The organism is Pseudomonas sp. PICF6 (assembly GCF_009831705.1).
Lineage (GTDB): Bacteria > Pseudomonadota > Gammaproteobacteria > Pseudomonadales > Pseudomonadaceae > Aquipseudomonas > Aquipseudomonas rhizophila.
The window spans coordinates 41,215-87,806 of the sequence record NZ_WUUD01000027.1; the positions used below are offsets into that span (position 1 = coordinate 41,215).

Below are 46,592 nucleotides of genomic sequence, written 5' to 3' on the forward strand. Positions count from 1 at the left end.
GCGTGAAGATGGACCCCACCTGGGCCGTGGCCCTGGCCTTCGAAACACCGCTGGATACCTCCATGGAAGGCTGCTTCGTCCAGGACAGCCCCCTCGACTGGCTGGCTCGCAACCGCAGCAAACCGGGGCGCGACAGCACGCTCGACACCTGGGTGCTGCACGCCACCAGCGACTGGAGTCGCCAACACATCGACATGGCCAAGGAAGCGGTGATCGAACACCTGCACGGCGCGTTCGCCGAGTTGCTGCACAGTGCAATGCCTGCGCCCAGCTTCAGCGTGGCCCACCGCTGGCTTTACGCGCGCCCCGCCGGCAACCATGAATGGGGCGCCTTGGCCGATGCCGACCTGGGTATGTATGTCTGTGGCGACTGGTGCCTGTCCGGTCGTGTCGAAGGTGCTTGGCTAAGCGGTCAGGAAGCCGCACGCCGTCTGCACGCCAGCCTGCAATAGAACGCGCCAGCCTACGTCACCCGCTGCTGTCGAAACAGGCAGCAGCCAGTCTGCGCAAAAACCACATCGCCCCCACATGCAAAAGCGGTTGACTTGTGCGCGTTCGGTTCTATGATGAAAATATTGTACACAAATGTTATTTTGTACAAGATTTGAAATCAGAGGTCGCCCATGCCCCATGATGCCGTCGTCAAACCGAAAATCGCTATCAGCGCCTGCCTGATGGGCGCTGAAGTTCGCTTCAACGGCGGACATAAGCAATCGCAGCTATGCAGCCGCACCTTGGTTGATTACTTCGACTTCGTGCCGGTCTGCCCTGAAGTCGCCATTGGCCTGGGCATCCCTCGCGAGCCGATCCGGCTGGTGGGTAATCCCGAACGGCCCGACGCGGTTGGTACGGTCAGGCACGACCTCAATGTAACCCGGCCATTGGCCGCTTACGGAGAGCAGATGGCCGAGGAACTGGATGACATCTGCGGCTACATCTTCATGCAGAAGTCGCCGTCCTGCGGACTGGAGCGGGTCAAGGTCTACGATCACAACAGCGTGCCACAGGACGGCGGCGGACGCGGCATCTATGCCCAGGCGTTTTGCGAGCGCCACCCCGACTTGCCGGTGGAGGAAGACGGTCGCCTGAACGACCCGGTGCTGCGGGAAAATTTCCTGACCCGGGTATTTGCCTACGCGGCCTGGCAACCGCTGCGCCGCAAAGGCCTGACACGCCGTGACCTGATCCACTTTCACTCGCGCTACAAATATCTGTTGATGGCCCATAACCCGGTGCAATACAAAGCCTTGGGCAATCTGTTGGGCAACATGGGCAAGGCCGATCCTGACGAGCTGGGCGCACGCTACTTCAGCGCCTTGATGGCTGCTTTGAAAAAATGCGCCACCCGCCGCACTCATACCAATGTGCTGCAACACCTGAGCGGTTACCTCAAACGCGCCATCAACGCCGAAGACAAGCAGGAAGTGCAACACCTCATCGGGCAATACCGCCTCGGCATCGTCCCCCTGGTAGTTCCGCTGACCTTGCTCAAGCATCACTTGCGCCTGCATCCCGATCCCTATCTGGCGCAGCAGGTCTACCTGCAACCACACCCGGAAAACCTCAGTCTGCGAAATGCCATTTGATGAAAAGCGAACCTGATTCCAGCGCCAGCGAAGACCTGGGGGCCGACTTCGCCAAAGCCCTGGCGCAGGGCTGGCTGCCCATACGCGAAGTCGCCCGCCAAACCGGGGTCAATGCCGTCACCCTGAGAGCCTGGGAGCGCCGTTATGGCCTGATCGTGCCGCACCGCACCCCCAAGGGTCACCGACTGTTCAATGCCGATCATGTGCAACGTATCTTGAGCATCCTCACCTGGATCGATCGGGGGGTGGCGGTGAGTAAGATAAAACCGCTGCTCGACACACCGCAGCCGCCCAGTGAACCGTTGGAAAACGACTGGCAGCGTCAGCGCCACGCCCTGATGCTGGCGGTCACGCAACTGGCCGAGCGTCAGGTCGATGATCTGGTCAACCAGGCTATGGCGCTTTATCCGCCCTGGACGGTGTGCGAGCAGTTGTTGTTGCCTTTGCTGGCCGAACTGCAATTGCGCTGGCAAGGCCAGTTCGGTGCGCAGTTGGAGCGGGTGTTTCTGTACTCCTGGCTGCGCAGCAAATTCGGCAGTCGGATCTACCACAACAATCGTCAGTTGCGCGGTGCGCCATTGCTGCTGGTCAACCATTCGGACCTGCCCTTGGAACCCCAATTGTGGCTTAGCGCCTGGCTGGCCAGCAGCGCCGATTGCCCCGTGGAAGTGTTCGATGGGCCGATACCCGCAGGCGAACTGGCCTTGGCCGTCGAACGCCTCAAAGCCCGTGGAGTGCTGCTGTACTCCAGCAACGCGCTGAACCTGTCCCAACTGCCCAAGCTGATCAGTGGAGTGGATTGCCCGATCATCATCGCCGGCCCGGCCGCATCGATCCATCACGCCCGGTTATCCACAGGCATTTCGACCGACAACCTTACGTGGGCCGAAGATCCGTTATCGGCTTACCGCGAACTGAGTCGCAGAGCACTTATTTGAATGAAAAACCCCACGCAACTGATCTGGCTGCGCAGCGACCTGCGCCTGCACGACAACACCGCCCTCGCCACCGCAGCAGCCCGGGGACCTTGTGTGGCGGTGTACCTGCCGAGCCCGGAACAATGGCGCGCGCATGACGATGCACCGTGCAAGATCGACTTTTGGCTGCGTAACCTCGCCTCGTTGAGCACTGCCCTGGAGGCGTTGAACATCCCGCTGCTGATCCGCCACGCTGCACGCTGGGATCAGGCACCGCAGATTCTGCTCTCGCTGTGCCACGAACTGGCAATCGACGCCGTCCATGTCAATGAAGAATACGGCTTGAACGAAACCCACCGAGATGCCGAAGTTGCCCGAACGTTGCAGGGCCAGGGCATCGAATTTCACAGCCACCTCGACCAGTTGCTGTTCAAGCCCGGCAGTGTGCTGACCAAGACCGGCACCTATTTCCAGGTGTTCAGCCAGTTCCGCAAGGTCTGTTACAGCCGCCTGCACTTTTCGCTGCCAAGCCTGGTCGCAAAACCGGCCCGGCAGGCACCCACCGGCATTGTCAGCGACCCGGTGCCCACGCAAGTCGAAGGCTTCTCGCCTGCGAGTGAAACGCTGCGCGCCCTCTGGCCAGCGGGTGAAAACGAAGCCCGGCGGCGCCTGGACACCTTCGCTGAGCAACACCTCGATTATTACCAGAGCGAACGGGACTTTCCCGCCAGGCCAGGCACCAGCCAGCTCTCGGCGTACCTGGTGGCGGGTGTGATCTCGCCACGCCAATGCCTGCACGCGGCGCTGCAGGCCAACCAGGGTGAATTCGAGAGCGGAAATGTCGGTGTTGTGACATGGATCAATGAATTGCTCTGGCGTGAGTTCTATAAACACATTCTAGTGGGCTATCCACGTGTGTCTCGCCATCGCGCGTTCCGTCCGGAAACCGAAGCGCTGGCCTGGCGCAACGCCCCTGAAGAGCTGGAGGCCTGGAAACAGGCACGCACTGGCTTGCCGATCATCGACGCGGCCATGCGCCAGTTGCTGGAAACCGGGTGGATGCACAACCGTTTGCGGATGGTGGTGGCGATGTTTCTGACCAAGAACCTGCTGATCGACTGGCGCGAGGGTGAGCGCTTTTTCATGCAACACCTGATCGACGGCGACCTGGCCGCCAACAACGGCGGCTGGCAGTGGAGCGCCTCGACCGGGACGGATGCTGCGCCCTGGTTTCGGATCTTCAACCCCTTGAGTCAATCGGAAAAATTCGACCGTGAAGGATTGTTCATCAAACGCTGGTTACCTGAACTGAACGATCTCGATAAGCAACAGGTCCATAATCCAAACATGCAGGGCCGATTGTTTGGCGTGACGGATTATCCTCCGGCGATTGTCGACCTGGGTCAGTCCCGGGCTCGTGCATTGCAGGCGTTCAGAAACCTGCCAACTCGATAAGTGTAAAACCAAGAAATCGGGCGATCAGCGAACAGAAAAACACGGACCGTAAGATGCAATTTCAACCCTGCGGCCATACAGTCTTATACCAAACTCGTGCACTCTGCTCGGCGAAGGAAGTATGGAATGGGTCTAGAAACTCGTAAGCGATATTGGCTGACCGGCGCGGGCAACGGAATCGGCGTTTCGTTGGCCGAAGCGATACTCAAAACCGGCGCACACCTGGCCGTTAGCTCGCGCTCGTCGCGCTCGAGTGAAGACCTTTCGGCACGTTATCCGGGACAAGTACTGGCGGTGCCCGGCAACTTGACCGACAGCCAGACCGTACGCGAGATCGGCGAACAGATTGCCCGGCAGTGGGGCTCGCTGGACACCGTGATTCTCAATGCAGGAACCGCCGAATACATCGACGGCCAACCCGCCGACCCTTTGATCATCGAACACATTGTGCGCAGCAATCTGATAGCGGCCAGCTTCTGCATTCACACTGCCCTGCCATTGCTGCGTGCAGGCAACCGGTCCCATCTGGTGGGCATCGCCAGCCCGGCGACTTACCTGCCACCGTCATATAGCGAGGCCGACGGCAAAGGCATGCGTTTTCTGTTTGAGTCGGCTCGCGTCGAACTGGTGGCCGAGGGCATCGACGTGACGCTGGTTCATCCGGGCTTCGACAGCCCTTCGCTCAGTCTCGACGACTGTTTTCCGGCCCCAGTCCAGTGGACGGCCGAAACGGCGGCACATCACGTGCTGAAACAACTGGCCGAGCGCCCCCATGAAGTGGCGCTCCCCGTTTCGTCCATGACCGTACTCTGGCCGCTACCTTCATCGACCGAATCGATGCTCACTGACGTCGACTCAGATAAAGCGGGGAATGGGTGCCCGATCAAGGGCCAACCCTGAGGGGCGCGGTTGCCTTACACTGCGCGCCATGAAAACCATCCCTGTCCATCAGATCCCCCAGCCTGCCGTCACTTGTTCGACGTGCGCGGCGTGCTGTTGCCAACTGGAAGTGATGCTGATCACTGACACTGGCGTGCCCGAACGCTTTATCGACACGGACGAATGGGGTGGAGAAGTGATGTTGCGGCTCGACGATGGTTGGTGCGCGGCGCTGGATCGCGACAGCATGATGTGCACGATCTACGAAAAACGCCCGCTGATCTGCCGCGAGTTCGAGATGGGCGCGCCGGAATGTATTGAAGAACGCAAAGGGATTGCGACTGCGTATCGGTAGCCCGTGGGAGCGAGCCTGCTCGCGATAGCGGTAGACCAGTCAATATGAGGTTGTCTGATACTTCGCTATCGCGAGCAGGCTCGCTCCCACGGGTTTGGGTTACAGCGGCATCGTGTAGTGCAGCGCGTAACTTTCGACACCGTCGTTGGTCGACTTGATGCCGGCGTTGGAGTAATGAGTGGCGCGAATACCCACTTCATGTCCACCGTTGAAGCGCAGGCCGAAACCAATGCGGTCCTCGAACTGAAAAGCCGTACCGAGCTGGTTGTTTTCCACTTGGGTATTTTCAAACAACGCAACACCGATACCCGCCTCGATGTAGGGTTTTACGTTTTGACCGGCAAACTCATACACAAAGACAGGCGAGAACGACAGGCTGTGATTGCTGGAGGCCTCATCCCCTTCCCAATACGTGTAAGCGCCGCTCCAATAGCCGGTCAGGCGACCTACATCACTCTGCAACCAGCTCTTGTCCCAATCGAACTGCATACCCAAGCGGTAAGTCATGGTCGACTCGCCGGTCTGGCCCACCCCAAACTCCACACCTGCCGCTTGTGCGGAGTAAGTGTGCCCCAACAATGCAGCCGCAAGTGCGGCCAAGCAGAATAAACGCTTCATTAGAAACATCCTTTTCCGAACAGACTTAGTTAGTTTTGTTACAAACAGACAAAGCTATAGAAATCCGCGTTAAAACAGAAGTTCAGCCTGATTTAGGTATTTTTCAGGTTTTTTTACAGACTGAAGCTTCGCACAACGCCGGACGAATTCCATAGCGTTGGTAGGATTTTTCTTAAATGTATCGGATCTGCGCTACTCCAGAATCGCGTTTCACTGGCGGGACCGGCGGCCAGGAGGCCGCGTTCAGCGAGCAGGCGCTGAAGTTGCCGGGCAACGGCGGCCCCCGTGTCGATCAGGCTGATGTGCGCGGGGACCATGTGCTTGAGCAATGGCTTGAGGAAGGGATAGTGCGTGCAACCCAGGATCAGCGTGTCGCAGCCGGCGGCCAGCAAAGGTTCGACATAGCCCTGCAGCAATTGACGCAAAGCCGGGCTCTGGAGATCGCCTGCTTCGATCAGCTCTACCAGCCCGGGGCATGGCTGGGTGATCACCTGCACATCGGTGGCGAACCGATCAAGTAACGCGGCGAATTTGGCACTTTGTAATGTGCCAGTGGTTGCCAGCACACCGACAATGCCACTTCGAGTGGCAGCCGCCGCCGGTTTGACCGCCGGCTCCATGCCGACAATGGGCCAGTGGGGATAATCACGACGCAAATCGGCGACCCCGGCGACCGTCGCGGTATTGCAAGCCACCACCAGCGCCTTGGCGCCCTGGTGATGGAGAAAGTTGGCGATGATTGCGCACCGCTGCCGGATGAATTCCGGGGTTTTCTCGCCGTAGGGAATATGCCCACAGTCTGCAACGTAGAGCAGTGACTCATTGGGCAACAGCCGACGAATCTCCCCCAGCACCGACAACCCGCCGACACCCGAATCGAACACACCGACCGGCGCTTCAGTCATGCTGGCTGCTACCACAGACGCTGCACCCCGGATCACGCTTGACCCTCAGCTCACGAAAACGGCTGCCCACGGCGTCGATCAACAGCAGGCGTCCCACCAGTGGTTCGCCGAAACCGGCCAACAGTTTCAAGGCTTCAAGGGCTTGCAGACTGCCCACCAACCCCACCAGCGGCCCGAGCACACCGGCTTCGCTGCAGGTCAATTCGGCTTCACTGCCGTGGCCATAGAGGCAGTGATAGCAGGGGCTTTCCGGGCGGCGCGGATCAAACACGGATAGCTGCCCTTCCAGGCGAATCGCCGCACCGCTGACCAGCGGTTTGCCCGCTGCGACACACGCCGCATTCACCGCTTCGCGGGTGGAGAAATTGTCGGAACAGTCCAGCACCACATCCACTGCCGCAACGGCAGCAGACAGGCTGTCTTCATCCATGGCCTGTGGGTGAGGCACCAGGCTGATTTCAGGGTTGAGCGCCGTCAGGCGACGCATCGCCGAATCGACCTTGCTCAGGCCCACACTGTCGGTGTCGTGGATGATCTGGCGTTGCAGGTTGGTCAGGTCGACCGTGTCAAAATCCGCCAGGTGCAACTCACCGACGCCAGCAGCGGCCAGGTACAACGCCACCGGAGCGCCGAGTCCGCCGAGGCCGACAATCAATACGCGGCTGTGCTTGAGTCGCAGTTGCCCGTCGATGTCGACGTGCTGCAACAGAATCTGCCGGCTATAGCGCAACAGCTCCTGATCGTTCAGCACGGCAGGCGCCCCAGGCTGATGCGCTCATGCCCACCCAGGTCCTGGCGGCTGTGGACTTCAGTAAACCCTTGGGTTTGCAGCAGATCACGCACCGCGTCGGCCTGATCGTAACCGTGCTCGAGCATCAACCAGCCACCCGTTTCAAGATGATCGGGGGCCTGGGTGATAATTGTGCGCAAATCATCAAGCCCGTCGTGCCCTGCCACCAGGGCACTGGCCGGCTCAAACCGCACGTCGCCCTCGGCCAGGTGAGGATCGGTGGCGGCTATATAGGGTGGGTTGCTGATGATCAGCTCAAAACGCTCACCGTCCAAAGCGCTGAACCAGTGGCTGCTCAGCACCGTGACGTTGCGCAGGTCCAGGCGCTGGCGATTGCGTTCGGCCAGGGCCACCGCCTCCAGCACACGGTCGACCGCGGTGACTGTCCAGGCCGGGCGCTCGCTGGCCAATGCCAGGGCAATCGCGCCGCTGCCGGTGCCCAGATCCAGAACCCTCGCCGGTGCGGCCGGCAGCAAGGCCAGCGCGGTTTCCACCAGCAGTTCGGTGTCGGGACGCGGAATCAAGGTGTGAGGCGCCACTTCCAGGTCCAGGTTCCAGAAGCCTTGCTGCCCGAGGATATAAGCCACTGGCTCGCCAGAACGACGGCGGCGCAGGTATTCAGAGAACAACAACGCCGCTTCGCTTGGCACGATTCGCTCGGGCCAGGTGTGCAGGAAGCTGCGGGACTTGCCCAGTGCCGCGGCCAGCAGCAATTCGGCATCCAGTCGGGACGTGGGCGAATCCGGCAGCTCGGCGGCGCGTAACAAACTGGCGATGATGGTCATATGTTCACCTGTGCTTACTCGCCAATCGCGGCCAACTGGTCGGCCTGGTATTCGGCCAGCAACGGTTCGATCACTGCATCGACGCCGCCGGCGAGAATTTCGTCGAGCGAATACAACGTCAGGTTGACTCGATGGTCGGTGACCCGCCCCTGGGCAAAGTTGTAGGTACGAATCCGCTCCGAGCGATCTCCAGAGCCCACCAACAGCTTGCGTTCGCTGGCGATGGCGTTGGCCGCAGCACTGGTCTGTTGATCGTTGAGCTTGGCCGACAACCACGACATGGCACGCGCACGGTTCTTGTGCTGGGAACGCTCCTCCTGGCACTCGACCACAATGCCCGAAGGCAGGTGAGTGATACGGATCGCCGAATCGGTCTTGTTGACGTGCTGACCGCCCGCCCCCGAGGAGCGGTAGGTGTCGACCCGCAGGTCCGCCGGGTTGATCTCGATGGCTTCCTGCTCGTCCGGCTCGGGCAAAACCGCCACGGTACAGGCCGAAGTGTGGATACGCCCCTGGGATTCGGTGGCCGGGACACGCTGCACGCGGTGGGCGCCGGATTCGAATTTCAGCTTGCCGTAGACGTTGTCACCTTCGACCCGGGCGATGACCTCTTTATAGCCGCCGTGTTCGCCTTCGTTCTCCGAGAGGATCTCCACCCGCCAGCCGCGACGCTCTGCGTAACGCGAATACATGCGGAACAGGTCCCCGGAGAATATCGCCGCTTCGTCGCCGCCGGTGCCGGCACGGATCTCGAGAAACACATTGCGACCGTCATTCGGATCCTTGGGCAACAACATGCGTTGCAGGTTGCTTTCAAGCTCGAGCAACTGCTCCTTGGCTTCACGGACTTCCTCGACCGCCATTTCGCGCATGTCCGGATCGCTGTCCTTGAGCAACGCCTGGGCGCCTTCAAGGTCGCCCTGCACTTTGAGCAACTGTTTATAGGTGGCGACGATCGGCTCGACTTCGGCGTATTCCTTGGAATACGTGCGAAACTTGTTCTGGTCGGAAATGACTTCACCATCGCCCAGCAGGGCGGTCAGTTCCTCGAAACGGTCCTGGAGAATGTCCAGCTTATTGAGCAGTGACGCTTTCATTGCGATTTTTTATCCGAAAAACTATCCGGTGAACCCTCACCGAGGGCAAAGAGTTCCTGGGCCATGGCCAACGCATCGAGGCGGCCTTCGGCGGTCAGCTTCTTGAGCTGGACACTGGGCGCGTGAAGCAATTTATTGGTCAGGCCGCGAGCCAGTTGCACCAGCACCTCTTCGGCGCTGCCACCGTTGGCCAGCAGGCGCTGGGCCTTTTGCAGCTCTTCGTCGCGCAGGCGTTCGCTCTGCTGACGATAAGCCTTGAGCACATCCACCGCCGCCAGCTCGCGCAGGCGGACCATGAAGTCCTCGGCGCCAATGGTGATCATTTCTTCGGCCGCCTGGGCCGCCCCTTGCCGGCTCTTGAGGTTCTCGGCGACCACTTCGTGCAGGTCGTCGACGCTGTACAGATAAACGTCGTCGAGCTCGCCCACTTCCGGCTCGATGTCCCGGGGAACGGCAATATCCACCATGAAAATCGGCTTGTGCTTGCGCAGTTTCAGGGCGCTTTCCACCGCGCCTTTGCCCAGGATCGGCAACTGGCTGGCGGTGGAGCTGATGACGATGTCACTGTGCACCAGCTCGGCCGGGATGTCCGACAGCAGCACAGCATGGGCGCCGAACTGCTCGGCCAGGGTACTGGCGCGCTCCAGGGTACGGTTGGCAACCACGATACGCTTGACCCCCAGGTCGTGCAGATGGCGCGCGACCAGGGTGATGGTCTCCCCCGCGCCGATCAGCAGCGCCTGGCTGCGTTGCAGATCGCTGAAAATCTGTTTCGCCAGGCTGACCGCGGCAAATGCCACGGACACCGGGTTTTCGCCGATGGCCGTGTCGGTGCGCACCTGTTTGGCGGCATTGAACGTGGCCTGGAACAAGCGCCCCAGCAGAGGCCCGACCGTGCCGGCCTCACGGGCCACGGCATAGGCCGACTTCATCTGGCCGAGAATCTGCGGTTCGCCCAGCACCAGCGAATCGAGCCCGGAGGCAACTCGCATCATGTGACGAACGGCCGCATCGTCTTCATGCACATAGGCACTGGCGCGCAGCTCTTCAAGACTCAGATCGTGATATTCGGCCAGCCAGCGCAGCACGGTATCGGCCGAAATGTGATCCTGCTCTATATAAAGCTCGCTGCGATTGCAGGTGGAGAGGATGGCAGCCTCGCGGCTCTCGGTGAGTCGGCAAAGCTGCTGCAGGGCCTCAACCAGTTGCTCAGGCGTAAAGGCCACGCGCTCGCGGACGTCTACGGAAGCAGTCTTGTGGTTAATACCAAGTGCAAGGAAGGCCATTCAAGGTCGCTGATAGTGACGTGAAGCCGGCAATTGTCCTACTTCGCCAGATTCAGAACAACCACTCGATATCTATCGCCCTGCCCCGTGCCGTAAATCGACGGGCCGGTTATGTTTGACCGAAGGCTGTGTCATGATGATCCGACCGCAGGTTAGTCGTCCTTTTCCTATATGAATAGATCTTCCGCGTTGCTCCTCGCTTTTGCCTTGCTCGGCGGCTGTCAGTCCATGGCTCCCGTGTCGACAGACGGTACGCCGCCGGTCGAAGACAGCACCCAGGCCCCTGAAAAGCCCAAGGTCTATAGCTCATTCAGCGAAGAAACCATTTTCAGCCTGTTGAGCGCCGAACTGGCAGGCCAGCGCAATCGCTTCGACATTGCGCTGGACAACTACGTCACCCAGGCCATCAACACACAGGACCCGGGCATCTCCGAGCGGGCGTTTCGCATTGCCGAATACCTGGGTGCCGACCAGCCCGCCCTGGATACCGCACTGATCTGGGCCAAAAACGCCCCGCAAGACCTCGAAGCGCAACGCGCCGCCGCCGTGCAACTGGCCCGGGCCGGACGCTACGACGACTCCATGGTGTATATGGAGAAAGTCCTGCTGGGCAAGGGCGACACCCATTTCGACTTCCTTGCGCTATCAGCAGCCGATACCGACCAGGAAACCCGCGACGGCCTGACTAAAAGCTTCGACCGACTGCTGCAGCGCCATCCCGATAACGGTCAGCTGATTTTCGGCAAGGCCCTGCTGCTGCAACAGGATGGTGACATCCAGGGCGCCCTTTCCCTGCTGGAAGACAACCCGCCGCAAGCGGGCGAAGTGGCGCCGATTCTGCTGCGCGCTCGCTTGCTGCAAGGCGCGAACCGCGGCGACGAAGCCCTGCCGTTGCTGGAAAAAGGCATCAGGCAATACCCGGACGACAAGCGCCTGCGTCTCACCTACGCGCGCATGCTGGTGGAAAACGACCGCATGGACGACGCCAAGGTGGAGTTTTCCAGCCTGGTCCAGCAGTACCCTGAAGACGATGAATTGCGCTATTCCCTGGCGTTGGTCTGCCTGGAAGCCAAAGCGTGGGAAGAAGCCAAGGGTCACCTGGAAGACCTGATTGCGCGGGGAACGCATGTCGACTCCGCCCACTTGAACCTGGGCCGCATCGCGGAAGAGCGCAACGATCCCGAGAGTGCACTGCTCGAGTACGCCCAGGTCGGCCCAGGCAACGATTATCTGCCGGCCCAGTTGCGCCAGGCCGATATCCTGATGAGCAACGGCAAAACGGCCGAGGCCCAGAGTCGCCTCGCCGTGCAGCGGGACACCCAGCCGGACTACGGCATCCAGTTGTATCTGATCGAGGCTGAAACCCTGTCGGCCAATAATCAGGGCGACAAAGCCTGGACTGTGCTCGATCGGGCGTTGAAGCAGTACCCGGACGACCTGAACCTGTTGTATACCCGCGCCATGCTGGCGGAGAAACGCAATGACCTGGCGCAGATGGAGAAAGACCTGCGCCTGATCATCCAGCGCGACCCCGACAATGCAATGGCCCTCAATGCCCTGGGCTACACCTTGTCCGATCGCACCACCCGATACGCCGAAGCCAAGGTGCTGATCGAACAGGCCCACCAGCTCAACCCGGAAGACCCGGCGGTGCTCGACAGTCTTGGCTGGGTGCATTTCCGCCTGGGCAACCTCGACGAGGCCGAACGCCTGCTGCGCCAGGCCCTGGAGCGCTTTCCCGACCAGGAAGTCGCCGCGCACCTGGGCGAAGTCCTGTGGGCCAACGGCAAACAGCGCGAAGCCCGGCAGATCTGGAGCAAGTTCCTCAAGGAACAGCCCGACAGCCCCATCCTGCGCAGCACCATCAAACGCCTGACCGGATCAGAGACCCTTTAAAATTATGCTTTTGCGCCACTTCATCGTTTTCAGCTTTATCGCCCTGCTCGCCGGTTGCGCCGGCTTCGGCGCCCGAGAATCCGTCCAGGGCCACGGCAACACGGCCCAATGGCGAGAGCACAAGGAACAACTGAGCGGTCTCGACGGCTGGCAGATCGACGGCAAGATCGGCATACGCGCACCGAAAGACTCAGGCAGCGGCACGTTGTTCTGGCTGCAACGCCAGGACTACTACGACATTCGCCTGTCCGGCCCGCTGGGTCGTGGCGCGGCGCGCCTGACCGGCCGACCAGGCCAGGTTTCGTTGGAAGTGGCCAATCAGGGTCGCTACGAATCACCCTCGCCGGAAGCCTTGCTGGAAGAACAACTGGGCTGGAAGCTGCCCGTATCCCACCTGACCTGGTGGGTTCGCGGCCTGCCGGCACCGGACAGCAAAAGCCGCCTGACCCTCGATGCCGACAGTCGCCTGTCCAACCTGGAGCAGGACGACTGGCAGATCGAATACTTAAGCTACGCCGAGCAAAACGGTTACTGGTTGCCCGAGCGCATCAAACTGCACGGCAGCAACCTGGACGTCACGCTGGTGATCAAGCAATGGCAGCCGCGCAAGCTGGGGCAATGACATGACCGCTGCGCGCCTGACCCTGCCCTCCCCGGCCAAGCTCAACCTGATGTTGCACATCCTGGGCCGTCGCCCGGACGGCTATCACGAGTTGCAGACGATTTTTCAGTTTCTCGACTACGGCGATGAAATCACCTTTGCCGTGCGTGACGACGGCGTGATTCACCTGCACACCGAATTCGAAGGCGTTCCTCACGACAGCAACCTGATCGTCAAAGCCGCGAAAAAACTTCAGGAGCAATCCGGGTGTTCGCTGGGCATTGATATCTGGATCGAAAAAATCCTGCCCATGGGCGGCGGCATCGGCGGCGGCAGCTCAAACGCGGCAACGACTTTGCTGGGGCTCAACCACCTGTGGCAACTGGGTTGGGACGCTGATCGCTTGGCTGCATTGGGCCTTACGCTGGGCGCCGATGTGCCGGTTTTCGTACGGGGCCACGCGGCTTTTGCCGAGGGCGTCGGGGAAAAACTCACACCGGTAGAGCCCGAGGAACCCTGGTACTTGGTGCTGGTGCCGCAAGTATCTGTAAGTACAGCAGAAATTTTTTCAGATCCACTGTTGACACGTAACTCTCCCCCCATTAAAGTGCGCCCCGTTCCCAAGGGAAACAGTCGAAATGACTGCTTACCGGTGGTAGCAAGGCGTTATCCAGATGTTCGTAACGCTTTGAATTTGTTAGGTAAATTTACCGAAGCAAAACTCACCGGAACTGGAAGTTGTGTGTTTGGGGGCTTCCCAAGCAAAGCTGAAGCTGATAAAGTCTCGGCCCTTCTGACAGAGACCCTTACAGGGTTTGTAGCAAAAGGAAGCAACGTTTCGATGTTGCATCGCAAGCTGCAAAGTCTGCTCTAACGGAATCGAGTGCTGGGCACTCGAAGCAACAGATACAGGGGCGTCGCCAAGCGGTAAGGCAGCAGGTTTTGATCCTGCCATGCGTTGGTTCGAATCCAGCCGCCCCTGCCATTTTCCTATACTCATCCAGGTATACCCTCAGCCTTCAGGTACTGCGCGTGTCCAAGATGATGGTCTTTACGGGGAACGCTAACCCCGATCTGGCTCGGCGTGTTGTACGTCAGCTGCATATCCCTCTCGGTGACATTTCTGTCGGTAAGTTCTCCGACGGCGAGATCACTGCCGAGATCAATGAAAACGTTCGCGGTAAAGACGTCTTCATTATTCAGCCGACTTGCGCTCCGACCAACGATAACCTGATGGAACTCGTCGTGATGGCTGATGCCTTCCGCCGCTCCTCGGCTACTCGTATTACTGCTGTTATTCCTTACTTTGGTTATGCCCGTCAGGATCGCCGTCCGCGTTCCGCACGTGTGGCAATCAGCGCGAAAGTCGTGGCTGACATGCTTACCGTAGTCGGCATCGATCGTGTGCTCACGGTCGATCTGCATGCTGACCAGATTCAGGGCTTCTTCGATATTCCCGTGGATAACATCTACGGCTCCCCGGTTCTGGTGGATGACATTGAAGATCAGCGCTTCGAAAACCTGATGATCGTGTCCCCGGACATTGGCGGCGTCGTGCGTGCACGGGCCGTTGCCAAATCCCTGGGCGTTGATCTGGGTATCATCGACAAACGCCGTGAGAAAGCCAATCACTCCGAAGTGATGCATATCATCGGCGACGTCGAAGGGCGTACCTGTATTCTGGTCGACGACATGGTCGATACCGCCGGCACCCTGTGCCACGCGGCCAAGGCCCTGAAAGAGCATGGCGCTGCCAAGGTCTTTGCCTACTGCACACACCCTGTGCTGTCGGGTCGAGCGATCGAAAACATTGAAAATTCCGTGCTGGACGAGCTGGTGGTCACTAACACCATCCCGCTGTCCGCTGCAGCACAAGCCTGTGCGCGTATCCGCCAACTGGATATCGCACCGGTTGTTGCCGAGGCGGTTCGCCGCATCAGCAATGAAGAATCGATCAGTGCGATGTTCCGTTAAGGGCCCTGCCCTTTCCATTACATCTCGTTGACGAAAAGCGCCCCGCCCCGACATTACCTGCCGGGGCGGGGCTTTTTTGCCCATATCGCCTTTAGCGCTGGTCGCAAGCGCTGGGGTGAATGTGGTTACTTTGGAGATACAACATGAACGAATTTACCCTGAATGCTGAAGTGCGTTCCGACCTGGGGAAAGGTGCGAGCCGCCGCCTGCGTCGTCTCGCAAGCCTGGTTCCAGCTGTAGTCTACGGTGGCGACAAAGCCCCTGAGTCCATCAGCATGCTGGCCAAAGAAGTTGCCAAACTGCTCGAAAACGAAGCGGCCTACAGCCACATCATCGAGCTGAACGTTGGCGGCACCAAGCAAAACGTCGTGATCAAAGCCCTGCAGCGTCACCCGGCCAAAGGCCACGTGATGCACGCTGACTTCGTACGCGTTGTTGCCGGTCAGAAGCTGACTGCTGTTGTTCCAGTGCACTTCATCAACGAAGCTGCTCCGGTCAAGAAAGGCGGCGAAATCTCGCACGTAACTTCCGAGCTGGAAGTTTCCTGCCTGCCGAAAGACCTGCCTGAATTCATCGAAGTCGACCTGGCTGACGCCGAAATCGGCACGATCATTCACCTGTCCGACCTCAAGGCCCCTAAAGGCGTTGAGTTTGTTGCCCTGGCGCACGGCGATGACAAGGCTGTTGCCAACGTCCACGCTCCACGTGTTGCTCCAGAAGCGACTGAAGAAGAAGCTGCAGAGTAATTTCACTCTGTCGCCGGAGTGACCGGAAACATCGCGGACTGGAACGTAGCGAGACAGCGGGCGAGAACGCGAAGTTTACTTAACGGTAGATCCGCCATTTTCGTCCCACTGTCGCAACACCGTTTGAGCGCGACGTTGTTATCCACACTCCAGGAAGGGCCCCTATCGTGACTGCCATTAAACTGATCGTTGGCCTGGGAAATCCAGGCGCTGAATACGAACAGACCCGGCATAACGCAGGGGCCCTTTTTGTTGAGCGCATCGCGCACGCACAAGGCGTCAGCCTGGCGGCCGATCGCAAATATTTCGGCCTGACCGGGCGTTTCTCACACCAGGGTCAGGATGTTCGTCTGTTGATTCCCACCACCTACATGAACCGCAGCGGCCAGGCCGTAGCGGCATTGGCCGGTTTCTTTCGCATCAAACCTGAAGAAATCCTGGTGGCCCACGACGAACTCGACCTGCCTCCGGGCGTCGCCAAACTCAAGCAGGGCGGCGGCCATGGCGGTCACAACGGGTTGCGCGACATCATCGCGCAACTGGGTAATCAGAATACCTTTCACCGCCTGCGGCTCGGCATCGGCCACCCGGGCGTTGCCAGCATGGTTTCAAATTTTGTCCTGGGTCGTGCGCCTCGCGCCGAACAGGAAAAACTCGATGCCAGCATCGACTTTGCCCTCGGCGTGCTGCCGGATATCCTCGCCGGTGAATGGAACCGCGCGATGAAAAACCTGCACAGCCAGAAGGCCTGACTCTACTCCGAGGGGAAACACCATGGGATTCAATTGCGGCATCGTCGGCCTGCCTAACGTCGGCAAGTCCACCCTGTTCAACGCCCTGACCAAGTCCGGTATCGCGGCCGAAAACTTCCCCTTCTGCACCATCGAGCCTAACAGCGGCATCGTGCCGATGCCCGACCCACGCCTGGAAGCGCTGGCGGCCATCGTCAATCCCAAGCGCATCCTGCCGACCACCATGGAATTCGTCGACATCGCCGGTCTCGTCGCCGGTGCCTCGAAAGGTGAAGGCCTGGGTAACAAGTTCCTGGCCAACATTCGTGAAACCGATGCAATCGCCCACGTGGTGCGCTGCTTTGAAGATGAGAACGTCATTCACGTCTCCAACAGCGTCGACCCCAAGCGTGACATCGAGATCATTGACCTTGAGCTGATCTTCGCCGACCTCGACAGCTGCGAGAAGCAACTGCAGAAAGTCGCTCGCAACGCCAAGGGTGGCGACAAGGACGCAGTGGTCCAGAAGGGCCTGCTGGAGCAGTTGATCGCCCACTTCACCGAAGGCAAGCCCGCGCGCAGCCTGATGAAGAACATGAGCACCGATGAGAAGCTGGTGATCAAGGGCTTCCACCTGCTGACAACCAAGCCGGTCATGTACATCGCCAACGTCGCTGAAGACGGTTTCGAGAACAACCCGCACCTGGACGTGGTCCGGGCCATTGCCGAAGAAGAAGGCGCCATGGTCGTTCCGGTCTGCAACAAGATCGAAGCGGAAATCGCCGAACTGGACGATGGTGAAGAGAAAGACATGTTCCTCGAGGCCCTGGGCCTGGAAGAGCCCGGCCTGAACCGCGTGATCCGCGCCGGTTACGAAATGCTCCACCTGCAGACTTACTTCACTGCCGGTGTCGAAGAGGTCCGCGCCTGGACCGTACGCGTCGGCGCCACTGCCCCGCAAGCCGCTGGCGTGATCCACACCGACTTCGAAAAAGGCTTCATCCGCGCCGAAGTCATCGCCTACGCAGACTTCATCCAGTACAAAGGTGAAGCCGGCGCCAAGGAAGCTGGTAAATGGCGCCTGGAAGGCAAGGAATACATCGTCAAGGATGGCGACGTGATGCACTTCCGCTTCAACGTTTAAGAGAGCCCGTGGAATCACACGGACTTCCCTGGACGAAAAAATCCCCGTAATCATGACTGATACGGGGATTTTTTTCGTCTTGGGATTTCCACCGGTGACAGAGACTCGCCATACGCTTCAAACAAACGAGGCCGCGGATGCGGCCCCAATTCTTCCACGTTAGCTTTTACGCAACAGCACCCTCGTCACCCGACGCTCTTCAACCTCGACAACGGTCATGCTCCACTCTTGCCAATCGAGTTTGTCTCCGATGATGGGCAAGCGGTCCAGCAAGCTCATGACCAACCCGGCGAGCGTCTGATAGTCATCCGTCGCTTTTGCCTGGAAGCCGATGTGTTCGCGCACCTGGCTGAGATTCAGCGCGCCGCTGACCAGAAATCCGTCATCCTGGGCCACGATGTTCGGACCCTCTATTTCACTGGCATCGGGCAGTTCACCGGCGATGGATTCGAGAATATCGGTCATGGTGAGAAGACCAATGAAATCACCGAACTCGTTCACCACGAAGGCGATGTGGGTCGACTCTTTGCGCATCTGTTCCAGCGCGTTGAGAATCGTGAAGTTGTCCAGCAGGTTGATGGCCTTGCGAGCCATGGCTTCCAGATTCGGCTCGTTGCCCGCCAACAGTTCCTTGAGCAACTCCTTCTTGTGGATGAACCCCAGAGGCTCATCCACACGGCCGTCGCGGATCAACGGCAACCTGGAATACGACGAGTGCATCAGCCTGGTGCGGATCTCGTCTGGGGAATCGGCCAGGTCGAGGTGGTCGATTTCCGCCCGATGCGTCATGACACTGCGTATTGGGCGCTCCGCCAACTGCAGCACACCACTGATCATGACCCGCTCACGTCGGTGGAAGACCTGTTCGGCTTCGTCGCCTGACAGCATGTCAGCGATCTCTTCACCGACTTCATCAGCCCCCAACTTGTGCCCACCCAGCAAACGCATGACCGCATGGGCAGTGCGTTCGCGCATAGGGCGATGCCCCTGCATGCTCTTCTTGCGACGAGAGCGAGCCAACTGGTTGAACAGTTCGATCAGGATCGAAAAACCGATCGCGGCATAGAGGTAGCCTTTCGGAATGTGGAAGCCCAGGCCCTCAGCCGTGAGGCTGAAGCCGATCATCATCAGAAAGCCCAGGCAGAGCATGATGACGGTTGGGTGGCTGTTGACGAACTGGGTCAGGGGCTTACTTGCGATGATCATCAGGCCGATGGAGAAAATCACCGCGATCATCATGACCGACAGGTGTTCCACCATGCCCACGGCCGTGATCACGGCGTCCAGGGAGAAGACCGCGTCCAGCACCACAATCTGCGCAACGATAGGCCAGAACATCGCATAGGCGGCGTTACCTGTACGCTCGGTGACATGCCCCTCAAGTCGTTCATGCAACTCCATGGTGGCCTTGAACAACAGGAATACACCACCGAACAGCATGATCAGGTCCCGGCCCGAGAACGTCTTGTCGAAGACCTCGAACAACGGCTCGGTCAGGGTCACCATCCAGGAGATGCTGGCCAGCAGGCCAAGGCGCATCAACAATGCCAGCGACAGGCCAATGATCCGGGCACGATCGCGCTGCTCCGGCGGCAGCTTGTCAGCCAGGATGGCAATAAACACAAGGTTATCAATGCCGAGCACCAGCTCCAGCACGATCAGGGTCAGCAGGCCAAGCCATGCCGTCGGATCAGCAATCCATTCCATAAGGGTTATTCAACCTCTCGTAGAGTCGGGGCGAAAGGTGCCAGGGAAAGAAGCTTTATCGAGCGGATAGAGCAAGGCATGACTTGGGAGGCGACACCGTTGGTCTCACTGGGAGAAATCGATGAGGAGCCTACGGATGGGATTTGGATGTCCAGCGATCCAGAAAAACCGGATAAACGCTGGGTAACGCAGAGCGGACTTGTAGAGGGCGCGGATTGAAAAAAACGACTGGGAGGCTCCAGAAGGGTGTTCATATAGACCTGAAAATAATTGGGGAGGTGATCCTATAATGTTTCCGAACGCGTCATACGCATCGAATTATTACAGAATCTGACATCCCCGCACGCGGCGGCAGATGGGACGACTGCGCAGCTTCATGGATTTGCCAACGGCAACCTCACCACAAACTCGCTCCCCTTGCCATCCCCCTCACTCTTGCCGACCACTGTGCCACCGTGGCTTTCGACCAACTCGCGCACCACCGTCAAACCAATGCCCAGGCCAACGCCGTTGAAGCCGATGGCGTGAACATCCTGCACAAAGGGTTCAAAAATAAACGGCAGCGCCTTGGCCGAAATACCTATGCCGGTATCACGGATGCTGACCTGCAAGACACTCCCTTCGACGGTAACCGACAATTCGACGGTGCCGCCCACAGGGGTGTATTTGACCGCATTACCCAGCAGGTTTCCGAGAATCTGAGCAAGCCGTACCGGATCGCCGTACACCAGCAGGGCACACTCGGACAGTGTGGCGCTGAACATCAACTTGCCGCTAATCATGGCCGGTTTACAGATATCGATGGCCTCGCGAACGATCTGCACCATATCGACAATCTGGCAATCGAGGCGAAACTTGCCGGTGCTGACGCGGGAGACATCGAGCAAGTCCTCCACTAATCGAGACATGTGCCGGACCTGACCTTCGATCAGCTTCTGCATGCGCGGCAACTCCTCACTCGGCACCCGCACCAGTCGGCCGGCAATCATGCTGATGGGCGTCAGCGGATGACGCAGTTCGTGGGCAACCAAAGCGAGAACGCTACGCTGGCGCTCCAGCGCCCGTTCGGCCGCGTCTTGCAGATGCTGCGCGCTGAGGGCGGCAATGACCAATTGCTCATTGGCCTCGCGCATCTGCCGATACAGTTGTTGTTCTGCCTGCGTGGAAGGTGGCTTTTCAGCCTCGGACTGGGCCGACAGGATCGCCAGGACCAGTTGCTGATTGGCCTCGATCAGTTGCTCGACATGTTGCTTGTCGACAAGTTGGGTGTTGGCGTCGTTCAGCTCCTTGCGCAGCGCGGCCAGCACCGCACGCGCCTCGACGGTTTTCTGGCCGAGCAAGAACAGCTCGCGAGCGGCCATCGCCTTCGCCTGCTCATTCCCGCCATTGGCCTCATTCATGATGATGCCTCATCCAGTACCTTTGCCAGACAACTGCCGGGTAGGCCGGCCTCCGAGCAAACCTTCCTGATCCGGCAACATGTCACCGATCTGCAAACCGCCATCGTCGATGCTGTAAAGGCGCAACTCATCGGAATGCGCACTCGCCCGCACCTTGACCACGGCCATGATGCGCAATAAACGGCTCTGCACTTCAATGTAGCGCTGAACGATGATTGCGTCGGTAAGAAAAGCCGTGCCGTAAGGACTGAAACGCAGATCCGTGTAGCGATCCTCCAACTCCGAGGTCAGCAATACACTGACACCGGCGCTGGTCAACGCGGTGACCATGCGCGACAGCGACTCGCGAAAGTCTTCGCGAAAGGTCGGCGCCAGGGCCAGTTCGAACCCCGACAGCGAGTCAATCACCACCCGCGTGGCGTTCAGGCGAGCAATCTCGCTCAACAGCAACTGCACGATCTCGTCGATGGACAGATCTGGAGCACGGCTATCCACCAGCCCGACTTTGCCGCTTTTAATCAAGTTTGAGAGGGTGGCGTTCTGGGAGTGATTCGGGCGCTGCTCGAACACGGCGATCACGCCGTTTTCACCGTTTCGCGCGCCTTCAGCGAGAAACGATGCCGCGAGAATGCTTTTTCCAGAACCCGACGGGCCAGCAACCAACAGGGAGTAACCGCGCGGCAGGCCACCACCGAGCATCTCGTCGAGCTGTGGCACACCCATTCCCAAGCGTTTGATGGGGAACTCCAGCGGGGCTTCGATCGGATTGTAGGGCGCAGGGGCAAATACCTTGATTCCCGATGGGGCGATACGGAAAGTGTGCAGACCCGGCAGCGTTGGCTGGCCACGCATCTTCATGATTTCCATCTTGCGCACCATGGAATTGCGCTGAACGCTCTGGCGCAGCCAGATCAGTCCGTCGGCCACGGTGAAAATCGGGTTGGTATCGGTTTCGGTAAAGTACTCACCAATCAGGAAAGTCGTGGCCTGCCAAGTGGTCATCAACATGCCCAGTTGCTGGACGAACTGCGGCAAGTTGTTGTTCGGGTTGTCCTGGGTCTGGCTGGCCAGCACCACCGAGCGGAACGAGTCAACGAACACCAGTGCCGGGGAGTGCGCCTCCACCTCGCTGACAATGCGCCGCAGCACTTCGTCCAGATCCCCAGCCAGGGTGTCGTCAGCCAGGTTGACGTAGCGGATCGAATGATTGATCGCGTCGCTGTCGAAGAAATCGAACTGCTGCTGATAGCGCAGCATCTTCAGTGGTGGCTCACCCAGCACGGTAAAAAACAGCGCCGGACGTGCGGGGGTCGCCAGGGCAAACATCATCTGGTGCGCGAGGGTGGTCTTGCCGCAACCGGGTGGGCCGGCGATCAGATTGAACGAAAACTCCGGCAATCCTCCGCCCAAGACCTCGTCCAGTCCTGGCACGCCGGTGGCCAAGCGGTTGATAGTCACTTTGCTGCTCATGGCGAATTTTCCTGCGAAGGGGTGTCGCTCAAAGAAGAATCCCACACGCCACGAAGCAAACGTGCGGTAAGCGAGGGTCCGATCAGCGTGGTCAGCAACTCATAGAAAGTGGTCAGCAACATTTCACCGAAAAACCGCACATCGGCTTCGTTTTGCTCAACAAGCACTGAATTCAGGGCGGTCAGAACCATGCCGGACGGCACCTTGTTGCAGGTGCTGGTCAGGCGCGGATGAGCGGAGCCACACAGATGCAGGCTACGGCGATACAACGCGACAACCCCTTGCTGACCAATGACGGGCGTCAGGGTCGCCTCTATATCCTGCAAGATGGAAACGATCGCGTGGGCGGTCTTTGCAATGTCAGCGTTGGGGCCAACGCGGTGCGCCAGAGAAGCTACGATCTGACGGCTCTCTTCGCTTAGCGTGGACATGGCTAACTGGTATCCGATGGGCGAGTATCGATAGTACACCCTCAAGGGCGTTACCGAGACCCTATTGGATAACGCAATGCAATTGCGCTCATTCAAGAACTGGATTGAACTGTGGCGAGGGAGCTTGGTCCCTCGCACAATAAATCTTGAGTCACGCGTGGCCAGAAAACCCACTACCCCCTTTTGACTTTGAAGCGCCCCAGCACGCGCTGCATCAAAGATGCTCGCTCCGAAAGATCCTTGGCCGCCACCGCGCACTCTTGTGAGTTGGACTGGTTTTTCTGCGTCACTTCATCGATCTGCTCCAACCCGATGCTGGCCTGTTGCAGGCCTGAGGCTTGCTCGCTGGAAGCTTGATAGATCAATGAAACCAGGTTGGAAACAGCACTGGTTCCGCTGACGATGTTTTTCAGCGATTCGGCGGTCCGGCCTGCGATGATCATGCCGCGTTGCGTTTTGCTCGAGGAGTCAGCAATCAATGCAGCCGTCTGCTGGGCGGCCTCGGCGCTGCGGGCGGCCAGGCTACGCACCTCATCCGCCACCACAGCAAAACCACGCCCCAACTCACCTGCCCTGGCGGCTTCGATAGCCGCGTTCAACGCCAACAGGTTGGTTTGCGCGGCGATGTTGTCGATGGTGGTGATGATCGCGGTAATGTCTTTGCCCGAATTGTCGATTTCGGCCATGGCGGCAATCAGCTCACTCATCAATTTGTCGCTTTCCCCGGCATCGGCCCGTGATGCCTGGGACTGCTCATCGGCCTTTTTGGCATTGGCGGCGTTGTCCCGGGTCTGTGCGGCCATTTGTGTCATCACCGCGCTGATTTCAGTGATGGACGACGCGGAATTGGACGCCCCATCGGACAATGACTGGCTCAGGTCGGTAACCTGCGCCGAGCTGCCGGTGATCTGGGTGGCGCTGGCCTGAACTTCGCCAATCAGTTGGTTCAGATTACCCACCATCTTCTCCAGTGACCTGCCAAGGGTATCGTGGGGCGAAGACAACCGGACCTCCAGGTCCAGATCACCTTCGCTAATGCGCTCGGCCACCCTGACCTGCCGTTGCAGGCTTTCAGACATATCGTTGAGCGCGACAGACAACTGGCCCACTTCGTCCTCGGATTTCTGCACCAGGCGACGCGAGAAATCTCCCAGGCTGATGTTGGCTGCCAAGGCGGCGGCTTCGCGAATCGGCCCAACGATTTTTGCGGCGGCAAACCACAGGGCGACCAGCGCCAACAGCGAAACGCCCAGGCCAACCGACACCTGCCAGATGCTGTTGCTGATACTGCGCGCCTGTAGCTCCTGCTCCAGGGCAATGGCCTGAGTCATGACCACTGCCTTTGGCAGGCGAATCAGCACCGCCCAGGGTTTACCTGTGCGCCCCAGCTCAATGGGCATCAGCACTTCGATATGCTGGGTGTGCGGATTGAGCAGACCGTCACCACGACCACTCTGGATATCGCGCAGCACTTTCTCCCAAGAGTCAGGCAACAAGGCCTTGATGGGCTGGCCGATCAGGTCGGTACGCTGACTGTCCGCGACCACCAGCCCCTGGTTACTCAGAATCGACACCGTGCCCTTGCCACCGTAGAGATCGGCCGACATCTGCTCGCTGAGTTTCTGGATAAAGTCGATATCGAAGTCAGCGCCGACCACGCCGTAGAACTTGCCATCGGATACGATCGGCACCGACAAAGTGGTCAGCCATACGTTTTTGCCCTGAACCACATAAGGAATGGGGTCCAGCACGCTTTCCTTCAGGGTCTCGCGTGGGCCGCTGTACCAACCCCCTTTGGGTACACCGTTCGGGTGGCGATCCGGGGAGTCATACTCGACCAATGGCTGTACTGCCACATGTCCGCCAGCGCTGCGCGTCCAGTAAGGCGTGAATCGCCCGGTCAACGGATTACTGCCGTCCTGAGCATTGCGCAACACAAGATCCTGACCATCCAACGCGTCCGGTTCCCAGCAGGAGTAAGTGCCATTGAAGTCCGGGTTATCTTTTAAAACACTGAGCAATACCGTGTTGATCTGCTCACGTCCCAACGCCAAAGGGCTCTGCGAAGCCTTGCTGGAGGCAAAGGTATTGGCCATGGTGCGGGCCGCATCCAGAGCATTTTGCAACTTGGCCTGAATGGCATTGGCACGGGACTCGGCCAGGTTCTGAATTTCCCGGATCGTTGATTCTTCAACCAACGCCGAGACTTCGGTCGCCACGTATTGCTCATTAGCCCTGGCGGTAAAGAGCCCGTAAATAACCAGGCTAATTGATGAAACAAACAGACATACGCCTGCCGTGACACAAATGCGTGCCTGCAACGACTTGAACTTCATATCATCCCCTGCCTGATTATTTTTATTGCCAACGTTTAAGACGACAGCCTCAAACTTGTGCACGACACGGCAAATAACAATCGCTCACGGCTGTTTACGCTGTCCACGAGGCAATCGCCTTGAACGGACGCGGCGATACAGCTGCTTTATAAGTATTTGAAGCGTGGCAGGTAGGGGCGTGAGTCACCTCACCCGAGGGGTGAAGGTATTCAGATCAAGAGCCGAAGGCCTTATGTCCGAAGACAATAAGAGCGGCGGGTGGAAAGAATGTGGAAAGCTGCTTTCCGGTCACCCCAGCGGACTCCCTTGAAGATTGCCGCTGCGTCCATTCAATCCATCAACCACAGCAGCAAATTAACATGACCGACCTTTATACAAAATCAAACTTAAGACTTATACAAAACGGTACTTTAGTAGCGACTCCAAGCAACTAATCAAATCGCTCTGGTTGGCGGGTATTTTTTCAACGTTTTGCAATTCAGTTGTTTGCAAGGCCCGGCGGGGCCCACTCGCCTCCGCCGGCTGGGTACACGTCAGCTTTTTCTGCTTCTGGGCAGAAAAATCGCCAGGGATCCAAACAACGGCAAAAACGAGCACAACCAATACACATACTCGATGCCGCGGATGTCGGCCAGATGCCCCAGCAGCGCGGCGCCAATCCCGCCGAAGCCAAACATCAAGCCAAAGAACACGCCGGCAATCATGCCGACGTTACCCGGCACCAGTTCCTGGGCATACACCACGATGGCCGAGAATGCCGAAGCCAGGATGAAGCCGATGACCACGCTGAGAATGCTGGTCCACAGCAGATCAACGTAAGGCAGGATCAGCGTGAACGGTGCCACGCCAAGGATCGAGAACCAGATCACCGCCTTACGTCCGATCCTGTCGCCTATCGGACCGCCAAAGAAGGTCCCCGCCGCCACAGCGCCGAGGAACAGGAACAGATACAACTGCGACGACGCCACCGACAGGTCGAACTTCTCGATCAGGTAGAAGGTGAAGTAGCTGGTGAAACTGGCCATGTAGAAATACTTGGAGAACACCAGCAAACCCAGCACCGCCAATGCACTCAAGACCCGGCCCCTGGACAGACCATGAGTAGCCGCCTGGCCTTGCTTGAGCTTGAACAGGTTGAGGTGATTGGCGTACCAGCGGCTGATGCGGTACAGCACGAACAGCGCAAACAGTGCGAACAGGCCGAACCAGGCCACATTACCTTGCCCGTAAGGAACGATGATCGCCGCCGCCAGCAACGGGCCGAAAGCAGAGCCGGCGTTACCGCCGACCTGGAACGTCGACTGCGCCAACCCATAACGCCCGCCCGACGCCAGGCGTGCGACTCGCGAGGCTTCAGGGTGAAAGGTCGAGGAGCCAATACCGATCAGACCGGCGGCCAGCAGGATCATGGCAAAACTGCCAACCATGGACATCATCACGATCCCGATCAGCGTGCAGACCGTACCGGCGGGCAGCAGCCAGGGCTTGGGGTGCCGGTCCGTGTGATAACCCACCCAGGGCTGCAGCAGCGATGCCGTCAACTGGAAGGTCAGCGTAATCAAGCCAACCTGGGTGAAGGTCAGCCCATAACTGGCCTTGAGCATCGGGTAAATAGACGGTAGTACCGCCTGGATCAGGTCGTTGATCAAATGCGCCAACGCCACGGCACCGATGATGCGCATGACCAAAGGGCTGCTTTGAGGTGTGGCAGGGATAGACGCGGTATCGACCTGGGTATCGCTGATAGCCATGGGAGTTTCCATACGGGGTTTGCACAGGAAGCGGATTCATCAATGTGCCATTTTTCGGTGCAGCAAGGCTATCCCCTTAGCTTGCTATCGACTTGAAATATTGTCAGCGAGCTCGGTAATAGCGCAAAGCCATGGTCTGAATCTTGCCTTGTTAACGGTCTACAACGCGGCCCCTTACAAAGGGGACCGAGAATGGGAAGTTTCGCTACAGAGCCAGCCTACAGAGCGGGCCTGGACAAACTTTCGAGGCCTTTTAAAAGGGCACCTGTTTCGGCACTGTGTCGAAACGCACAAAAATAGTGCAAAGGTGTTCAGGGGAGTATGGGCATGCAGGCTTTTCTATCACCGGGAATCAGGTTGCTGGGGCGTTTCGGCTTTGCCCGCAAATTTCAGTTGCTGTTCCTGCTTTTCATCCTGCCACTCATGGGCAGCCTGTGGATCATCGGCCAGGACTATCGCGACAAACTCAGCCTGATTTCCGAAGAGCGCGCCGGGGTTCGCCAGTTGCTGGCCCTGGATAACCTGGACAACCTGCTCGCCGCCCAGCGCAACCGCGCGGCCCGTTGGCGAGCCACGGAAACCAATCGCCAGGCAACACCCGCAACGCTTGCCGCGATGGCGGCTTTCGATGCCGTGCAGCCGGCCCTCAACCAGGCCGCCAATGATCTGGGCAGCACCTTGCAAACCGAAGGTGCCGAAGCCGACACCCTGGCTCGCTTCCAAACGCTGCAAACCAGTCTCAATGGTCTTGATTCGAAAAGCCTGGGCACCGTCGGTTGGTGGCCGGACGGCTATGACCGCTTCACTGCGGCCTTGAGTGCCCTGCAAGCCTTGCGCGAGCAGATCGTCATGGACAATCGCCTGACCCTCGCCTCCTGGCTGGAAACCTACCTGCTGATCCAGATCTCGACCCAGCAGACACCGGACCTGATCGAGCGGGTCGGTCGCCTGGCCAGCGTTGGCCAGGCCTCCGTTGTGTCGGGTCAGTTCACCCTGCAAAGCCGCCTGCAATTGCGCGACCTGCGCAGCCGGATCGGCGATGCCCGGGATCAACTGGTCAAAACCGGTGGAGTACTGCAAGCGCGCCTGCCGAACGAACTGCAAGCCTGGGCCGGACAATTCCAGGACAGCCTCAAGCATCTGGATTCCGGCCTGAAAGTCCTGGATGAAGGGGTCTTCGCCGGCTCCATCAGCCTCAAGCCGGAAGAATTCGAGAAACACATGGATGCGCTCCTGGCGGACTTGGCGACCTTGCGCCAGCAGTCTCTGATGGCTCTGGATGCGCGACTGGACCACTACCACTCCTCGGCCATCCGCCAATTCACCCTGGTGGCCACGGTGCTGGGTTGTCTGCTGTTGGCCGCGCTTTACCTCTTCGTCTGCCTGCAAGCGTCCATCCGCCGCAGCGCCAGTGGCATCACATTACTGGCCGAAGCCCTGCGTGACGGCAACCTCAGTCTGCAAGTGCCGGTGCAAGGACGCGACGAACTGGCGGCCATCAGTACCGCTCTCAACGTTGCAGTGGTGCAGTTGCGCAACAGCCTGTTGGGTGTGGACCACGAAACGTTGCAGTTGAGCAATGCCGTTCGCACCCTCAACACGCACTCCAGCGGCGCCCTGGGCGAAGTCGAAGCCCAACAGATGCAGATCAGCCAGATCGCAGCGGCCGCCACGCAACTGGCCGCCACCTCTCAAGGGGTCGCCAGAAGCTGTGAGCAGGCCTCCGACAGCGCCCAGCAGACCCGGCGTATCGCCGCCGACAGCAGCCGCGACAGTCAACGCACTACGGCGAGCATCCAGCAACTCAACCAGCGCCTCAACGAAACCGCCGCCGCATTGGGCCGGGTCAGCGAACAGGGGCAACAGATCCAGATGGTGGTCGACACCATCCGCGGCGTGGCCGAGCAGACCAACCTGCTGGCCCTCAATGCCGCCATCGAAGCCGCTCGCGCTGGGGAACAGGGCCGTGGTTTCGCGGTGGTGGCCGATGAGGTACGCAGCCTGTCGCAACGCACCCAGTCCTCCACCCAACAGATTGCTGGCACCGTCGACAGCCTGCGCGCTACGGTCAACGAAGCGGTCAGCCTGATGGAAGCCGCATGCGGCCAGGCCCAGACCGACGCGCAAGCCGTTACCGGCCTTGGCGAACGCCTGGGAGAAATTGCCAGCGCTGTGCAGAGCGTCACCGATACCCTGGCGCAAATCGCCACCGCGGTGGACGAACAAGCCAGCACCGCCGACGAGGTCAGCGGCAATATCCAGCAGGTCGACCAGGCGGCCATGCGACTGCTTGAAGGGGCACGCGCCGTGAACCTCGCGGCGGATACTTTGAGCCAGGGCAGCCAGGCCCTGAGCGCCAACACAGGGAGATTTCAACTCGGTTGACGGGTATTTGCAGCGAGGATTGATAAGCGGTTGAAAGCGCTGAGAAATATTTCAGATTTACGCTTGACACATCTTCGTTACCGGCGAATAATGCGCGCCACTTGGCTACATAGCTCAGTTGGTTAGAGCATAGCATTCATAATGCTGGGGTCCGGGGTTCAAGTCCCTGTGTAGCCACCAAGTACCTGTTTACAGATGTCTCCACGAGTCTCTAAACAACCTCAAGAAGCCCGCCTAGTGCGGGCTTTCTTGTTTCTGGCTATCTACCTCTGTATCCCCCTATACCTTCCCTTCGTGTATCCCGCTGTGTATCCTCGACAAATAATTGAACCGAGGGGATACAAGCCCAAATGAAGCGATCCGAGATAAAGCGCCGCCCCCTTTCCGATACCGCACTGGCCGGCTTGGAGCCTGATGCCAAGGAGTATCGCGAGCAGGATGGGAGCGGCCTTTATTTTCGTGTGAAGCCCGATGGCCAAAAGTCGTGGCAGTACCGCTACAAGAAACCCGACGGCAAATGGTCCTGGCTTGGTCTTGGTGGTTACCCCGAAGTCAGCGGGTCAATGGCCAGGCAGAAAGCAGCAGAATTACGAAACGATGCCGCCGATGGCAAAAACCCGATCGTCACAAAGCAGGCGCGCAAGAAGGCTGAGCGGGACACCGCTGGCGAGACATTCGAGCCGTTGGCGAGGGAGTGGTACGCGTCACGCCTGGCCAACTGGGACGCAGGCACGGCAAAGCGGATCATCGGCGCCCTGGAGCGTCATGTTTTCCCTGTTTTCGGCAAGCGCCAGTTCGCCGACATCACGCCACTTGAGTGGATGGAGTTCCTCCGCAGCATGGAGCAGCAGGGAATCCTCGAGCAGATGAGCCGGGTGCGCTCCTACTGCCGCGACGTGTACGACTTGGCCAGGGTTACCGGCCGGGCGACGCACAATCCGCTGGAAGGCCTGCAAAAATATCTCAAGTCAGGAAAGGCAGAGAACTATGCCCATGTCCCCCAGGAAGAACTCCCCGGCCTGATCCGCGCCATCGCGGCATATCCTCACGCCCACGACGTTCGCCTCGGCCTGCGCCTACTGAGCCTGTTCGCCGTGCGCCCAAGTGAGCTGCGCGAGGCCCAATGGTCAGAGTTCGACTTCGATAAGAAAATCTGGACGGTGCCGGTTGATCGCAAGGGCCGGAAAAAAGGGCTGGAACACCTGGTGCCCCTCTCCACTCAAGCGATCGAAGCCCTTGAGGAATTGCGGCTGTACACAGGTGGTAATCCCCTGCTCTTTCCTGGGCGCAGTGACCGCACTAAACCCCGTAGCGACACCGTGTTTCTGATGGCACTACGCCGGATGGGATACGAGGGCCGCCAGACCGGGCACGGGTTTCGACACATCGCGTCGACGGTGCTCAATGAGAACGGGTTCGACGAGAACCACGTCGAGGCCCAGCTATCGCACAAGAAGCCTGGTGTTGCTGGCGTCTACAACAAGACCCAGTACCTGCCGCAGCGCAAAGTGATGATGCAATGGTATGCGAACTACCTTGATGGCCTTGCGGGCGGCGTAATAGTGCAAGGCAACTTCGGGCAAAGGGCCTGAGCAGGGCCTTCCAAGGTACCCGTAGACACATATAGACTGAAATCTAACGATGTTCAATTGCAGGTGATCAGACATACACAATATGTTGGCCCGCTTAGCCGCACGGGGAGAGAAGCCCCCATACGGCCAGCCGGCTTCTCATTACAGGGTGACGGGATAGGGGTTGATCATGGAAACGGATATAGAGTTTGATGCCTTTACCGACGAGGCTCCGTTCAAGCCAATATGGCGGTTGCCCGTTATGCAAGCACGCGCCAGGCTGGTACTTGCGAACCGATCAGAACATGAGATCAGAGTAGCCGCCTCAACTATCGAGTGGCTCACCAACGAATATTTTGACAAAGAGAAAGAATCTTGGATCACCCACCAAGTGAAAACCAATGGCTCGATACTCCGTCATCTCCCCGAGGAGGACCGGACGGAATATGGATTGGGAACGCTGGTCGATCAAAACCCTGACATCATTTCTGATGAGTTCGATTTTCCGAATGAAGAGAACACTACCCGCCTAGAGGCTCTGGAGGATAGTTTAAAAGGATTCGACCTTGATGATGAGAATTTCCCTGACGCAAAACCCTATGAATACTTCGCAGTTTTAGCATTGGTGCTCATTGGGGAAGCGATCCTTTCATACCAGGACGATGAGTGGTGTCCACCCGTCCTGAAAGCAGACCTACCTATGGTGTGCCTTCGCTCCATTGCCAACAACGCGGTAGACATCATGGAGGTTATTTGTAGAGCAGAGCAGCATCAGGACGAACACGAAATGCGCAAAAGAATCGAGTTTTTCTTGCGCGACAATGAAAAAAGAATCCCCGAGCAGGTAGAGGATCTGGTGAGGAAAAAGGTTTCGCTCGCAGCCCGTCTCGCAGCCAATGCTCGACATAAAGAAACAAGCGAGAGCAGGTCAGCAGCTCTGCTGTGTTGGGATAATACCGGGTCAAACTTCAGCAGCCGCACAGCCTTCGCTCGGAATAAACACAGAGAATACGGAGTTACCGAGAGAACGCTTTATGGGTGGATCACGGCGCACGTGCGTTCAAAGACCTGACTGACTACCATCTGCGCGCATACAGTACGGTATACGCGCTAACGGTACAGTCTCCGCGCATGCTGGTCTGTTGAGAGCACCGTCGCGCAATCATCCTGTTTCCCGTCTAGATCAGTATCGGGAAACGCAAAATGCACACTATCCACGCCCCACTTCAGCCATCTGCCGCATCGGCACAGAACTTCGACCCGGCGATCACCTTGATCCGCATGCCGGATCTGGAAGCAATCACCGGCCTCGCTCGCCCCACTGTCTACAAGCGCCTCAAAGACGATCCGACTTTCCCCCGCCCAGTGCCGCTGAGCAACAGCAAGTCGCGTGGTTCGCCGGTGGGCTTCGTGCTGGCCGAGGTCCAGGCTTGGGTGCGCCAGCGCATCGCCCTGCGCGAGGTGGCCGCCTAATGAACAAAAAAAAGGCCGACCAACAGGCCAGCCACGAAAATACTCGCGTCGAGAATACCAGCGGAACGGCACAACGCGCTCGCCTTTTGGAGCGCCTGCACGCTGGCCCGATTGACACCTTCACCGCTATCCGCGAACTGAACATCGTCCGCCCTGGTGCCCGCATCAATGAACTGCGCAGCTTGGGCCATAACATCCTGACCCATCGCCTTACCTTGACCGACGATCAAGGCCGCACTCACCAAGGCATGGCGCTCTACTACCTCAGCACCAACCCACCAGCGGAGGTGAAGGCATGAGCGCCCGCATCATCCCCTTCGACTACCAGGGCCAGGCCGTCAGCTTCAATGCCGAGGGTTGGCTCCACGCCACAGTGATCGCCGAACGCTTCGGCAAGCGACTGGACCATTGGCTCGATAATGCCGAGACACTCGAGTACATCCGCGCACTGGATGAGATTCAGCATCCCACAGCGGGGCCATCCAAAATCGTGAATACCCGGAAATCCGGGTATTTGAAATCCCGCCGCGGTAACGCTGGGGGCACCTGGCTTCATCCAAAACTGGCCGTAACGTTTGCCCGTTGGTGCGATGCCAAATTTTCTGTCTGGTGTGACATGCAGATCGAGGCGCTCATTCACGGGAGCCAGGACTGGCAGCAGGCCCGTCACCAATCGGCTATCGGCTACCGCGGCTTGTGTGAAGCGCTGGCGATCGCCCACGAGGAGCGCGGCACGGCTCCCCAGCGCCACCACTTCATCAACGAAGCCAAGCTAATCAACCAGGTAATCACTGGTCAGTTTGCCGGCCGCAATCGCGATGAACTCAATGCGCATGAGTTGTTGTTGGTCACGCTGATCGAGATCCGCGACGTGTTGCTGATCGGTCAGGGCAAAGACTTCGCGGCCCGGAAAGCGTCCCTACTCCGCTACGTCCAAAGCCTGACGGCCAAGCACCTCCGGAGTGACGCCGCATGACAGCCACTCTCATGTTCAACGATGAACGGTCGATAAGTCTTCTTGCCAGCAGTCACGCCCGCCGGTATGGTCTACACGTCACTGCAAATTCAGTGACCGACCTTGGCGGGTCGAACGATTTCAGGCGCAACAGCGCCCCCATTACGATTGCAGGCGCTTTTTTTGTGCCCGCGATCTCGTTTTATGGCGGGTTGCGCAGGAGCACCCTCGGGTGCGCCGGGTTCCTGAATCTCCGGTCCGCCAATCCTGTGCAACTCGCCACCCTTCTCTGCTTGGCGGCAGGCCGTGGTGGCTCTCATGATTCGGGAGCTCCATCCATGCAACACGCCCTCAATCCGTCTGTGCTCTCTGTAGAGCTTCAAAAAGCCTACTGCGTCGAGCTGCTCAAAACCCTGCTCCGTTATTCGAGCCAGCCAGAGCTCAGTCGCATCACCACCGCTATTGAGATAGAGGTAGCCAGGATTTTGGCCAACCGCTTTGCCCCTGGCCTGAATGACGCGACCTATGACGTCTACCGTCGCTTCTGGCTCAAAGGGGGTGACGTATGACCGCCCTGTTCCCTAACGCAATCCGCGCTTTGGCCCACCGCCGCATGGCCCTGAGCGCCCTCCGGGCAAACTCCTCCCTTTCCGTGCGCTTGAAGCGTTACAACCATCACTCCGAAATCGCCCGCAAATTGGAAAACGCCGGGGGTGCGCAATGAACCGCGAGCTGCAAATCGTCGGCGCCGATCCAATCGATGGGCAAGTCCTAGGCGAGGCTGTCATTGATGCTCGGGACATGTGCTCCATGAATTTCGCCCGTGAGGAATTCAACAAGCTTGAGCGGATTCTGCTGCCGCTGATCGAGCCGCTGCTGTGTCAGCAGGAGAGCGGGCCGGCTAGCGATGTCGCTCGCCACCTTGAGCAGATCCGGATTTTCAGCGGCAATTTCTGCTGGCGCCATCGCTACTTGGGCGCCTCGCACGGCGTGGTGGGTAACCGCGCCGAAATGGGCGAAGGGGGTGCCAGATGAACGCCGAACATACAGCCCCTGGATACAAACAGATCGCCGACGAGGCCGTTTTCCAGCTGGATTGCGCCAGTGAATTCGCCGACTGGATGTTCGCACTCATGACCGCAATTCGCGACGATCATAAACATGGTGGTGGTCAAAACGCGCCAGGGTTGGCGAGCCTGGGCATCTACCTCGCCGAAAGCCATCAACCGGACGCGCATCGAATCCTTGAACTGCTCAACAGCCACTTGGCCGCGGCCGGAGGTGCGGCATGACTGAAGCAGTCCAACGCTACACCGATGTCGTGGAGGAGCTTCGTGACGCTCAATACATCCTTGCCCTGCTGGCCCTGTCGCTGACGCTGATCGCCTCGCCCTCGACTCACATCCTTGTGGCCCGCGTGACGGCCGTATTCGCGCAGCACACAGCCATGGCCTGGGCAGAACTCCTCGGCGATGTCACAGCCTCCGGGAACCCGGTCCCCCTGTGCTACGGCAAGCGCCGGGTCGGCGGGGCGATCATCAGTGCTGGAATCTACGCTGAAGACCAAATGTAGCGACGATGGTAGATTGCCTTTTTCAACGGAGGACAACGTATGCGCGGGATAGCTACTACAGCACTATTTGCTGCCCTATTGATGGGCTGCGCCACCTCCCCGGTACCCATCAAAAGTTCTGTTGTGGTGCCGGCCGAAAGGGTTCTTGCCTACCAGAAAGAAGCACCAGGCACCGGCACGATAGCGGTGACTCGAGACTCGGGCCATACGGGAAGCCTTTGCTCGGTGGGCCTTTTTGTAGACGGAAAAGTGGCCGCATTACTCAAGCCTGGGGAAAGGGTTGTCCTCCACGTCCCGGCAGGCTCTGTTGTTGTCGGTGCGGCATACCAGGGAAGCGGCATCTGCGGGATGGGTGCCGAGAGGCAAGAGCGAGAAACAACGGTCACCGGCGGAAAGGCAAAAAGCTACCGTATATCAACCAGCGGTGACGGTGTTTTAGACATTCTCCCCACCACGCTGTAGCGAAAAGACAGGGCCGCCTTCGGGCGGCTCTGTCACGCTTTGAGACAGACGATATGGTCTCACTCAGACCAAATCGTCTGTTTCGCAGCTTCGCCGGTAACCACTCGGGTAACCACCAAAAGTAACCACTCTGCTTAATCGTAATCCGTTAGCAACCACATGCATTCAGAGGCAAAACATGGAAGCTCAAGCCTATCTTCGAGAGCTGAACACCCAGCTCACCTATTTGTTTGCCTATGTGCGCAAAATCAATGAAATCGACACCGCCGCAGGTCTTTTCGGCGAGTTCCGAGGAATGCAGGATGCTGGCTGGAGTACTGTCGCCACTGCCCACGAGGTTTTCCATGAGCTGAAAGTCCTCGGGTCAAAGGGGGAGCCATTGACTCGGGCCGAGCTTCGCCAAGTGCTATGCCTATACGCGCATCTTGCCGAGGCAGGTGGTGTGTACGAGGGGTTGTTGAACACCATGCAGATCCCTCAGTTGAAGGCTTACAACCTCTGGCCGTTTCAAAAACTCGTCCGAGTGCGTCCTGAACCCAGAGCTATAATCGGCCCAAACGCTAACGCGATGTTTCGGCACCTAGCACGGGTTGCGACTGAAATAGGGATGAGCAGCCTGGCGAGGTTGTTAGAGACCACCTTTCGGGACGACATCAGAAATGCCATAGCGCATGCCGACTACACTCTCGTTCCTGAAGGGTTGCGAGTAAGGCGAAGAAACGGAGGCCAGCCAGTCATTGTCTCCCACGCAGAGATCGGAGAGGCTTTACAGATAGCAATTTTCTTCTTTGAAATGCTCCAATCCTTCCAACAGGAAATTGCAGAGTCATTTCGCCCGGCCCGAACTATTGTCGGAAGGTTCAGCGAGAACCCACCCATGGCCTGGAAAATCGAATTATCCGATGACGGGGGATTCTCCCTTTCTAGCGATGCGCCTGGCCCACAATACGATGCTGGGTATGAACGACAGAAGCGGATTAATGACCGCTTGGGCGGGCGTATGGTGGCGGCTTACATTGAACCAGGCACGGACTTGCCGCCCGGGCTCATTGCAGAGATCTCAACAATGGGCTTTGAGGTTTTGATAGTGGAATTCGAGAGTGACCAGCAATTTGCAGATCTTGTAGCTGAAGTAGAGAAGCATCAATTGTGGAACCCAGGGCCAATTCCAGAAAATTATTTTGGAAGTGCGCTCATGTCGACACCTTTGGGATTTCAAAAAATCTCAAACGGGAAGCAATTCAAAGCCTCGCTTCCCGTTGTTGAGGAAGTTCTGGTGGCATGATCTATACGGAATTCGGTTACGCGCTTGGTCTCAGGCTTTGTCAAGTTCCACGCTGCCCCTATGTCAAGTTTTGACAAGTTTTCGGCGTGGACCAGATCACCCGCCAATTACCAAATGAAACCGCCTCTACCGGTTACCATCCATCAAAGGAGTATCCGATCAGCACTATTAGATACCTAGGCGACGCCGCTCATCATCTGACAGTGGATTTCTTAGCGCTTCACGATATGCCGCCTCGCACTTTTGGAAGAACGGTCGGTGAAACACTTGAAGTGCTAATCCAGTCAGCGCGCCAAACCTGACCCAGAATATATAGCGAACCGCACCTAGCGTGAGCGAACTTCGAAAGCTGGTGGGGAGCTGTGTTTTTGAATCTACTGGCACGATGAGCCCTCCGTGCCCAGCAAATTTATGCTCACCGAACTGCTCGTAAAAAGTTTCATATGTTGGATCTGCATCGATATACAAACATACGGTGTTCCTACCCGCCCGGCCCAAGGCGAATTCGCTTACAGCTAATGCCCGCGGGCCACCCGACTCCGCGACGTGGCAACAGAGGAGTTTGGCGAAGTAGCGGAATACGTTTAGGTACGCCGTGGACGACAGTTCATATTGCGGTAGGTTGAATACTGATTCCGGAGACTTACCTTGCGATGCCAGCTCGGATACCAAGGCACTAAACCGGTCAAACTCACGATCAGGAGCTTGGGTTTGAGAGCTATTACATGACGCACATATGCGAGCCGAGAAATGAAAGGCCTGGGACTTCGGACCTTGCGCGTCACGGGGAACGCTTTTGCCATCAAAACTGCCGATGACCATAGGCTCTCTCCCAAAGATCTTTCGTAACGCAGAAGCTTTTACCATGTGTTCTCCCGTGAGAGATTCCGGGGAGCCACATAGGCAGCAGCGGTCAGCTTGATATGGTTCGAAAAAAAGTCCCATCGTGCGGCTCCTGGCGATCAAGAGAAACTTGGGTTTGTCGACGATTCAGGCCGCCCACTTGAAAGCGCAATGATAGTCGTAGATGGAGAGCCTGAAACTAGTCCTACCATTTGGGCAAACCTCTCAAGGGACTAACATTTACTAACAGGCTGCGGGCGTTGTCACCGGCGCCAGGCTGGCCTGATGTCAACATTTGTCAACAACTCGCCAGGCTCCGTCCCCGATCCAATGTCAGGTTCCGGACTGCTGCTCTTCGAGGATATGAGCCTCGAGGTTGTGAAGCGTATACGAGAGATCCCCAGCCGGGTCGTATAGCTCGCGAACCCATTTATCACTCGTTGGATTCGCATTCACGGCGAGCCTGAAGTTAGCCGACGCGGAACGGAGCCCGGGCCCAAAATACATTTCTTCCAAACGGGTTTGTGCTTGTTTTCGCCGGGACATGGTTCCGTGCTTAGCAGCGGTTTTTATTTCTTCCTTGATCGACTTCAGCCGAGATTGAAGGGTGGCAGTCTCATTTGGGGAGAAGGACTTTCCAACGCCTCCCTCCCGCATGAGTGTCTCCAACTGATCGTGTAAACGGCGAATCTCGTCAGCCATTTTCCGAGCTTCAACAAGGTCTATTGTTTCTGTGGGCATGCGTCGCTTCCTGCTTGGGTTGAAAATTACCAATAGCGGCATTCCTAACCGACTTCAAGTACCGCGCAACAGATCGGCCGGTATCCACTTTGGTATCCACCATTTGTTAGCAAAAGTTAGTCCGCGCGGCATCAGCCACAGGGCAAGTTCGCGCCACGCATCCAGCCAGTGACCATTCGCGGTGACCATCAGTAGTGACCACTCCCACCGGTCACCGACGCATTCAACGCTGATTGTGAAAACCAACCCCATGAATGAGCCTTCACGCACGATCCTCTCGCACCCAAAGGCCCGCGAAATCCCTGTGGGAGCGAGATTCCCAACGCTGGTACGCAGTTCAATACGCACGATCGGTACGCAGGCAGAGCTCTTGCCTGCCAATGCTGTTAAGTCGGTATCGATCATGGCCCTGACAACGCTCCCCTACCGGCGCAGAATCGATGAATAATCACAGCAGCGGCCGCAGAGCTCGGCTCGGATCTATCATGCGGTCAAAGGTGAAGTCATGAGCGACACCCCCGACGAACCCATTCAATTCATGCGCCTCCGAGAGGTAAAGGAAATGGTAGGGCTCAGTACAATGACCATCTACAGATTGGTAGCGGCCGGTCAGTTTCCGAGTCAGGTAAAGCTCGGGCCAAACTCAGTCGCCTGGGTGAAATCGGAGGTCCAGGAATGGTGCCGACGCAAGGTAGAAGACTCGCGAGCTCCCAGCGGGAAAGCTCCTAAATAGGTTGATCGCACCGGTGGTTCGCACGATAAGTTCGCACTTGGTTCGCAACCACCATTGCGCGCGAACCGCGCCGCCCACGCTGACCTTTCGCGACCAAGTCGTAAGACCCGGAGAGGCGCACGCGCATCTCTGTTATCAAAAGTTATGGTCGGCGACGGAGGTTTCCACTTAGGTTTCCACGGAATTGCAGTGGCTTCCACTGGCAACCCTGGCCAGATACCGAACAAATCCACGGGCGTGACACGACGAGCTTGCAAGCCCTTCACAAAAGCCGACGGGCGCGTAGGATCAATATGCGCAAATAGGAGGGCGCCGTTATGAAATTGATCATGGACTTCAAGGCGGACTGGCACGAAACGCTCAAGGAGATCATGAAATCAGCATGGGATCTCGACACAAAAGCAATCACTGAAGACGTTCCTGTTCACTACTTCAACGCGGCCCAACGCCGCATAACCGCGACGCCGAGAAATATTCTTGTTTCTGACACTTTTCACTGCCCGGCCGAACATTTGCAGGGGTGGGAACAGATCAAGCGAAGCGTGATAGAGGGCAGGGATCTCAACCCCCACCTGAGCAAGCGCATAGGCAAGGTTAAAAAAACTGATCTACTGCTCAGCGACTGGGGAGTACACCATCTACATCTAGGCACCGAGTTAGAAGGACGGTACACGGCCAGGACAGGCCCACTTCTGTTTGCACGAGTGACCGCAGACAATTTTTATGCGATCGATGTGTACACGCACGACGATTTTGAGGACGCCGACATTGTGGAGGTCGTCCATAGGAATTGGCCTGAATCGATAGAGCATTGGGCGCTTCGAGGAATGCAATCGAAAGAGACACTGACATCCGATCAGCGCAAAACACTACGAAAGAAAAGGTACAACTCATTCGTTCAAGTAAACGATGGAACCACATATGCGCCTATTGGCGGCGGATATGTATTTTCTGGCCACAGCATATTTGCGATTACGGAAATGGATAAAGAGCATCACTTTCTCGAATGCCTGGAGCGGCTCATTCCCGAACTGATGCCAGAATTGCTTCCCGAACTTGAAAAGCGCGGCTACTCAGAAGACGCTGATATCAGGGTCAGCCTAGTGCTGACTGATCTCGCTTACTTTGCTCACTTCACTGAATATGGCATCGCCACCGAGCTACAGAAACGCCCCCCGAGCCCGTGGACCGGTGCAGTTTCCCATAATGCGAAAGACTTGAAATGGGGCTAAGCATGGCGCACGAATTTCCTGACTTTGACAGTACTTTGACGGAATGTAAGACAAGCATGAGACGAAAGCCGCGTAGGCCAGACGTCTGAGACTTTTCGCGCGCCAAGGCCGTCAAACAGACGAGCCGGGAACGCCGATACCCCTGACAGACCCCAGACGGATACGGCACTTTCGGCCCGCCTACTTTTACCCGGCCTTTACCGAATCGCTGGCGAATGTGAGACAGGCATGAGACGGATTCGATGAAAGCGCCGTCCGAACGCACGCTGTAGCCCCTGTGGGCGGGGCTCACGCATTGAATGCGGGGAAATCCCGTATCACATCGCCAGGCCACTTTGCCGCCGACAGACGCAAACCATGTAAAGGTGATTTCAGACATTCGCGGCGCCGATGCTACGCTTCCTCGAAACACGGGGAGCCACCATGACGGACACCAACCTGATCGCCAGCCTGTTCGACCGCCTGAATCAAAACCAGCTCGCCCTGGGCGCCGCGGTTGAGGAGCGTTCCAACTGGGTGGAGCAGCGCGGATCTGCAGACATCGCGGCCAATGTGCGGGCCGCACTCGAAACTCTCGATGAGAACCTGATATTCATTCGCCAGGGGATCTCCGAGCTGACCGTCGCCGGCAGTCTGGGCCAGGAGTGACGCACGCTAGGATTCTGGACAGGCTCTGGACGGCTGGAAAGAGCGCAGTTCATCCCGCTCGGCCCATGGGCCAAAGCCAGCAAGAGCTGGGGCCAGATCGGGTAGGCGGCCGGAAGCTAACTCGTCCAGAAACAGGGACGAGCCGCGACAGTCACTTGCGGAACTAGTAGCCCAGGGTCGAATCAGGCAAACGCTCCATAATCCTTGACCACCCTTGACGGGGCCTTGACGAAATTTTAGACAGGTCTTGACGGATTCGCAGCGCGCTACTGCCCACCGTCGCGCTGAAAACCATGCTGGGCAACGCTTTGCGGACATTGGCGCGGCTTGGCCAGCACCAGCCTCGTCAAGAATTCAGGAGGTGGCCGTCAAGGTAATTGTTTGATCCACGCCCTCGCTGGCGGATTGGGTGGTGAAATACCGGGGCAGACAAATGCTTAGCGCACCAGGCAATACTAGACAGGCCCTAGACGGATTCCCGCCGGCAGAATTCCTCTCAGTTGTCGGGCGGCCTTGATGCGTGCGGCTTCCTGCCACGTCAGTGGTTTTTTATTGGCAAATGTTCACCACAATGCCCAATAACGATTTTCCGCTCATCTGCAAGCCATGCAAAGTGCAGTCTGAGAGTTTTGCGAGTATCGTCTGCCTTGCCAATTTTAAGATGCCTGAACATATTGATATCGACATCCCGGTATCTAAAGACTCGCCTTTGCTTTAGCGAAGGGCTATTCATCACTGTCTCAGACTCGTTTGCCGCGTACTCCGAATTGGTGAACACCTCCATAGCTTTACTATCCCCACCATCGATTATCGCCTCGATATAGGAAGTCATCAGCCTCCTTAGCATATCCAAAAGGCGACGAGTCTGCGTAAAATCTTCCACTTCGTCGGCACTTGCCAGTGCAGAAGGGAGAATTTCGCATCGATCAGGGAAGATAGTCTCTATAATTTCTAAGCATTCACGCGGAGTCGGCTTGTCACTCCTACAAGTAAATTCAAGAAGATCTAACAATTCCTGAGACTCATCCAACCGCGCCGACGGCTGAGAATAGGAGCCGTGCCGAGCCTTAAACTTGAGGGTTCGAATCTGACTTTCTAATTCTTCTTTATCCGACGTCAGGCTTTCTACTTCGATCTGGGCAGAATCGACATCACTTTCTAGCAAACGAATACGCTCATTCTGAGCCTCGATCTCGTCCCACACTAGACCAAGCTCGTCTTCAAGCTCTGATTGACTGCGAACTTGAGCTAGATGAGTCTTTCGCTGTGCCAAGCGCTGTTTTAATTTAAGATTTGTAACCATTTCTAACGTAATTCTACCGCGAGACAACGGGATATTTGTCAGATGGGTTACCAGCGATAGAATATAAGAATTTATTGGCTGCCCAACGGAAAACTCAGCTAGATCCTCGGCTCTGAGCAGCCGACTTCCGATGAAACCATTCGGTTTACGAGTCGGTATTAAATTTACTGCCCCATCCCAGGCTGACCACTTTCGCCCTAGGTGTTCTTCCATATCATAGCTATCAAAATCGGGCGAAACCTTAACCACCTGCGCCAATCCGAACAATTGCTCCTGAAGTTTATTCAGTTCAACGTTGTATTTACCATTTCTATTTGGACTTATAAGCAAAATTGGAAACGAGCGATCTGGGCTTTCAATCTCATTTAAAAATGCGCGATAACTATCTAAGGAACCGCCCACTTCTTTTAGAGCCACCCCTGGAGTTTCCTGAGAAACGCTTGAGGACGAATCCTTTAGATTATCAAGAACAAACTTAATCAGCTTCGGCCTAGCTGCGGTTACTGGGCTCTGCACTAGCGTACTCATATCATCCGTGTGAACTGAGCAGGTAAAATCAAAAGAATTGGATTGTGCAACCAGTCCTATATCAATTACCCACTGCCGACCACGTACAACTGAATCGCTATGCTTCAAGCGCCAAGCATAGGTAGAACGATCATCTATTTGAAAACACTCACATCGTAGCCAACTGTATTCCGGGCCAGCGCCTTGGAAAACATTGTCCCTGCAGATCTCCTGAATCGAGAACTTGCCGTTGGTTGTTTTGCGCAACCAACCGTGGATGGCTCGTAGCGCAACCACTTGGGCATCTAGGCCGTTTGCTGAGAAACGATTGGTGTAGACCTGCATACAACGTTCCCTGTTCATGATGGCATTGTGCCTAGGGTCGTATGAGACCAGCGCCAAGGTCAAGACATTTGTCCAAAGACGCTCTGACCGTCAGAAATTATCGTCACAGCCAGCATTACCGCAGGAAGAGCTTTCAAACAATACAGCTGTACCCAAGGCTTTCTAAATCAGCCCGACAGCAGCGGACTTGGAGACCGCTGCGGTGGAGGTGATTCGTCGGGAGCCGCCCCTTCTCTTTAAATTTTTGCAAGGAATGAGCTGCTGGGGTGGCATAGCAAGCCGCGCGGTGTATCCCCACATGTATCCCTTACACAAAATGAATTCAAAAATACCTTTAAATACAATAGGATAAATCTGTAGTTCAAATGACTGTGTACCACCAAGTACTAAAAACGGCTTATCGAAAGATAAGCCGTTTTTTTATGCCTCGATAAAAGCCATCCCTCAAGTCCGCGCTGATTTGCGCCCGACGCCTCGCATCGCTACAGTCGATCCCTATCCCCTGGCCCACGGATGGAGCGACACATGCTTGCAGATATGAAACCAAATCTTCATCGCCTGTCAGCCGTTTCGCTGCTGGCTGTCGCCCTGGCACTCGTTGCCTGCAAGGCCCCGCCCTCCTCCACAACCCCAGCGTTGCCCGTCGCACCGGAGATCGCCTCCGGCTATCGCACCGACTTGCAGACTCGCCACGCCGATAAGCACATGGCCGCGGCGGCCAACCCGCTGGCGGCCGAAGCCGGGCGGCAGATGTTGCGGCGCGGCGGCTCGGCCATCGACGCGGCGATTGCCATGCAGGCGGTGCTGACCCTCGTGGAGCCGCAGTCCTCCGGGATCGGTGGCGGTGCATTCATCGTGTTGTGGGACGGCAAGGCAGTACGTACTTACGACGGTCGCGAAACGGCACCGGCCGGCGCCACCGAGAGACTTTTCCTGCAAGCAGATGGCAAACCCATGCCGTTTACCGCCGCGCAGATAGGCGGCCGTTCCGTGGGCACTCCGGGCGTGTTGCGGGCACTGGAACTGGCCCATCGCAAACATGGCCGACTTGAATGGGCCACGCTGTTCGAGCCAGCCATCGCATTGGCCGAACAGGGTTTTGCGATCTCGCCCAGGTTGCACTCGATGATTGCGTCCGACGCATCCTTGCCGGGGTCGCCGGACATGGCCGCCTATTTCCTGAACGCCGACGGCAGCCCGAAGGCGGTCGGCACCCTGCTGAAAAATCCCGCTTTGGCCGACGTGCTCAAGCGCATCGCCCGCGAAGGTCCCGACGCCTTGTACAAAGGGCCGATTGCCGAAGAAATCGTCGCCAAGGTGCAGAAGCATGCCAACCCCGGCAGCCTGTCATTGAATGACCTCCAGGGCTACGCCGCCCGGGAGCGTGCGCCGCTTTGTACTGACTACAAGCGCTGGCAAGTCTGTGGCATGGCGCCCCCGTCTTCGGGCGGGATCGCCGTGGCGCAGATCCTCGGGACCTTGCAGGCATTGGAACAGCGCGACCGCCGCACGGCCCTCGCGCCCATGAAACCCGTCAAGACCGATAAACCCGCCGGCATTGAGCCGACGCCCGAAGCAGTGCACCTGATCGCCGAAGCCGAACGCCTGACCTACGCTGACCGCGCCCTGTATGTCGCTGACTCGGACTTCGTCCCCGTACCGGTCAAAGGCCTGGTCGATCCCGGTTATCTGGCCAGCCGCGCGAGCCTGATCGGTCCACGCAGCATGGGCATCGCCAAACCCGGCACACCACCGGGCGTCCAGGTGGCCTACGCCCCGGACCGTTCGCCCCTGCGCATCTCTACCTCGCAAGTGGTGGCAGTGGATGACCAGGGTGGCGCCGTGTCGATGACCACCACGGTGGAGTCAGCGTTCGGCTCACACCTGATGGTCCGGGGTTTCATGCTCAACAACCAGATGACCGACTTCTCGTTCATACCCGAAGAAAATGGGCAAAAGGTCGCCAACCGCGTCGAACCCGGCAAACGCCCCCGCTCGTCCATGGCGCCGACCCTGATCTTCGATCGCCAGAGCGGTGAACTGCTGGCCGCTGTTGGCTCACCGGGAGGCTCCCAAATCATCGAATACGTCGCCAAGTCAGTGATCGGCCTGCTGGACTGGGACCTGGACGCGCAAGCCGCCATCAATCTTCCCAACTTCGGCAGCCGCAACGGCCCAACCGAACTGGAACAAGGTCAGTTCAGCCCGACGCTGATCCAGGCGTTGAAAAACAAAGGCCATGCCGTGAGCGAAATCGACATGACCAGCGGGACCCAGGCAATCGTCCGAGTCCGTGATGCCCAAGGCAAAACCTCACTGGCCGGTGGAGCGGACCCGCGGCGTGAGGGGCAGGCGCTGGGGGATTGAGCGTCGCGGCCATCCGACCGGTCTGCGAAGTCGCGTCGCCGCCCATCGCGGGCAGGCTCGCTCCCCCAAGGGGTCAGGCCTTGGGGGGATCGCTCTGCGGTTGGTAAATCAGCAAATCGGCGGGCTGACATTGCAGATGGCTGCAAATGGCTTCGAGGGTAGCCAGGCGAATACCCTTGACCTTTCCTTGCTTCAACAAGGAAAGGTTGGCTTCCGTAATGCCTATCGCGGCGGCAAGGTCCTTGGATTTAACCTTGCGCGTCGCCAGCATCACATCAAGTTGAATAACGATAGGCATAGGGCTCTCAAACAAAAGTCCGGTTTTCTGAATCGACTTCACTGGCCCGGGACAATATCCGGGCAATGATTGCAATGCAGGCTGCAAGAAACAACGCGACAAACGACGGGGCGGTAACGCTGAGGGTAAGCAGACGCTGACCGACCGGTGCATTGATCGTCACCAGCAGGCTGAGAAACGGCTCACACAGGAAATCCAGCAGCACCCACAGCGCCACAGCGCGACCTACCTTCCCCAGGCAAACGGCTGCTTCGCTGGAAAAGTACTCGCCTTGGGCATATCGCTGGAACAACTGCCGCAAATGGCCCAGCCCGATCGCCAGTGCCAGCAGCGGTATGCTCGACAACAGCATTGCGCCAAGGCACTGCCAGCCAGTCAAGCGCATAGCCTCTGCTGACAAGCTCGACAGCTGTCGCTCGGTCAGGGCAAAGCCCAGACCGTATTCTGAAGCAACGTCAGGAAACAGCCAGACCCCGGCGTTGAGGACCATCATCGTGATAATGAAGACAAGTGTGATGACAGCCATGCGCTGGCTGTACAGGGCGAGACGATTCGAGGACATGGAAGGCTCCACAGAACAAAGGAAGCGCAAACCATAGCGGCGAAATTATCGTATAACAATAATTAATATGTAAAAAACGATAACATCAAACTCAAGTCGACAACTGATTGGCAAACTGGCTCACGGCATCGACCACCTTCTTCGCACCATCCTGAATCTCGACGATCACCGTCCCCGCCTCCGCTGCCAGGGCCAGACCCTGTTCGGCCTGGTGCTGGCCGTCGGTCATCAGTGCCACGGCGTTGCGGGCCATGTCCTGGTTCTGGCGAACCACGCCGACGATCTCATCAGTGGCCTGACTGGTACGCGACGCCAGTTGCCGCACTTCATCGGCCACCACCGCAAAGCCCCGGCCCTGCTCACCCGCCCGGGCGGCTTCGATGGCCGCGTTGAGCGCCAGCAGGTTGGTCTGTTCGGCAATGCCACTGATGGTCTTGACGATGGTGCCG

At 57.9% G+C, this 46,592-nt stretch carries 47 protein-coding genes, 2 tRNA genes and 2 pseudogenes; 31 read left to right on the forward strand and 20 right to left on the reverse strand.

The features are described 5' to 3' along the window. From GSM73_RS27580 to GSM73_RS19040, 6 genes are all read left to right on the forward strand, one after another. Positions 1-452: NAD(P)/FAD-dependent oxidoreductase (locus tag GSM73_RS27580; protein WP_256676977.1), on the forward strand; the 452-nt coding region annotated here is incomplete at its 5' end. A 171-nt stretch (positions 453-623) separates the two neighbouring features. After that, a complete protein-coding gene (locus GSM73_RS19020; protein ID WP_047229407.1) occupies positions 624-1,586 on the forward strand; it encodes a DUF523 and DUF1722 domain-containing protein in 963 nt (320 codons plus the stop codon). Beyond that, a complete protein-coding gene (locus GSM73_RS19025; protein WP_047229406.1) occupies positions 1,586-2,524 on the forward strand; it encodes a MerR family transcriptional regulator in 939 nt (312 codons plus the stop codon). Before GSM73_RS19020 ends, GSM73_RS19025 begins: the two co-directional genes overlap by 1 nt. Further along, positions 2,525-3,958 (forward strand): deoxyribodipyrimidine photo-lyase, encoded by a 1,434-nt coding sequence (phrB, locus tag GSM73_RS19030; protein WP_160893522.1) that lies wholly within the window; start codon positions 2,525-2,527, stop codon positions 3,956-3,958. A 126-nt stretch (positions 3,959-4,084) separates the two neighbouring features. Continuing rightward, the gene (locus GSM73_RS19035; protein WP_160893524.1) at positions 4,085-4,858 is read left to right on the forward strand and encodes an SDR family oxidoreductase; all 774 of its coding nucleotides are present in this window, start codon (positions 4,085-4,087) and stop codon (positions 4,856-4,858) included. Positions 4,859-4,886: 28 nt separating this feature from the next. Next, on the forward strand, positions 4,887-5,192 hold the full coding sequence (locus tag GSM73_RS19040) for a YkgJ family cysteine cluster protein (RefSeq protein WP_047229403.1): 306 nt from the start codon (positions 4,887-4,889) through the stop codon (positions 5,190-5,192). Between the two features lie 99 nt (positions 5,193-5,291). On the opposite strand, the gene GSM73_RS19045 is transcribed toward GSM73_RS19040, so the two are convergent. The 6 genes from GSM73_RS19045 to hemA form a co-directional block, all read right to left on the reverse strand. Further along, on the reverse strand, positions 5,292-5,810 hold the full coding sequence (locus tag GSM73_RS19045; RefSeq protein ID WP_047229402.1) for an acyloxyacyl hydrolase: 519 nt from the start codon (positions 5,808-5,810) through the stop codon (positions 5,292-5,294). Positions 5,811-5,923: 113 nt separating this feature from the next. After that, a complete protein-coding gene (murI, locus tag GSM73_RS19050; RefSeq protein ID WP_076386302.1) occupies positions 5,924-6,715 on the reverse strand; it encodes a glutamate racemase in 792 nt (263 codons plus the stop codon). Next, entirely contained in the window at positions 6,708-7,466 is a 759-nt protein-coding gene (locus tag GSM73_RS19055; protein ID WP_160893526.1) for a molybdopterin-synthase adenylyltransferase MoeB, read from the reverse strand. The genes murI and GSM73_RS19055 overlap by 8 nt, the downstream gene beginning before the upstream one ends. Further along, positions 7,460-8,290, reverse strand: a complete 831-nt coding sequence (gene prmC, locus GSM73_RS19060) for a peptide chain release factor N(5)-glutamine methyltransferase (protein WP_160893528.1) — start codon at positions 8,288-8,290, stop codon at positions 7,460-7,462. The genes GSM73_RS19055 and prmC overlap by 7 nt, the downstream gene beginning before the upstream one ends. Before the next feature lie 14 nt (positions 8,291-8,304). Continuing rightward, positions 8,305-9,387 (reverse strand): peptide chain release factor 1, encoded by a 1,083-nt coding sequence (gene prfA, locus GSM73_RS19065; protein WP_047229398.1) that lies wholly within the window; start codon positions 9,385-9,387, stop codon positions 8,305-8,307. Beyond that, positions 9,384-10,673, reverse strand: coding sequence for a glutamyl-tRNA reductase (gene hemA / locus GSM73_RS19070; protein ID WP_047229397.1), 1,290 nt, complete (start codon positions 10,671-10,673; stop codon positions 9,384-9,386). Before hemA ends, prfA begins: the two co-directional genes overlap by 4 nt. A 171-nt stretch (positions 10,674-10,844) precedes the next feature. On the opposite strand from hemA, the gene GSM73_RS19075 reads away from it, so the two are divergent. From GSM73_RS19075 to ychF, 8 genes are all read left to right on the forward strand, one after another. Continuing rightward, entirely contained in the window at positions 10,845-12,569 is a 1,725-nt protein-coding gene (locus GSM73_RS19075; RefSeq protein ID WP_160893530.1) for a tetratricopeptide repeat protein, read from the forward strand. 4 nt (positions 12,570-12,573) lie between these two features. After that, the gene (gene lolB / locus GSM73_RS19080) at positions 12,574-13,191 is read left to right on the forward strand and encodes a lipoprotein insertase outer membrane protein LolB (RefSeq protein ID WP_047229395.1); all 618 of its coding nucleotides are present in this window, start codon (positions 12,574-12,576) and stop codon (positions 13,189-13,191) included. 1 nt (position 13,192) lies between these two features. Then, positions 13,193-14,044 carry a 4-(cytidine 5'-diphospho)-2-C-methyl-D-erythritol kinase gene (ispE, locus tag GSM73_RS19085; RefSeq protein WP_047229394.1) on the forward strand — a complete coding sequence of 284 codons (852 nt, stop codon included), beginning with the start codon at positions 13,193-13,195 and terminating at the stop codon, positions 14,042-14,044. Between the two features lie 36 nt (positions 14,045-14,080). Continuing rightward, positions 14,081-14,155: transfer RNA gene (locus GSM73_RS19090), tRNA-Gln, on the forward strand. 47 nt (positions 14,156-14,202) lie between these two features. After that, entirely contained in the window at positions 14,203-15,144 is a 942-nt protein-coding gene (locus GSM73_RS19095; RefSeq protein ID WP_003171603.1) for a ribose-phosphate pyrophosphokinase, read from the forward strand. A gap of 143 nt (positions 15,145-15,287) precedes the next feature. Then, positions 15,288-15,890, forward strand: coding sequence for a 50S ribosomal protein L25/general stress protein Ctc (locus GSM73_RS19100; protein ID WP_076386312.1), 603 nt, complete (start codon positions 15,288-15,290; stop codon positions 15,888-15,890). 167 nt (positions 15,891-16,057) lie between these two features. Continuing rightward, complete coding sequence (gene pth, locus GSM73_RS19105) at positions 16,058-16,642, forward strand: aminoacyl-tRNA hydrolase (protein WP_003185374.1); 585 nt, start codon at positions 16,058-16,060, stop codon at positions 16,640-16,642. Positions 16,643-16,664: 22 nt separating this feature from the next. Beyond that, entirely contained in the window at positions 16,665-17,765 is a 1,101-nt protein-coding gene (ychF, locus tag GSM73_RS19110) for a redox-regulated ATPase YchF (protein WP_047229391.1), read from the forward strand. A gap of 159 nt (positions 17,766-17,924) precedes the next feature. Here the strand turns inward: ychF and GSM73_RS19115 are convergent, their stop codons facing one another. The 7 genes and pseudogenes from GSM73_RS19115 to GSM73_RS19140 form a co-directional block, all read right to left on the reverse strand. Further along, positions 17,925-19,472, reverse strand: coding sequence for a TerC family protein (locus GSM73_RS19115; protein WP_076386314.1), 1,548 nt, complete (start codon positions 19,470-19,472; stop codon positions 17,925-17,927). A gap of 374 nt (positions 19,473-19,846) precedes the next feature. After that, the gene (locus GSM73_RS19120; protein ID WP_160893532.1) at positions 19,847-20,872 is read right to left on the reverse strand and encodes a HAMP domain-containing sensor histidine kinase; all 1,026 of its coding nucleotides are present in this window, start codon (positions 20,870-20,872) and stop codon (positions 19,847-19,849) included. Between the two features lie 9 nt (positions 20,873-20,881). Continuing rightward, positions 20,882-22,342: an ATPase domain-containing protein gene (locus GSM73_RS19125; protein ID WP_160893534.1), complete on the reverse strand. Its 1,461-nt coding sequence runs from the start codon at positions 22,340-22,342 to the stop codon at positions 20,882-20,884. Continuing rightward, complete coding sequence (locus GSM73_RS19130) at positions 22,339-22,773, reverse strand: hypothetical protein (RefSeq protein ID WP_218575774.1); 435 nt, start codon at positions 22,771-22,773, stop codon at positions 22,339-22,341. The genes GSM73_RS19125 and GSM73_RS19130 overlap by 4 nt, the downstream gene beginning before the upstream one ends. A 173-nt stretch (positions 22,774-22,946) precedes the next feature. Then, on the reverse strand, positions 22,947-23,852 hold the full coding sequence (locus GSM73_RS28280; protein ID WP_372241398.1) for a methyl-accepting chemotaxis protein: 906 nt from the start codon (positions 23,850-23,852) through the stop codon (positions 22,947-22,949). Then, a pseudogene (locus GSM73_RS28285) lies at positions 23,847-25,109 on the reverse strand (HAMP domain-containing protein); the annotation flags it as partial. The gene GSM73_RS28280 and the pseudogene GSM73_RS28285, both read right to left, overlap by 6 nt. A gap of 533 nt (positions 25,110-25,642) precedes the next feature. Further along, complete coding sequence (locus tag GSM73_RS19140; RefSeq protein WP_160893538.1) at positions 25,643-26,860, reverse strand: MFS transporter; 1,218 nt, start codon at positions 26,858-26,860, stop codon at positions 25,643-25,645. A gap of 327 nt (positions 26,861-27,187) precedes the next feature. On the opposite strand from GSM73_RS19140, the gene GSM73_RS19145 reads away from it, so the two are divergent. From GSM73_RS19145 to GSM73_RS19200, 13 genes and pseudogenes are all read left to right on the forward strand, one after another. Then, a complete protein-coding gene (locus GSM73_RS19145) occupies positions 27,188-29,245 on the forward strand; it encodes a methyl-accepting chemotaxis protein (protein WP_047229445.1) in 2,058 nt (685 codons plus the stop codon). A 103-nt stretch (positions 29,246-29,348) separates the two neighbouring features. Beyond that, a tRNA-Met gene (locus GSM73_RS19150) sits at positions 29,349-29,425 on the forward strand. Between the two features lie 170 nt (positions 29,426-29,595). Beyond that, positions 29,596-30,837, forward strand: a complete 1,242-nt coding sequence (locus tag GSM73_RS19155; protein WP_160893540.1) for a tyrosine-type recombinase/integrase — start codon at positions 29,596-29,598, stop codon at positions 30,835-30,837. Positions 30,838-31,006: 169 nt separating this feature from the next. Continuing rightward, positions 31,007-31,888, forward strand: coding sequence for a hypothetical protein (locus tag GSM73_RS19160; RefSeq protein ID WP_160893542.1), 882 nt, complete (start codon positions 31,007-31,009; stop codon positions 31,886-31,888). A gap of 131 nt (positions 31,889-32,019) precedes the next feature. Next, positions 32,020-32,289 (forward strand): AlpA family transcriptional regulator, encoded by a 270-nt coding sequence (locus GSM73_RS19165; protein WP_160893544.1) that lies wholly within the window; start codon positions 32,020-32,022, stop codon positions 32,287-32,289. Next, positions 32,289-32,588, forward strand: a complete 300-nt coding sequence (locus GSM73_RS19170; RefSeq protein WP_160893546.1) for a helix-turn-helix domain-containing protein — start codon at positions 32,289-32,291, stop codon at positions 32,586-32,588. Before GSM73_RS19165 ends, GSM73_RS19170 begins: the two co-directional genes overlap by 1 nt. Next, positions 32,585-33,265, forward strand: coding sequence for a KilA-N domain-containing protein (locus tag GSM73_RS19175; RefSeq protein ID WP_160893548.1), 681 nt, complete (start codon positions 32,585-32,587; stop codon positions 33,263-33,265). Before GSM73_RS19170 ends, GSM73_RS19175 begins: the two co-directional genes overlap by 4 nt. After that, entirely contained in the window at positions 33,262-33,813 is a 552-nt protein-coding gene (locus tag GSM73_RS19180; protein WP_160893550.1) for a hypothetical protein, read from the forward strand. Before GSM73_RS19175 ends, GSM73_RS19180 begins: the two co-directional genes overlap by 4 nt. Next, entirely contained in the window at positions 33,810-33,968 is a 159-nt protein-coding gene (locus GSM73_RS26555) for a hypothetical protein (protein WP_218575775.1), read from the forward strand. The genes GSM73_RS19180 and GSM73_RS26555 overlap by 4 nt, the downstream gene beginning before the upstream one ends. After that, on the forward strand, positions 33,965-34,279 hold the full coding sequence (locus tag GSM73_RS19185; protein ID WP_160893552.1) for a hypothetical protein: 315 nt from the start codon (positions 33,965-33,967) through the stop codon (positions 34,277-34,279). The genes GSM73_RS26555 and GSM73_RS19185 overlap by 4 nt, the downstream gene beginning before the upstream one ends. Next, a complete protein-coding gene (locus GSM73_RS19190; protein WP_139644769.1) occupies positions 34,276-34,536 on the forward strand; it encodes a hypothetical protein in 261 nt (86 codons plus the stop codon). Before GSM73_RS19185 ends, GSM73_RS19190 begins: the two co-directional genes overlap by 4 nt. 179 nt (positions 34,537-34,715) lie before the next feature. Then, positions 34,716-34,817, forward strand: a pseudogene (locus GSM73_RS26460) (tail assembly protein); the annotation flags it as partial. 640 nt (positions 34,818-35,457) lie between these two features. Further along, complete coding sequence (locus GSM73_RS19200; RefSeq protein ID WP_160893556.1) at positions 35,458-36,564, forward strand: hypothetical protein; 1,107 nt, start codon at positions 35,458-35,460, stop codon at positions 36,562-36,564. 168 nt (positions 36,565-36,732) lie between these two features. On the opposite strand, the gene GSM73_RS19205 is transcribed toward GSM73_RS19200, so the two are convergent. From GSM73_RS19205 to GSM73_RS19215, 3 genes are all read right to left on the reverse strand, one after another. Beyond that, positions 36,733-37,431 carry a hypothetical protein gene (locus GSM73_RS19205; protein ID WP_160893558.1) on the reverse strand — a complete coding sequence of 233 codons (699 nt, stop codon included), beginning with the start codon at positions 37,429-37,431 and terminating at the stop codon, positions 36,733-36,735. Between the two features lie 309 nt (positions 37,432-37,740). Then, on the reverse strand, positions 37,741-38,148 hold the full coding sequence (locus GSM73_RS19210) for a hypothetical protein (protein WP_160893560.1): 408 nt from the start codon (positions 38,146-38,148) through the stop codon (positions 37,741-37,743). A 54-nt stretch (positions 38,149-38,202) separates the two neighbouring features. Continuing rightward, positions 38,203-38,553, reverse strand: a complete 351-nt coding sequence (locus tag GSM73_RS19215; RefSeq protein ID WP_160893562.1) for a hypothetical protein — start codon at positions 38,551-38,553, stop codon at positions 38,203-38,205. A gap of 133 nt (positions 38,554-38,686) precedes the next feature. On the opposite strand from GSM73_RS19215, the gene GSM73_RS19220 reads away from it, so the two are divergent. The 3 genes from GSM73_RS19220 to GSM73_RS19230 all read left to right on the forward strand — a co-directional run bounded on the left by GSM73_RS19220 (position 38,687) and on the right by GSM73_RS19230 (position 40,761). Continuing rightward, positions 38,687-38,881: an AlpA family transcriptional regulator gene (locus GSM73_RS19220; RefSeq protein WP_256676983.1), complete on the forward strand. Its 195-nt coding sequence runs from the start codon at positions 38,687-38,689 to the stop codon at positions 38,879-38,881. Between the two features lie 317 nt (positions 38,882-39,198). Continuing rightward, positions 39,199-40,113 (forward strand): hypothetical protein, encoded by a 915-nt coding sequence (locus GSM73_RS19225; protein WP_160893566.1) that lies wholly within the window; start codon positions 39,199-39,201, stop codon positions 40,111-40,113. A gap of 423 nt (positions 40,114-40,536) precedes the next feature. Continuing rightward, complete coding sequence (locus GSM73_RS19230; protein WP_160893568.1) at positions 40,537-40,761, forward strand: hypothetical protein; 225 nt, start codon at positions 40,537-40,539, stop codon at positions 40,759-40,761. Positions 40,762-41,299: 538 nt separating this feature from the next. Here the strand turns inward: GSM73_RS19230 and GSM73_RS19235 are convergent. Beyond that, the gene (locus tag GSM73_RS19235; RefSeq protein WP_160893570.1) at positions 41,300-42,916 is read right to left on the reverse strand and encodes a hypothetical protein; all 1,617 of its coding nucleotides are present in this window, start codon (positions 42,914-42,916) and stop codon (positions 41,300-41,302) included. A gap of 525 nt (positions 42,917-43,441) precedes the next feature. On the opposite strand from GSM73_RS19235, the gene ggt reads away from it, so the two are divergent. Further along, a complete protein-coding gene (gene ggt / locus GSM73_RS19240) occupies positions 43,442-45,283 on the forward strand; it encodes a gamma-glutamyltransferase (protein ID WP_160893572.1) in 1,842 nt (613 codons plus the stop codon). A 73-nt stretch (positions 45,284-45,356) separates the two neighbouring features. Here the strand turns inward: ggt and GSM73_RS19245 are convergent, their stop codons facing one another. The 3 genes from GSM73_RS19245 to GSM73_RS27585 all read right to left on the reverse strand — a co-directional run. Next, on the reverse strand, positions 45,357-45,581 hold the full coding sequence (locus tag GSM73_RS19245) for a helix-turn-helix transcriptional regulator (protein ID WP_047229383.1): 225 nt from the start codon (positions 45,579-45,581) through the stop codon (positions 45,357-45,359). A 7-nt stretch (positions 45,582-45,588) separates the two neighbouring features. Continuing rightward, the gene (locus tag GSM73_RS19250) at positions 45,589-46,143 is read right to left on the reverse strand and encodes a DUF2975 domain-containing protein (RefSeq protein WP_076386328.1); all 555 of its coding nucleotides are present in this window, start codon (positions 46,141-46,143) and stop codon (positions 45,589-45,591) included. Positions 46,144-46,234: 91 nt separating this feature from the next. Further along, on the reverse strand, positions 46,235-46,592 hold a 358-nt coding region (locus GSM73_RS27585), incomplete at its 5' end, for a methyl-accepting chemotaxis protein (RefSeq protein WP_256676981.1).

Coding starts and splice junctions, on each gene's coding strand:
- GSM73_RS19020 (WP_047229407.1), top strand. CDS start 624: ATGCCCCATGATGCCGTCGTCAAACCGAAAATCGCTATCAGCGCCTGC.
- GSM73_RS19025 (WP_047229406.1), top strand. CDS start 1,586: ATGAAAAGCGAACCTGATTCCAGCGCCAGCGAAGACCTGGGGGCCGAC.
- phrB (WP_160893522.1), top strand. CDS start 2,525: ATGAAAAACCCCACGCAACTGATCTGGCTGCGCAGCGACCTGCGCCTG.
- GSM73_RS19035 (WP_160893524.1), top strand. CDS start 4,085: ATGGGTCTAGAAACTCGTAAGCGATATTGGCTGACCGGCGCGGGCAAC.
- GSM73_RS19040 (WP_047229403.1), top strand. CDS start 4,887: ATGAAAACCATCCCTGTCCATCAGATCCCCCAGCCTGCCGTCACTTGT.
- GSM73_RS19045 (WP_047229402.1), bottom strand. CDS start 5,810: ATGAAGCGTTTATTCTGCTTGGCCGCACTTGCGGCTGCATTGTTGGGG.
- murI (WP_076386302.1), bottom strand. CDS start 6,715: ATGACTGAAGCGCCGGTCGGTGTGTTCGATTCGGGTGTCGGCGGGTTG.
- prmC (WP_160893528.1), bottom strand. CDS start 8,290: ATGACCATCATCGCCAGTTTGTTACGCGCCGCCGAGCTGCCGGATTCG.
- prfA (WP_047229398.1), bottom strand. CDS start 9,387: ATGAAAGCGTCACTGCTCAATAAGCTGGACATTCTCCAGGACCGTTTC.
- hemA (WP_047229397.1), bottom strand. CDS start 10,673: ATGGCCTTCCTTGCACTTGGTATTAACCACAAGACTGCTTCCGTAGAC.
- GSM73_RS19075 (WP_160893530.1), top strand. CDS start 10,845: ATGAATAGATCTTCCGCGTTGCTCCTCGCTTTTGCCTTGCTCGGCGGC.
- lolB (WP_047229395.1), top strand. CDS start 12,574: ATGCTTTTGCGCCACTTCATCGTTTTCAGCTTTATCGCCCTGCTCGCC.
- ispE (WP_047229394.1), top strand. CDS start 13,193: ATGACCGCTGCGCGCCTGACCCTGCCCTCCCCGGCCAAGCTCAACCTG.
- GSM73_RS19100 (WP_076386312.1), top strand. CDS start 15,288: ATGAACGAATTTACCCTGAATGCTGAAGTGCGTTCCGACCTGGGGAAA.
- ychF (WP_047229391.1), top strand. CDS start 16,665: ATGGGATTCAATTGCGGCATCGTCGGCCTGCCTAACGTCGGCAAGTCC.
- GSM73_RS19115 (WP_076386314.1), bottom strand. CDS start 19,472: ATGGAATGGATTGCTGATCCGACGGCATGGCTTGGCCTGCTGACCCTG.
- GSM73_RS19120 (WP_160893532.1), bottom strand. CDS start 20,872: ATGAATGAGGCCAATGGCGGGAATGAGCAGGCGAAGGCGATGGCCGCT.
- GSM73_RS19125 (WP_160893534.1), bottom strand. CDS start 22,342: ATGAGCAGCAAAGTGACTATCAACCGCTTGGCCACCGGCGTGCCAGGA.
- GSM73_RS19130 (WP_218575774.1), bottom strand. CDS start 22,773: ATGTCCACGCTAAGCGAAGAGAGCCGTCAGATCGTAGCTTCTCTGGCG.
- GSM73_RS28280 (WP_372241398.1), bottom strand. CDS start 23,852: ATGTCTGAAAGCCTGCAACGGCAGGTCAGGGTGGCCGAGCGCATTAGC.
- GSM73_RS19140 (WP_160893538.1), bottom strand. CDS start 26,860: ATGGCTATCAGCGATACCCAGGTCGATACCGCGTCTATCCCTGCCACA.
- GSM73_RS19145 (WP_047229445.1), top strand. CDS start 27,188: ATGCAGGCTTTTCTATCACCGGGAATCAGGTTGCTGGGGCGTTTCGGC.
- GSM73_RS19155 (WP_160893540.1), top strand. CDS start 29,596: ATGAAGCGATCCGAGATAAAGCGCCGCCCCCTTTCCGATACCGCACTG.
- GSM73_RS19160 (WP_160893542.1), top strand. CDS start 31,007: ATGGAAACGGATATAGAGTTTGATGCCTTTACCGACGAGGCTCCGTTC.
- GSM73_RS19165 (WP_160893544.1), top strand. CDS start 32,020: ATGCACACTATCCACGCCCCACTTCAGCCATCTGCCGCATCGGCACAG.
- GSM73_RS19170 (WP_160893546.1), top strand. CDS start 32,289: ATGAACAAAAAAAAGGCCGACCAACAGGCCAGCCACGAAAATACTCGC.
- GSM73_RS19175 (WP_160893548.1), top strand. CDS start 32,585: ATGAGCGCCCGCATCATCCCCTTCGACTACCAGGGCCAGGCCGTCAGC.
- GSM73_RS19180 (WP_160893550.1), top strand. CDS start 33,262: ATGACAGCCACTCTCATGTTCAACGATGAACGGTCGATAAGTCTTCTT.
- GSM73_RS26555 (WP_218575775.1), top strand. CDS start 33,810: ATGACCGCCCTGTTCCCTAACGCAATCCGCGCTTTGGCCCACCGCCGC.
- GSM73_RS19185 (WP_160893552.1), top strand. CDS start 33,965: ATGAACCGCGAGCTGCAAATCGTCGGCGCCGATCCAATCGATGGGCAA.
- GSM73_RS19190 (WP_139644769.1), top strand. CDS start 34,276: ATGAACGCCGAACATACAGCCCCTGGATACAAACAGATCGCCGACGAG.
- GSM73_RS19200 (WP_160893556.1), top strand. CDS start 35,458: ATGGAAGCTCAAGCCTATCTTCGAGAGCTGAACACCCAGCTCACCTAT.
- GSM73_RS19205 (WP_160893558.1), bottom strand. CDS start 37,431: ATGGTAAAAGCTTCTGCGTTACGAAAGATCTTTGGGAGAGAGCCTATG.
- GSM73_RS19210 (WP_160893560.1), bottom strand. CDS start 38,148: ATGCCCACAGAAACAATAGACCTTGTTGAAGCTCGGAAAATGGCTGAC.
- GSM73_RS19215 (WP_160893562.1), bottom strand. CDS start 38,553: ATGATCGATACCGACTTAACAGCATTGGCAGGCAAGAGCTCTGCCTGC.
- GSM73_RS19220 (WP_256676983.1), top strand. CDS start 38,687: ATGCGCCTCCGAGAGGTAAAGGAAATGGTAGGGCTCAGTACAATGACC.
- GSM73_RS19225 (WP_160893566.1), top strand. CDS start 39,199: ATGAAATTGATCATGGACTTCAAGGCGGACTGGCACGAAACGCTCAAG.
- GSM73_RS19230 (WP_160893568.1), top strand. CDS start 40,537: ATGACGGACACCAACCTGATCGCCAGCCTGTTCGACCGCCTGAATCAA.
- GSM73_RS19235 (WP_160893570.1), bottom strand. CDS start 42,916: ATGCAGGTCTACACCAATCGTTTCTCAGCAAACGGCCTAGATGCCCAA.
- ggt (WP_160893572.1), top strand. CDS start 43,442: ATGCTTGCAGATATGAAACCAAATCTTCATCGCCTGTCAGCCGTTTCG.
- GSM73_RS19245 (WP_047229383.1), bottom strand. CDS start 45,581: ATGCCTATCGTTATTCAACTTGATGTGATGCTGGCGACGCGCAAGGTT.
- GSM73_RS19250 (WP_076386328.1), bottom strand. CDS start 46,143: ATGTCCTCGAATCGTCTCGCCCTGTACAGCCAGCGCATGGCTGTCATC.